Here is a 57,671-nt window from a genome sequence, read left to right as displayed (position 1 = left end):
GTTTTAATATTGGCTTTACATTACTATTAGTCTTTCGGACGAATACAGCCCATGATAGATTTTGGGAAGGTCGTCAACTATGGGGAGCTTTAGTTAATACATCGCGTAACTTAACTCGTGGAATTTCGATAATAGTTAAAGAGAAGACACCAGAAGACAAATTAGAAAAAGAAGCAATGCTTCGCTTAGTAACTGCTTTTGCAGTTGCAATGAAGTTACATCTAAGATCGGTGCCTTTAGACACTCAGTTGGCATCATTAATGTCTGAAAAACAATATTTACAACTCCAAGATAGTGATCATCCTCCACTACAAATTGCTTATTGGATAGGAGATTACTTGCAGTATCAGCATGACCGAAATTGTCTAAATGTCTATCAATTAACTACTCTGCATAATTGTGTAGATGATTTAGTAGATATTTTAGGCGGTTGCGAACGCATTTTAAAAACGCCGCTGCCTTTGATATATACTATTAAACTCAGACAACTGTTATTAATTTTTTGTCTTATATTACCTTTGGAAATTGTGAGCTTTTTAAGTTGGTGGACTGGTATAGTAATGGCTTTTGTAAGTTTTACATTATTAAGTATTGAACAAATTGGCTCAGAAATCGAAGAACCTTTTGGGTTTGATCCTAATGACTTACCTTTAAATACTATTTGCAATACAATCTCAAACAATGTTGAAGAATTAATTAGGCTTGCTTCTAACAATGTTCGTTCTTATTAAATCTATAAATTAATACGGTTCAGTTAAGGCTAAAACTCTCTTTCAAAGTCAATTTTTTTAACGAACCGCATTCGCGCAGCGTCTCGTTAGAGAAGGACGCATAGACACGAAGTGGCTTCCCGAAGGGTAGGACGCAAAGGGAAGGAAGAAATGCTTAACTGAACTGTATTGATCTATAAATAAGTTTTACAAGTCAACTTCTGATGAGAATGGAGAGGTTTTTCCTTTATTAAACATAGAAAATGCTTGGCTGAAAAATGCAATCGTTTAATAAATAGTTCGCCAAGCTTTTACCGTCCCTTTACCAATTTCGCTATCAACAGTTTGACCTCCTTCCAAGACTAGTCTGATATCTAAGTTCTCATCTGGAGCATTTTTCAAAGCAGTGGCTAATTCTTTACTGACAGCAAACTTGCCAGTTGAACCGTCTAATTGAAAAACTTTTTCTCTGACTTTGAGCAAAAGCTTATCGACTTTTTTAGTCGTAACAAATCTAAGATAGTCAGGTCTGGGATACACACGACCTGCGGTGTAGAAAGAAGACCTTGCTTGACCCGAATTTACTGTTACGAGTACTCGAATGCTCGAAGGAGTCCACAAACTAATAACTTGCGTTGAACCCTCACGGAACAAATAGCCACCTAAAGAATTGCGGTCGAAAACTCCAACAAAATCCCCTTCAAAGGGATCAACAATTCTTACGGCTTTCGACCAAGGCACATCCATATCGGGGGACAGTCCAGCTGATTTGACCGTTGGCAAATCGCTTGATGCTTGAGCAAGAATAGCTATTTCTTGAACGGTGAAAGCAGCACAAATTTGAGGGGAAATTACAGCCAAGCTAGCCCCAAAAAGAAGAACTGGAATCGTTTGCGGTAACTTCATCATAAGTCAGGGGTATAATCTTCAAATGGTTCTTACTGCAAAATAGTTTGCCTTACTTCAACTGGTTCACCCGTCAAACTAAAAGGACGAACTTCGGTAATTTTTACCTTCACTAACTGCCCTTTGAGTTCTTTGATGTTACCGCTAAAAAAGGTCAAACGATTACCGCCAGTACGTCCCATTACCTGGGTTGGATCTTTAGGATTTTGGTCTTCTACTAAAACTTCTTCAATGCGTCCAAAGTAACGTTGCGATCGCTCTGCTACTTTCAAGTTTCCCAAATGATTGAGCCGTTGCAGGCGATCGCTTTTAATTTCTTCACTCAGTTGATTGTCCCACAAAGCGGCTGGTGTCCCTGGACGCGGCGAATATGCTGCTGTATTCAACATATCAAAGCCAATATCTTCTACCAGTTTTAAGGTATTTTCAAACTGTGCTTCTGTCTCCCCAGGAAAACCGACAATTACATCAGCACTAATGGAGGCATCTGGCATATACCGCCGAATGGTATCGATAATCCGGCGATATTTCTCATGGGTATAACCCCGCGCCATCGCCTTTAAAAGTTCATTATCCCCAGATTGAAAGGGAATGTGGAAGTGTTCGCACACCTTGGGCAACTCAGCACAAGCTTGAATTAATCTCTCAGTAAAATAACGAGGGTGGCTAGTAGCAAACCTTAGCCTTTCAATCCCCGGCACATCATGGACGTAATAAAGCAAATCTGTAAAGTTGTGCAGATGCCGACCTTCTGGTGTCACTCCAGGTAAATCTCTGCCGTAAGCATCAATATTTTGACCGAGTAGAGTAATTTCTTTGTAACCTTGCCGTCCTAATTCTTCCATTTCCGCCCGGATAGCTGACGGCGTGCGAGATTGTTCGACACCGCGCACATTAGGAACCACACAATAGGTGCAGCGTTCGTTACAGCCGTAAATCACATTCACCCAAGCTGTCACTGTACTATCTCGTCGCGGCTGGGTGATATCTTCAATAATGTGAACTGCCTCGGTTGCTACAACTTGGTTGCCTTCAAATACTGACTCCAACAAATCTTTCAGACGGTTGGCATGTTGTGGTCCCATTACCAAATCTAATTCTGGGACTCGCCGCAACAGCGCTTCTCCTTCTTGCTGGGCAACACAACCAGCAACAATGAGGGTTAAATCAGGCTGCTCATGTTTACGCTTCGCTTGTCTGCCAAGATAGGAATATACCTTTTGTTCAGCATTATCCCGAATTGTACAGGTATTGTAGAGAATCACATCTGCATGATTCGGGTCTTGACACCACTCAAAGCCCATGTCTTCCAAAACGCCAGCCATGCGCTCTGAGTCAGCTTTATTCATCTGACAACCGAAAGTAGTAATGTGATATTGGCGTTTAGAAGTGGTCATGGGCAATTCTGCTGAATCAGCGTAATGTATGTAAGGTTTATTTCTATTCTATAACGCTCTTAAGCTGCTTCAGGAATGCTGAGTAACCAAGAGAGAAACAGGCGCATTGAAATAATTTCAATATAAAAACCTAAAGAATTTACAAACTGCAAGCATTAAGGTAATCAAATTTGACCTCTTTCTCCAGAATCTTGATATCATAGTTGCCAAAGAAATCTCTTGCTGATAATTAGAGTATGTGAACCGAGAATAGGAGATTGTCAAGATTGATTTGGGGGGAGGGTTTGTAGAAATACTACTACAAACTACTCCCATAAGTTAATTTACGGTTACTCTGGTTACTTTATAGTAGTACTTAGTTGTAAAAAATGCTTTTTTTGGGTTAGTATAACTTAGATACATAATTAATCGCGTTTGTGCAAACCATCAAGATTTTTTGACAGTCAAACTTATCTTAAGCGATCGCTAATTTGTCTCCAGGGGCAACAATGCCATTAGCTATGAGACTGTTGGCGTGCTGATAAGCTATAACAGCCTTTTTGGTACCTGGGCCAAAAATACCATCTGGCGATCCTGGATCGAATTCTGAGTGACTTGAGTCTTGGGAAACTTTTTTTAAAGCCTGCTGCAACTTCTTCACCTTCGGGCCGATGCGACCTTCCTGAAGTGAAACAGCAGGAAGGGTTAAAGCCTGGAGACGATCCAAAGCACCGTTGAATCTATTCCGATCTACATCACCCGGTATACCAGGAAAACCAGTCAGGTCGCCTTTGTATTGGTGGAAAGTGTGAAGTTTCCACCCACCTGGAATAGTAGGAGTGTTTGTATCAAAATGTGCAATCCACAGGTCATAGTCAGCAAAGCGTGAGGTTTTGATCTTATCGTTCCAAAAGCTAGGCCCAGTATAGATGATCGGTTTGTAACCTGTAGCAACTTCCACCGCAGTTAAGACGTTGGTAATTTTGTTAAGCTTTTCTGTGGAACTTAAGTCATCCCAATGATCGTTCTGTCCATGATTGTAATAGTCTTGTTCAATGTCTACGACTGGGGGGAGATCACCTGGTTCTATCTCTAGGGCTTGAGCAAACATTTTTACCTGCGGGTCAACCTCCTCAGAAGGACGAAAGAAGAGATAAGCCCCACGAATAATACCAGCTTTCTTTATGGCAGGCCAGTAAGAAGCAAACCGAGTATCTTGCTTATAGGTTCCGTAGTTCACTTTGGCATAAGCAAAGTGAATACCCTGACTTTTCACTTTTTCCCAATCGATATTCTCGCTGTAATCAGAAACATCAATACCTTCAACTGACATAGGTTGTCTGTCCTTGTATGTAAAAATACTTGGCTAGCTACAATGTCATATCGGCTGTTTTCGGAAATCTTTTATGCAGCAAGTAAAATCTTTACAAGTCGAAAATATCTGGATGGTGTTACAACTTAGCGGTGATGAAATTCAACTTCTGTTTCCAGAATTTTAATATCATAGTTGCCAAAGAAATCGTGGCCTAGTAGCCCGATGCTTGCTTTTGGGGCGATCGCTACTTGAAGATTATTAGCTGTAACTCCACCTACTGCAATAGATTTTACCTTACTGGTTGAGAATTTTACTTCACTACCATCAGCAATTTGGGCTTGCATTGTACCTGTAGCCTGGAGTTGAAGTGTATTCGCCATATCTTGAGTGATAATGGTTCCACTAGCACCTGTATCTACAATCATTTCAAAGGTTTTTTTGTCGTTGAAGGTGACATCAATCACAGGAGTTCCACCAAAACGGCGTTTGATTGAGACTCGAAAAACTCTATTATCTGAAGGTGCGGCTATGATATTGCCACAAATCCTTCCTAATCCAACGGTTTTACCAGAGGAAGTTATCATGTAACACGCTCCTGGATCGTCTGCTGTTGCCCGATGAGAGAATGCTAAAAATATCAGCGTCGGCATTAGTGCAATCGCAGCTAGTTTAACGGTCGTAATCCAACGCCTCCAAGCATTCTTCATGTTATACTGCTCTCCAATTTTTGTGATTACTCTTAATAGCTAAACTCATCATGGTAGCTGTAAAACATGGTGTTAAAAGCACACGTTTCTAATATAAAAACTCAGTTTTTATTAATTAAAAAATAAAAATTCAAATTCTCTCTATTTAGAACTGGATATTTTTAACCAATTTTTGTAGTTTTAAGTTAGCTGATAAAGTTTTTTTATATAATGTGTCTCAATAAAGATGAAATTGCATCTTACTCAGTACATCTTACCTATAATTACTGATTGATAAATTAAAGATTAGGTAAAGACACGATAAAACTACTTAGAGCAATTCTCTGTGAAGTTGCACATTATTTTGACCCCTCCCAACCTCCCCGATGCTTTGGGGAGGTGCCGTAGGTGGTGGGGTTATTTCTATGCGTCTTCATAAAGAATTGGTATTAGAGCAAATTCAATCTGACATATTAAGAAGTTGGATAAGATAAATTTGTTAGCTTACTCAAAGCTTGCTGCTGCATTTACAGCAGTTGCGATCGCATTTTTAACAGCGACATCTCTTTGTTCTAGAATGATATTTTCACTATCAGTACGCGAAGCAACTACACCGCAAATAGCAGCAGCAGCAAAATTATACACTCCTGCCATTTTGAATAGTGTGCCGCATTCCATCTCGTAATTCAAGATATTCAAGCGCCGATATTCTTCTGTAATGCCATGCAGCGATCGCATTAAATTTGGATTGGCGGAATCAGTGCGTTCTTGTCCTTCGTAAAAAGTATCAACTGATGCCGTAATTCCGATGTAATGTTCAACCTTTAATTCTCGTGCAGCTTTAACTAAAGCGACTGTCAGAAAAGGATCGGCTGCGGCTGGATATTCCACAGGTGCAATATCATTTGCTGCACCTTGGCGACATAATGCTGCACTGCTAATAACAACGCTACCAACTGGTATATAAGATTGAATTGATCCACAAGTTCCAATGCGAATAATTTGCCGAATTCCTACTTGTACCAACTCATTAACTACAATACTTAATGAAGGCGCACCCATACCACTTGTAGCTGATAAGATGCTGCGACCATTGGGTAAGTATCCCACATAGCTATTGAGTCCGCGATTTTCTGACAACAAGCGTACATCTTGTAAATAAGTTTGGGCAATGAGACGCGATCGCTCTGGATCGCCAGATAATAGGGCAATACTGGGAGGTGATGAACCTAAATCGTCTTGTCCAAAGCCAATGTGATAGAAGCGTTTATTTAGCATTCAATTTTGGATTTTAAATTTAGATTTTGGATTATCTTACTTACGAACCGTCTTTACCTTTTCATGTAAGATGCCATTGGTCATAAAACTTAGAGGATGTCTCAGAAGTATTAAATATTTCTCTTGATCCCCCCTAGCCCCCATTTTTAAGGGGGAAAAGCTTCTTAAAGTCCCCCTTTTTAAGGGGGATTTAGGGGGATCTACAGGTCTCAAATACGACACCAAAAAGTTTTCAGACATCCTCTTAGACTCTGGAATAATTTTTTGGTGAATTTCTGTCATTTCTAGGGAGCGATTAATACTTTGCAACCGATTCAAGAAACAGTCAGGCTTGCGATCGCTTACTTGTGGTATGGCTACTTTTTCAATGTAGCATGTTGAAGTAGCTTCATTTAGGGACACAGTTAGGTTGTGTCCCTTTCAATTACCATTAGGTAGAACCAACTTCACAGATGACATTGCTACTATTTCCGAAACAGCCTATTCGGTAAACTGAATTCGACACTCAGGAGGTTTTTGTGCCTACTTTAAGAACCCTGCAACCTGGAGATGAAGTATCGCTGGAATCATTTCTCTTGCAACACACTGATACTTCTATGTTTTTGCGCTCTAATTGGCGAGCGGTGGGACTGCTTGACCAAGGTGCAAGATTTCAAGGAACTTATATAGCGGCATATATAGATGAAACTATAGTGGCAGTTGCAGCCCATTTTTGGAATGGGATGATCGTAATCCAAGCCCCTGTACATCTGCCAGAAGTGGTGCAAGCAGTTGTAGCACAATCTGGACGTGCTATTTCTGGAATTAGTGGCCCAGCAGCACAAGTCGAAGCGACAAAAAGCATTTTGGGATTTAGCAACGGACCAACTCAGCTTGATGAGGCTGAGATATTGTTTTCTCTAGGATTACGAGACTTGCAAATACCTGAAGCTTTAGCATCAGCAAGGGTGCAGTGTCGTTTGCCACATCCAGAGGAGTTGGAATTACTCACTGAATGGTGTGCTGCTTTTAGTGTGGAAACTTTAGGACAAAGAGATATTCCCAGTTCAACAACAGCTAGCCGTCTCGTAATTGAAGCCCGTCAATCTATGACAATGCATTGGGTTTTGGTAGAAGAAGATACCCCAGTTGCTTACTCTGCTTTCAATGCCAGCCTACCTGATATTGTGCAAATTGGTGGAGTGTGGACACCACCAGCGCTGCGGGGTAAAGGCTACGCCAAAAGTGTGGTAGCTGGCTCGTTGTTAGATGCGCGATCGCGATCGCATTTATGAAACATTGGTACTGACAACATCGCAACCAGAGTTTTACTTAACTTTTGGCTTTCGTGTTGTCGAAGAACACATCTTTAAAGTTAAGTGTTACCCCACAATTAGCACTTATAGGTTCCGAATACTGGATTTTACAGATACTAAAGATTACACATTACTACACAGACTTTTGGAAACACGCATTCCTGTCTCTAATATAGTTGGCGTAGTCAACGAAAAACCCTTATTCTGCGTCAATGAAGGAAGTCGTCCTTTATACTATGCAGAAGATTTAGATTTAATTGCTTGTATGGAGATAGAAGGTACCCGACTTCATCTTTTTGATCTAGTTACAACGCAGATATGCCCTTTGAAGAAAATTCTTAGTAAGATACCTCAACTAATTGAAGAAGTGGTGATTTACTTGAGTCCAGAACTTCTGGATGTCAAAGATGTGCAAGCATTCACCCATACTTTTGATGAAACTGTGCTGATGGTTCGCGGTAAATTTGCAGCCGAGGGCGAGAAATTTATGCTGCCTCGTTCTGCAAGGTGTTGAGTTACTCAAAAACAATTCAATCATAATAGAACTGAGAGTTTCATCATCAGGACTGCCAAAAGATGTATCAAACTGACCCACCGCGATCGCTAGGCGTTGAACCCGATTTAGATTAGCTTTTTGCCTCCCTCATAGCCCTGCAAACCACTCATAACCCTGATCTTCCCAATAGCCTTTAATCGGTAACAAATTGCTGACGAATGTAATTTGAGTTACCCATTTGCTCTGCTTGTAGCCCAGTTTAATAGGAGACGCTAGGCGTATGGGCGCACCATTATCAACTGATAAGGGTTGTCCATTCTTTTGATAAGCCATGAGAGTTTGGGGATGTATGGCAGAAGCAAGATCCCAGCTTTCATAGTAGCCATCAGCAGATTTGAAGTAGACATAGCGGACGTTTGACTTAGGCTGTACTAGCCTTACTAAGTCTCGTAATCGCACACCTCCCCATTGAACGATCGCAGCCCAGCCTTCAACACAGACATGGCGAATTACCATTGAAGTCAAGGGAAGTTTTTGAATATCTGCCATACTCAATTGCATTGCATTATTGACCTCACCATCAATTATTAAGCGAAACTGCGCCGGATCAATTTGCGGGGTGAAGTCAAAGGTATTAATCAGCAATTTGTCTGCTTCTATGGCACTGACAGGAAATTCAGGTATAGGTTTTTGAGTTAGCAGGAGTGCTTCAAGACTTTGGTTTAGTGGCTCAGATATTTGACGCAGATTATCTGAGAACAAATTTGTTCCGCAGCCACCAAAAAGAAAGCCTACCCCTGAAAGTCCAGATAGTTGCAGTAATCGGCGACGAGATAGGGTGCGTTTGGGAAGAATCAGACTCATAAGTACCTCTAAAGGAATATAGACTTAATTAGACGGATGCTTCCTACTTTCAGGGCAAGTAAGGAATGAGCAATTGTAAACAGTATGACAGTGGGAACAGTAATAAAGTGAACAGTGCGTAGAGTTTGCCGACTTCCAAACAGCCCCGAAATCCAATGCAGTTGGGCAGGTTTGTACATCGCCAGACCACTCAAAATTGCCAGCAGCAGCGCTGGAATGATAGCAGTATAAACTAGCCGATGCCATGCGTAGTTCTTGCGCTTTGGGTTCTGGCTGACTTGCAATGCTTTTAAGTCACCGCGATGTTTCCAGATAAACTGCTGTCTGCAATGCGCTATAGTTTGGTGGACATCTTGAAGAACATGCGGAGATTTCATCATGACGGCTGCCACCACGCCCCAGGTTCCTGTTGAAGCCTCAATCCGTCCGGTAGAACCCTGTGCGATTGTTATCTTTGGAGCAGCGGGAGATTTAACCAAGCGTCTGCTGCTTCCCGCCCTCTACAACCTCAAACAAAGCAATTTGCTACCGCCGGAATTTGCGATCGTTGGAATCGCACACACTTCAATGAGTCAGGACGATTTTCGTAACAAACTCACCCAAGACATTCATGAGTTTGCAACGGTTCCCGTAGACGATCATCTTTGGCAAACGCTTGAGCAGCGACTGTACTATCTTGCTGGTGAGTTTGAGTCAGCTGACACTTACCATCAGTTACAAGACTTACTCACTCAAGTCGATCGAGACTGTGGTACTCAGGGAAACTATTTGTTCTACCTGGCAACTGCCTCTAACTTCTTTTGCGACATCATTACGCAGCTTGGTGCGGCAGGATTAGTGCGCGAAGACAGCGATCGCTGGCGGCGAGTTATCATCGAGAAACCGTTTGGGCACGACTTGGACTCGGCTCGTGCCCTGAATAAATCCATTGGTGCTGTCCTTCAAGAAAAACAGATTTACCGCATCGATCACTACCTGGGCAAAGAGACTGTACAAAACATTCTGGTGTTTCGGTTTGGTAATGGCTTGTTTGAACCGATTTGGAATCGTGAACATATCGATCACGTACAGATTACCGTAGCCGAAACGGTTGGAGTTGAAGGCAGAGGCAACTTCTATGAAGGTACAGGCGCAGTGCGCGACATGGTGCAAAACCATCTGTTTCAACTGCTGGCAATGACGGCGATGGAACCACCAGTCTCGTTTTCAGCCGATGAGGTGCGTGATGAAAAGTCAAAACTATTGAAGTCCATCATTCCGCTGACTGCTGAAACTGTGCAAACTCATACTGTACGGGGACAATATGGTGCGGCAACGGTGAAGGATACCCAAGTGCCTGCTTATCGCTCAGAGCCACGAGTTGCGTCAGACTCTACCACTGAAACTTATGCCGCCTTAAAGTTAAATATCGACAACTGGCGCTGGGCAGGGGTGCCGTTTTATCTACGAACGGGCAAGCGTTTGGCTAAACGCGTGACTGAAATTGCAATTCAGTTTAAGCAAGTACCTTCACTATTATTTCGCCAAACCTCGATCGAGCGCCTCACACCTAATTTTTTGACCATCCGCATTCAACCACAGGAAGGAATTCACCTCCAATTTGGTGCAAAGGTGCCTGGCCCCGCTATGACAATGGATGCGGTGGAAATGGAGTTTTGCTACACTGACTACTTTGGCAAGATCCGGAGTACTGGCTATGAAACTTTGCTGTACGACTGCATGATCGGTGATGCGACTTTGTTTCAGCGATCGGACAACGTAGAACTGGGCTGGAGCGTCGTCACCCCAATTCTGGAGGCTTGGGCAACCACGTCACCTGAAAACTTTCCCAACTACGCAGCAGGATCATGGGGGCCATCGGCAGCAGATGATTTGTTAGTGCGCGATGGTCGGCAGTGGCAGAGGATTGACCTATAGTCTAAACATACACTTATGTGCTAAATCTCTTAACATCAAGTTTTCGCACAATTGAGGTGACATCAGATGCCAGATATTATAGATACTGCAATTAATGCGGGTTCTTTCAACACCTTGGTAACAGCTATTACTACCGCTGGTCTTGATACTGCACTTAAAGGAGATGGGCCATTTACTGTCTTTGCCCCAACAGACGAAGCCTTTTCCAAACTTCCATCAGGAGCCGTAGAAGAACTCCTACAGGATGTCATTAAGTTAAGAGAGATTTTAGAGTACCATGTGGTTTCTGGCAAGATTAATGCGACTGATTTAGTTAAGTTGCAAAAGCTAACAACAACCCAGGGAAAAGATATCAAAGTTAATGCTGAGAATGATGTTAAGGTGAATGATGCTTACATTGTGACTTCGGATGTGGAAGCTGACAATGGTGTTATCCATGTCATTGACAATGTATTATTTCCTGAATAACTTTGTTCAAATATTTGCTTTAATTGAAATTTTTAATTGCGATCGGATGAGCATTTGATTTTTTGCCTTTATTGGCAATCAAAATCACCCAAACTAAATATGCTTATTCAGATTTAGTAGTTAATGTTGTATATCTATTACTGATAATTGGATTTAAATAGTTAAATATTTCCAGTGAATCGCTAGTAGATATACAACATATTTATATCGCTTAGTATTCACCGCCCCTTTTGCCCAAGCGTCGGGAGCAAGTACTCAAAGGCTGTGATTACTTGGGAACAATCATCTAGCTTGTGAAGTTGCAAAAATTACATTGGGAGCAGGAGGCGATCGCCATAATATCATCTGCGGTTAAACACAAATCAATTGCGATCGCAGCGTCGCAATCTCAAACCCTGACGATTCACTCCACTTTGTTGCGATCGCAATCACATATTACAAGTAATTTGCTGGATTTGATTCAGCAACGCCTAACATTGAGATTTATTTCCCCCGTCTCTTCTGTTTAATTGCATAGCCGTAGGGCGCTGCCATTTTTCTAGTAGCGATCGCTCGAAAGCAACTGATAGATCGAGCTTGAGATCGTCAAACGTTCAGATGACACAAAAGGCTTCAACTTACTACCGAAACACTGGATTGTGGAAGGAATGCTCAGATAGCTGAACTTTTCTATAAATTCTCATGTGTTCCTTCCGTTTTGCCCATAATAGCAAGTAGTAAAGAAAACTTTTTTGTTCAGTAATATTTCGCCAACGGTATCCTCAATTAACTTTTGTTAAGTTTCCGAAAATCTCTCATTTTTTTGAAGAGTATAAGCAGTTGCGGACAGTCCATTACAACTATCTACAACTGTAGTAACAACCATTTCCTTAACCAAAGGAGTAAAATATGAAAATTGTTGACACAAATCCCCTTTTTGTAGAGCTTTCCTTTGAAGAAGCTAGTACCATTAAGGGTGGAGCTTTAGTAGTACTTCGTGAAAACATCGATTATGGTGGTAAGACATTAGTAAAAGCAACCCGAAGCGTTTCATACGTTGGGTCTGATGCTAACGATGAAACTTCCTCAATTATTATTACAGGAGGAACGTGGCGTTTCTATGCAGATGCAAATTACAAAGGTTCTTACAAAGATCTAGGACCAGGCTACTATCCTTGGGTCGAAAACTTTGGGATACCTAATGACACAATCTCATCCTTGAAATTAATCGCATCTTAGAGTGCTTGGTTCTGGGAAAATTGAAGCAGCAGTCTGTAATGCAAAACCCGTAGCCATCGATTGTGGTAATTCACGCTTGGTGTCGTCGCCCTCATGCTAGAGAAGCTGCAAAAAACGCAAAGTAGCGTTTCGGAAGTGCCGACATAAATAACTTTTAGAGTCGGCACTTAGTCGATTTACCCACTGGTTTAAATATCAACGATTTAGGCTTAGTTTTAACAGAGGAAAAATTTTGGTTGCTAAACCTGGAAAGCTAATGGATTAAAGCTTATAGCAAGCACACCAGAAGAATAGCCCAGGAGTAAGCGGCTTGCCAAAAATCCCCAGACGCGATCGCACGCATCCTCACAGCCAAACGTACACCATGACCAACAGTAACAGCAACCGAGACGACGAACTGGAGTTAATCAGGCTGCTCAGGTAGAATTTCTGGCGCCAGTCTTTGAAAACAAAGACAAAGTTATATTTGATGATTCTCATAGTACAGAAGTACTTCAACTTCAATGGAAGTATAAAGTCGCTGATGAGATGAAAGGTTGGGTAGAGAGAATAAAAGAGTTAGGAACTTATTTTTTAGAGTAAATAAGGGTTAAAAGTTAAGTAACTGCTGGAATATTTGTGCAAATCTGATTATCACATCAGCGCTAACTAACGATTAGGGTGGGTAACAGTGCCCACCCTAACACTTTAACTTGCTACTGCCTCAGCAGCAGTTGTGGGTGAATAAACACTAACTTTTTTACGGGTTTTGCCCTTTCTCTCAAACGTCACAACACCGTCGATTAAGGCAAACAAAGTGTCATCGCTACCAATACCAACATTGTTACCAGGGTGGAATTTAGTACCACGCTGACGCACGAGAATGTTTCCTGCACGTACAACTTGACCGCCATAACGCTTGACACCCAGACGTTGGGCATTAGAATCACGACCGTTGCGTGTACTACCTGTTCCTTTCTTATGAGCCATGATTTCCTCTTGTGTATCTACTTCTTTTATTATTCAGCAGCGGTTTCAACTTCTTCAGCAGGACTGTTATCTATAATGGGGGTTTCCTTCTCCGCTTCTCCTTGGGCAGCAAATACTGCACCGTTAAGGGTGATGGAGTCTATCATAAGTCTGGTAATTTCCTGACGATGCCCCCGCTTTTTGCGGGTTTTCTTTTTCGGCTTCATTTTGTATACCAGAACTTTACGACCTCTGTAATGTCGCAGTACAGTCCCTTCTACAGTCGCACCCGTTACTAATGGCTGTCCAATGGTGACTTCGCCATCGTGCTGCACGAGTAATACGGAATCTATTGTAACTTTTTCATCTGGTTCGATCGCAAGCAGTTCAATGTCATAAAACCGCCCTGGCTCTACTCGTATTTGTTTGCCGCCAGTTTCAATAATCGCGTAGGTCATGGAATTGTCCTTGAGGTTGCCGTACAGGTAGCTGGTTTTTATCTCCTGTAGAGACGCTTTTGCCAGCTTTTGTAATATGTCTACCTGATCCGAGCAGGAATTAGACAGACAATCTAACATACTATTTGATTAATAGGCGTCAAGTCAAGCTCTAACAGGATTTTTGGGTTTGGCGTTGCTGTCTGGTCAGCCTGAAAATGAAAAATCAGCTAATTACTCTGTGCAATCACTCATTTTCCAAGAGTGGGGAGGGATTAGCCAACAGTCATCATGAGTATAGGCATAGCCCGTCGTAGACATCGCCGACTCGCACGAATGTAAATTGTATTTATAAGAAGTCAGAACAAATACTTTTTAAATAAAAATTGCTACTATCTTAGGGCTGAATCTATCAAAAATTAACATTAGTTCGTATTAGCTGAAAAGTTATATTTTTTTATCAAAATCAACACATTTTTGTTCTTTGTTTTAAGATATAAATATAAGGTGTCTCATCTAGAAATTCTTTACGAAAGTTAGTGAATCCTCAAAAGTTAAACTATCACATTCAAACCTGATATTTCAAACAGGAGATTGATTGTCATGACACAGGAAAATGCTGCCCGACTTTTTCAAGCGGTAAAACAAGATCAAGCGTTACAGCAAAGACTCAAAGCAACAGCCGATCCAGAAGCCTTCATCAAAATTGCTCAAGAGCGTGGCTATGATTTCACCGCCAGAGAACTGGATAGTGAAATCAGCAAATTATCTGAAGAAGATTTAGCTGCCATTGTCAATCCAGGATGGGGGAATAGACGCCACATTTATCCTAGATAATTCCTGTTCTAGGAAACCGAAAGTATAAGAATAACTGAATTGACAAGTTTTGCTACTCAAGGGGATACCGTTGCATCATCTCCTTTAGGGGTATTCTTGTTAAACATAAAACTCAGATCCCTGACTTCTTAGAGAAGTCGGGGATTTTATTGTTCGCAAATGATTAAGTAGGGCTGTTATATACCGATTGTCAGCTGTCTTTATGCTGTGACAATATCTATGGAATATCTAAAGAGAGTTAAAAATCCTTTCTCTACTCTCCATCTCGCCACCTGCTTAACTCATGAGTTAGGATGACTATATTTTAATCAGGTGATATGAAAAGAATAGAAGTTGAGCAAAGAACTATTTTAATTGGTTTGGCTGGTAGCCACGGTTATGGTTTAAATCGTCCTGATTCCGACTTTGATTATCGGGGAGTGTTTATCGCACCCAAAAGGTACTACTTGGGATTTGATCGGATAGAACAAAAAGATACTGGTTGGGATGAACCAGGAATATTTCCATTCGTTGATGGTAACAAAGACACAGTTATATATGAATTAAGAAAAATCCTCCAGTTATTAGCGGGCGCAAATCCCAATGTTTTAGAATTGCTCTGGTTAAATAACTATCCTTTTTTAAGCGCAGTCGGACAGCATTTAATTAATCATAAACAGTTATTTTTGAGCAAGAAGGTAAAACATACTTACACTGGTTATGCCTTTGCCCAAATCAAAAAGATGGAAACTCATCGTAAGTGGTTGTTAAAGCCACCGCAAAAAAAACCGATACCATCTGACTTCGCTATAGAAGACGAAACACCTCTGAGTAAAGATGAGCTAAATGCTTTTCTGGAGTATCTTTATAACTTAATCAGAGGACGGATTGAATTTTTGGAAGAAGCGGAACAATTATATCAATTGCTGACAGCAGATATTGATTTTAAAGGAGTGTTAAAACAATATACTTTACCCGATGAAACTTTGGAATATACACAAAAGTTAACCAATAGCCGTAAAGATTTTATTCGTCTGCTTCAGAAAAGTCAAAGCTATCAAATAGCTTTAAGAGAATGGAAGGCTTACTTATCTTGGCAAGAGAATAGAAATCCGGCTAGGGCAGAAATGGAAAGAAAGTCGGGTTTTGACCTCAAACATGGAATGCACTGCATTAGATTGTTACGCAGCGGAGTAGAAATATTGCAGCGAGGTGAAGTAATTGTAGATAGGAGAATAGCTGGTGATGTTGAGGATTTAAAAGCTATTTTAAAAGGTGAGTATTCTTATGAACAAGTGATGAAAATGGCAGAAGATTTGGTCGCCGAAATGGAAATTGTTTGCGAACAATCTGCCCTACCTCATAAACCTGATTTGGAGGAAATTAATGAGTTGTGTATGGAATTGGTGGAAATGCAGAATTGGTAAGCTATTGGGCATTGGGCATTGGGCATTGTTAATTAAGTTTCTTCCCCATTCCCCATTCCCCATTCCCCATTAAAGAGCGTACATTAAGTCAGCAAAGCCATAGAGGCTGATGATGAGTAATAGGGATGCTGTTAGTTGGGTAATTCGTCTCTGGGGTGAGGGGGCGATCGCTTCCCGCACTAAGATAGAAATAGATGCCCCCACTACTAAGCTCAAGCCTAAGATTAAATAGGGTATGTCGGGTAAAATACTGGCTATTGCCAGCATCGCGATCGCTAATAAGAGCATCAATAATTCTACAAACCTGGGCGGGTTGTATTGGCTAGATAGAACAAAGCTGTTGAACCAAAAAGACCAAAATCTCATAGTCAGTGTTGAGTTAAAAGTAAGGAGTTAGGAGTTAGAAATTATGAGTTAGGAGTTAGGAGTTAGGAATTATATAGCTCAGTGGTGAATCCTGAGTTAAAAGTTAGGAGTTGTGAATTATATAGTCAGTGGTGAGTGAAGAATTAAAGTTATGAGTCACGAAGCAGCTTTCCATTCAAAACTCCTCACTCTTAACTCCTAACTCCTCACTTTTAACTTTTAACCCCTAGCCCCTAATTTTTGACCTGTGCCGTTTTTTTGTGCAGTATCACTTTCTGGTAGTTCGACGCCAAAGACGCGGCTAAAAACTTTGGCGACTTTATAGCCAGAATCAATCGATTCTAAAGGGTCTTTCCGCAGTCTGTGACGCAAGCATAGCGTAATTACGCGATGGATATCATCAACTGTAACTTCAGTGCGTCCTTCATAAGCTGTTAAGGCTTTGGCGGCGCGGTTACTAACAATGTCACCCCGCAAACCATCCACATCTAGTTCTGAACAGACTTCAGAAATTTTTACCCGCAGATCGTAGTCAATTTTCACTTCTGGCAAAAGCTGTTGAGCATTGACAATTTGCTCTTGTAATGCTTCTTGCTGGGGTTTGTATTTTTCGAGAAATACGGGCGGATTTTGGTCAAAATCCGCCCGTTGTTCAACGATTTGCACCCGCAAGGCTGGTTCTTTGACTGTGTGAATTTCTGCGTGCATCCCAAAGCGATCAAGTAATTGGGGGCGCAGTTCGCCTTCTTCGGGGTTTCCAGAACCCACAAGCACAAAACGCGCGGGGTGACGGATAGAAATACCTTCCCGTTCTACAGTGTTCCATCCACTAGCAGCGGAGTCGAGTAACACGTCTACAAGGTGGTCATCTAGTAAGTTGACTTCATCCACGTAGAGAATGCCCCGATTAGCCTTTGCTAGCAGTCCCGGTTCAAAAGCTTTGACACCTTCAGATAAAGCTTTCTCGATGTCGATTGTGCCACAAACTCGGTCTTCTGTAGCTCCTAGCGGCAGGTCTACCATTTGGACTTTTTTGTGAGCTACGGGAATTTCCGCCCCTTGTTCTAAAAGTTGGCGGACTTCATCGCTCATCAAGTCGGGATCGCTAGGATCGCTACTGAAGGGGTCATTAGCAACCACAGAAATTTCTGGTAGCAAATCCGCCAGCGCCCGGATAGTTGTGGATTTCCCGGTGCCGCGATCGCCCATAATCATTACACCCCCAATTTTGGGGTCAATCACGTTCAATAGCAGCGCCAGTTTCATTTCTTCCTGGCCCACAATTGCCGTAAAAGGAAATACTACGCGACGCGCACTTGCCGTGGATTGAGCAGTTGGACTCACTAAATTACCTTAACAATATTTTTCTTATTACAGTTCTTTATTGTGACACAGGTGGGGTGTGGAGGAATGTGAAGATCGGGGGCAGAGGAGGCAGAGGAGCAGGGGAGCAGGGGGAAGTTGCAGTAAGTTTTTCCCCTCTGCCTCTCTGCCTCTTTTAAATGCTCCATTCCCCATACCAATATCTATTGGGCACAAATGCTTATTAGCTGCGTCAACTATCTTAATTTGTCTGTTTTAGTTTTTCTGGTGCAAAAGTTCCATAAGTAGAGAACGAACAACTACCAACTCATCAATTTTGTACTAAGCATAAATACTTGTAAACTATATGGTTAGTAGATTCAATTATAAAAGCGAGCAATGGCGTGTGTGGGTAGCTAATGCATCATTCAAATTTATGAAATCATCTTTTATTGTTCAAAGTTGGCGGCGACTACTCAAGTCTCTTTTTCCGATTCTGATTTTAATATCGTTTGTTACTGTATTGTTGGTGGACAGTTTCACCCCTGCGATCACCGAAGGTGCGCGCTTCAGCGCCTTTGCACAGTTACCCCGTCAGGAAATTCGCGGGGTTTGGATGACCACCAATGATTTTGACACCCTCAAGAATCGAGACAAATTACAGGATGCGGTGAGTCAACTGCGGCGGATGAACTTCAACACAATCTATCCTGTGGTGTGGAATTCTGGCTATGTGATGTATCCTAGTGCCCTAGCACAACGTGCAGGTATTCAACCTTTTGTCTACAAAGGTTCAGATGGACATGATATTCTCGCAGACCTGATTACCCAAGCCCATCGCCAAGGATTGCTGGTGATTCCCTGGTTTGAGTTTGGTTTCATGGCTCCCCCAACGTCAGAACTAGCAATGAATTACCCAGATTGGTTCACACAAAAGCGGGATGGTAGCCAAACTTCAAACAGTGCGGCTGGTGAGGTGATGTGGCTCAATCCGTTCCATCCGCAAGTGCAACAGTTCATCACCAATCTTGTGCTGGAAACTGTTACCCAATATGATGCCGATGGGATTCAGTTTGACGATCACATGAGTTTGCCCCACGAGTTTGGTTATGACCAATATACAGTTGCTTTGTACACCAAAGAAACCAAGAATCCTCCACCAAAAAATCCCCAAGATGCGGCATGGGTAAAGTGGCGGGCAGATAAAATTACGGCGTTCATGGTAAAACTTAACCAAGCTGTGAAGCAGAGAAAACCCCAGGCGATTTTCTCTGTTTCTCCTAATTACTATGATTTTGCTTACAAGTTTCACTTGCAAGATTGGCTAGGTTGGATGCGACAAAATATTGTGGACGAGTTAATTGTGCAAATTTATCGTCCCGATCTAAAAAGTTTTGTAGCAAATATTTCCCGCGCAGAAATTCAAGAAGCGCAACAAAGAATTCCAACTGGAGTTGGCATTATGACAGGGTTACGAAATAATCCAGTTCCCATGCAGCAAATTAAGTCTCAGGTGCGGGCTGCCCAAGAACACGGTCTAGGCGTAACCTTCTTTTATTATGAAAGTCTTTGGAACGATGCTCTAGAATCTTTAACTGAGCGACAAGCTGGATTTGAAAATCTTTTTCCGTCTCCTGCACTCCGCGCCAGAGCTGAATAAATTTTCTGTTTAAGATGATGTTAATGATTTCGTAGAAAGGAATTTTGTCTTTATTTTCTAAGCACTAAAATGCTTACTACAAACTTTTCATTACTAGCTTGATATAACTTCCTACTTCCCACTCCCTACTCCTAACTCAGCATGGCAATCTTCGACCGAAGTGCGTTGTCGCATGGCACTAACTAAAGTCTCATAGCTAGACCAATTTTCTTGCAGTAGAGTTTTTGCCTGGAGGGTATGAAACCGCAGTTTTTGCTGATAAACTGATTCAGAAAAGCCTAAAATTGTCAAGACTCCTATCAGCTTGCTTTTATCATCAGTTCCACCCTCAGCATTATTAAAAACTAGGGTTTCAGCAGCAATACCCGCCATCCAAACAGTGCAGTAGCGGTCTAGCATTTGGGCGCTGATTTTACCTACTTCTAGTTGAGACGCTAATTCTCCATCATCAAAGCTAACGCCGCCTTGGCCAGGTTGCCCCTGTTTCCAGGCTTCCCATGCGCTGAGTGTGTAGCCAGTAACGGGAATACCCAACAGGTAAGCAACCAAAAAATGCCCTGCTTCGTGGTGGACGATGCGATCGCGGTGTTCTTTTGAAAAACCAGCAATCCAATCTAAAAAGATAGTACCACCCTTGCCTTGCAGGCTAAAGCTATCTAATGTCGCTATGCCTAAGATGGTGAAGGTAGCAAGTGCTGGTACTGCCGGTGATAAGTTGAAGAATGGCCCCACCAGTACCGATAGGGTCATAAGAAAGATAGATATTGCAACTAAATTTAGGCTAGTTTGGCTCATTGAGAGTTTTCTGAGTGTAGCTTAATCTCTCTACATTATGAGGCAATGTCTACGACGGGCGTAGATGCAGCACAACTTTTGTATCAAGCTAGTTGGAGCGATCGCCTAATTTTTACATCTCATACCTAATTAAATTACTGGCTTAATAACGGATGTTTTCTCTATCACTAGAATGATGGCTGCTTTTCAAGTCGCAGACATAATGTGACCTTAGTAGGTATAAAACATCAAATAGGAGATAAATGTGGCTGAACAATTCAAAAAAGGCGATCGGGTTGAATGGAACACTTCACAAGGCAAGACAACTGGCAAAGTAGTAAAGAAGCTCACTTCACCTACAGATATTAAAGAACATCATGTTGCTGCAAGTGAAGCTAACCCTGAATACTTAGTTGAAAGTGATAAGACAGGAAAACAAGCTGCTCACAAGCCTGATGCTCTTAAGAAAGTAGAGGAGTAATGCTTAGTTATGAGTAAAGATGTTAAAGCGGTGATTGACGAGTTTCATCAAGTTGTCAATATGACACCTAAAGAACTAGAGTCTTGGCTAGATACGGATGAGTCACAAACTGTCGGGCAAAAGGATGGCGACGATGAGTCAATCGGTCATAAATCTGGACGGCGTATCATCCAGCTATTGCAGAGAAAGGATGATTATACCAACGACGATCTTTCGCACATGAAGAAAGTTATTAGTTACGTCCATCGTCACATGGCACAGAAGCCATCGGGTGATTTGGAACACACACGCTGGTGCTATTCTTTGAAGAATTGGGGACACGATCCACTGAAGTAAAGTACCTTATAGCCCGCCATTTAGGTGGGCAAATTCGTGTGATCGCTCTAAGTGTTTACGCCGCAGAAACGACACAAAAACAGGTTTTTACAGATGGATTTCAACTCCATATTGCTAAAGTAACTGGTAGCTGCGATCGCAGCACTTGTTAAAAGCTGACCTATTAAAAGTCATCAGGTTTGACGCACGCAGACTATTAGAAAATCAAGGGGTTAACACCCGCACCAAGGAAGCGCGAAAAGAAAATTATTCTTGCAGACGAGCAATTACACAGTGTATAACTTTAATTTCATTAACAATTCGATCCAGTTCTGTGGAGAGCGGAGTTTGTTCTCGAACGGCTTGTAATGTGGGAGTTAAAGTGTTGGAATTGGTAGCAATTTCTGATAAACGAGCAGTATGTAGCTGTTCAATTTGGTAGTGAATTGCTTCGAGATAGCTATCCAGCGCTGGTAATGGTTGGGGTGGCTGTCCCTGCCCAATGGCATCTGCTAAGTTTTCCAAAACTTGGACAATGGTATCGGCAAGTCGCTTGAGTTCAGGAAATTGGTACTCACCGCTAAATTCCCCCAGATGTTCTGCTAAAGTTGTTACCGAACTGAAAAAGCCACGAATGTATATCATCAGCGTCATTACAGGTTCGATTTCTCCCTGAATGTGACGAGGTTCGCTGAACAATCGTTGAGCTGCGGCGTTGGCGTTGGCGTTCTCTAGTGCTGCTTGGTGGCGTAGCATGTTGATAGAATCAGCAAACGCATTATGTTCTGGATGGAGATAGTTAGCTATTACTTGCTGAAAGTAAGCAAGATTAGCTCGAATTGTCTTTTCCAGTTGTGCAGGAAGTTGCTGTCGTTCCCAACGAGGGAAAAGCAAATAGCTACCAAGCAGTGCTAAGACACCCCCAGCCAAGCTATCGAAGATCCTCAATACTCCAACCTTCCAGCCACCTGCACTAATAATGTTGAGTAGCAATATGATGGCGGGAGTGAGTAGTATGGTGAATATACTGTAGCTTAACGGTCGCACCGACATCGCAACAAACACAAGCAGCAAGAAACAAATTGCGATCGCCAATTGATTCTTAACTAGTAAAACCAGAGCAATGCCGATAATTCCACCCAAAATAGTACCAACTACTCTTTGGACTGTTGTCTCGGACGTTCCACCAAAGTTGGGTTTAAGTGCAACTAAAGCTGTTAGCGTTATCCAGTAGCCTCTAGGTAGTTGAAATAGCGAGGCAAGTAATTCAGCAAAAGTTGTGATCAGTGCGAGGCGCAACGCATGACGAAAGAGGACTGAATCAAAAGTGAAATTATTTCGCAGCGTATCAATAATTGTAGAACGCTCTGGTTGGGCTGGGGGGGAAATATCTCGCTGGGCAATGTTGTTGCGCTGTTTTCCCTGGCTTAAATCTGTAACAATCTCTGCATCAGTATGAATTTGCTCTACTAACTTTGTCAGACTGGCTGTAATCTTCCCAAGGTTGAGGAGATCGGAATATTCATCTGTCTGAGCATTGATGGTTTGATTGAGGACTTGAGAACGCAGAACTTGCCTTTGGTGTTCTAGTGCTTCAAGACTCCGATCAAGATCCCCTAAGTGAGGTGAGTTTTTTCCTTTGGCGATCGCTTGTGATAACATTTGCAGAGCAATTGCCGACTGTTCTATCACTTGCTGAATTTCTTTCTGTAACCGAGAAAATAGTTGATGTTCGGATGCGATCGCTAATAGTTCGCTCAGTGCTACAACAGAATTGACAATTTGATTTATATCCTCGATTAATACGAGTAACTGATTTCCCCGTAGATTCGCTCCTTTTTGCCTAGTCCAGATAGTTGTCCAGACGCTACGGGCAGATGTTAAGTTTTGAATAACTGTATCCTGAGCTTGCAAAAATCGCTGTTCCCACTGCTGACGATCTTTTGGATTTAATGCTCTCTGGCTTGCCAAGTCCACAAAATTGCTTAATGAGAGATAACAGTTAGCGACTATCTGCATTGCAGGTACATCAGGACGCACCACCCACAGTCCCAATGACAAGACAGTTGTCCATGTTCCACCAGCCAGACATAGCCCACAGTGTTGAATAAGAGTAGACAAATTAGAAAATGAAGCGAATCTAGCCAGCGCAATCACAAACATAATCGAAGTAATCAAGCTGACAGATGCAGCCACGTTGCCATAGAGGCTAGCTAAACCTGTGATAAATATTACCAAAAAGGTAGTCGGGACAGCTAACCAGAGATGACTGCTAACCAGACTTGCGATTAGGAACATTACAGTCACCCCAATGGTAGCTGCTATCATCGCTGTCGCTCGCTGACGGTAGGCTCCGTCAACATTTACCATCCCAACGAACCAAGCTGCCATAGTGGCGATCGCACTTTCAGCAGCATGATTTGTAATGATTCCAATTCCAATTGGGACACCCAGTATAAAAAGGCTACGCAATCCAGAGGCAATGGCGGGCTTACCTGGCTGGAGTTGAAACTGTTGCAACAACCAACCCAGAGGACGTTTATCTGTAAATGGCATTATTAAACTGGCGACTATAACAAAGCGCGATCGCTTCTTAAAGCATTTTAGCCATTCTTGAAATAACTATTTTTTCTCTGTAAGGAAGGCGATTAAACAATGGCGCATTTACTGAGAATGGTTTCCAGCCCATTCTGTACCTGCTCAAGTTCTTGGCGCTGTTGGTAAATCCATATCTTTTCAGCCTCACGTTGTTCCAGAGTTTCATTGTGAGCCTTTTCCTGCTGTTCTAGGAGATTTTCGTAAAGTGCGATCGCTTCTGCAATTACTCGACTAGCTGATTCAACTCGGCTATTAAAGACTGAGTTAAGAATTTCATCTAACTGCGTTGGTAATTTATTTTTATCCATTGACTCATTGAATTTTTGAAATCCTATTTCAATTACTTTCGCCTTTATTTTGTTTTTTAGTCCATCAAAATCTAGCATTCCTAAACCAAATGAACCAGCGATTGCAGCAGCCAGGCTTGCAAGAACTATAGCAATAAATCCAAACCCTGTAAATACCATTAATCCAGCAGCTAAAGCACCACCAATTCCAAGACCACCACCAATTCCTCCCAAACCCATAAAATCATCATTTATACCATTGATTGAAAGTTTAAGTTGTTGACTTAAATTTGTTTGTATCTGCATATCTATGCTTTGAAATTCACTTTGAATGGCATTTAGCTCATCAGCTATTTTTACATCTAAATCTTCAATATTCTTGAGCAAAATGACATCTTTAACTTTTGTATTACCCCATGTATCTATTTCTCATGACACAGTTTTAGTAAACTGATTTATGTAGTCCTTAATGAGTTTATATTGACTAAAAGCAGGACTGTATGGCGAATCCCAGTGTTGACTTTGTTGAGTAATATTTTCTTTCAGTTCTTCACGCCACTTAGTCCATGAATGAGTAGCTTGTTTAATTACTTCTTTTTGTTTAATTTCTGCTAAGTTTTTAATTTTGACATCTCGCCCACTAGCTTCTCCTATTTTTTCCAAAATTTTCTGCTTTTCTGCTTCCGAAATTTGAATTTTACCCTTTAAAATATCCTCAAATTGATATAATCCATCTAAACTTTTTTGTGTGACTGCATTTATTTGAGTAATAAAGTGCTTAATTTTCAGTTTTCCACTGTCAAAAGTCAGAAATTTATCAATAGACTGAGTAAAATTTTGGAAGGCTTTCAAATACTCATTTTCATCTTCCTGCAAGATTGCCTCTAGCGTAGCTTGAGCAGAAATTAAATGAACTCTGTTTTCACCTACAATTATAGGATTTTGACCATTTACAAATCTTTCGATTCTCTGTCTAACCTGCTCACGTCCCTTATCACTACGCACTAAATCTATAAAATTCCCTACTACAAAAAGATTATTTGCAGGTTCATTTTCTTTACCATAATTTAGTTGATTTTTCAGATCATGGAGTAAGTCGCGTTCTACTTGAGTTAGAGAACATGAGGCATTAGTTAGAAATATAACTGCATCAGTATCTTTAAGAAGTTTTTGAGTTATCTTAGTACGGTCAGGATGTTCATTTAATCCTGGAGAATCTACAATTTCTACCCCACTACTACATAACTCTAAATCAGGATGCTCAAAAACAATTTCATCAATTTGAGAATCAGCCAATTCATCACTTAGGCAATCTATAGCTGCATTTTCTGAAATCGTTGCCTTTAGTTGATATTCTTCAAAAGTAATCTCTTCCTCTGTTCCATTTTGATATCTACAAATTATTCGCTTTTGTATTCCATATTTCAAAACTGTCACAGCGCCGCTACAAGGAATTTCTCTTACAGGTTGGATTTCTTCACCTAACAAGGCATTCAGTAAGGTTGATTTTCCTTTACTAAATTCGCCTACAACTGCTAAACGAAACCGTTGTAATTTTATTTTTTTAGATACTTTTTCTATCTCTTCTATTAAAGTGTAAGGTAAGAAGCTACGCTCATTACAATCTTTAACTATTTGAGAAATTTGACCACAATAAGTTTCTAATTGCTTACGATTTTCCTGGAATTTTGCCAACTCCCTATAGGATATATTGCTATGCTGTTTAGTTATTTTGTGTTCTGGTTTAGCAGGTAGAGCGGCTAGCATATCACTTGCAGCCTTGACAAATATAGTATCCAGTTCCTGAAAGCGAGCAGGGCTGAGTAAAAAATGCACTTCATTTAAATCAACAGGCTCCACATTTTCTTGATGAGTAAAACCAGCCTCAAAAACTGCTAAATGTTGCGGTTGAATGCCTAAGTGTTTGGCGACTATCTCCAAATACTTTTTCTCGCATAAGTCAATTTCACCATCTGCTGCTGACATTTCATAGCCAAAACCAATCAACAAAAGTTTTTCTGACTCTGAAAGCGGAGCCGCCAATGCTAGTAAGTTATTAACTTGCTTATAAACTTGATTTTCTTTGACTCCCTTAATCATCAAATGTGTCAACTTACGCACATCACTTTCTGGAATACTAAATCGATAAAGGGTTGTCAGTAAACGTTACTTTTCTGACTCTGCTACTGTTCCATCTACAAATATCACTCCCAGTAGCACCGTGACTAAATTTGCCAGAAATATCACGGGTGGTGTGAGATTTTTTAGAGTCAGCTTTTGTCCAGTAATCTGTGACAATAGCTCAACAGCCTGAGAGCTAACTAGTGAAGTATCCATAAACTATGTAAAGTGATAAGTTTTCAGGCTTAGTATGCCCAGATTTAGACAAAATTAATTAATATACCGAATAAATACGGTTATCTTTACTTTTTTATACCAGTTAGGCTCAAGAAAATTAGCTTTTAGCAACTTAGAAATATGCTGTTCCAATTTACGCCTGCAATCCAAGCTGGTATTGATGCTGGGAAATATCTACAAGTCTTTAGCAATGGAGTACCCTTAAGCATGGCTAGAGATACAGTTACTGGACAGTTTGTAGGTCATGCTATTGGTGCTACTGTTAACAACAGCCCTTTATCTCCACTGATAACAGCTTCAAATCTAGTAACGAGTGGGGCGCAGATGTATCAAACTCAGCAAGGTTTTACATCTGTATTAAATGGCTTGCAAACTATACAGACTAGCTTGGGTGTGCTGCAAGCAACTACAGCCTTGATTGGTGTGGGAACAGTAGCAGGTGTAGCACTGACAGCAGTCAACCTGCACCAAACAATGAAATTAAGAAAAGAAGTAGAGCAAATGAGGCTAGAAGTCAAAAACGGCTTTATTGACTTGAAACAAGCCTTAAAAGACCAAGGAGTAGAAGTTAGACAAATAATCGAACAAGTAGCCCAAGATATCAAATTTGAACAGCATCGCACAGCTTTAGTGAGGGCGTATGGAGTGTTTATCCAGGCGATGAACCGCTTCCGTTCAGCGATGCAATTGCAAGATTTCAGCCGAAGAAATGCTGAGATTGATGGTGTTAGGGGAATGTTATTTGCGGCTTTAGCAGATTACAGCAATCCGCATCTACTGGAAGAAGCCTGTGCAGCTGGTCAACTACGCAGACTCGAATGCGCTTGGATAATTGAACAGGTAATTGTTGCAACTTATCAAGTGCAGAATGAGGTTTCAGCAGTGAGCGATCGCCTCATCCTACTCCAAGATAAAATCTGTGAAGATGCTCTCACTGTGATTAATCGCTGTGAATCACATGATGAACTTGATTTTCTCTTTCCTGAAATTATTCGCATTAAAAATCATGATTTAGCGGTATTGGATTCGTGGCAAAATCATGTTGATTGGATGGGATCGCTTCCTTCATCAGAATTAAAGCTTTTAAGTAGTGCTGATTTTAATAGTCCAGAGACTCACAACTCCACAATCAATGTAGCAGAACCGCCAGAGCAATTAGTATATGAGAGTTTAGCCGAAAAATCTCATTTCTACTCGCTTCGTGACCAGTTGTTATTTATATTCGAGCCGGAACTACGTCGAGAGTATGAATTTTATATTAGTCAACAAGCTGGAATTACTGGTTATAAAACATTAATTACATCTAATTTGCAACAGGCATCAGACTTAACTGTTGGTAATCTTTATTACTACTTTAAAATCAGAGATGAATCGAAAGATGAGACAGAGTTAGTTTCAGCCAACTAAAACACCTAAGTAGAACGGCGTAAATATTTGTAGTTAGGATGAGGCAGGAGGCAGAAGGTAGGAGGCAGAAGGGAAGAGAGTTTGAGCCTTGTTTATCTTTCTTAATATGGTTGTGTTTTTTCCCACCGACTTGCTTACGGCGATTCTTGAAATAACTATTCTTAAAGTCCGCTTAGGCGGACTTTGTTTGTATATACAGCAGATTTCAACTTCTCTACGAGAGGCTACGCCAACGTGAGGTACAGAAATACTACTGTTCTATAAGACTCCTATCTGATTTCTGAACAAGATTTTAGATAAAACCCTAATAAAACGGGCTTTTCAGTCTCAGTATGTTTTCAAAAATCAAATCGGAGTCCTATATTACCATAGACTCATAGAAAAACTCACGCGCTCACAGTGGGATTGTATATTAGGGGTCTAAACACATTGTTTGTCTGTTTCTAACCTAGTTCCACACTTGTCACAGCAAAGACGCGATTAATAGGTAAACTAGGAATTTCTTTAGTGTACATCCGAGCAGTTTGAGAGACTGGCTGCAATTGGTAACGTTGAACTAGGTTAATCGCTTGTACATTTGCATCCGGCACATCAACAAACACTGGAGCATGAGGATTTTCTGCAAGCAATGCTTGAAATAATGCTTCAGCAATCTGTTCGTCATTAGCAAACAGTGGCCCAATCCGAAAACCTGTATAAGCAGACCGGATAACTCCGTAACCAACAAGATATCCATTTTTGAGAAACCCGAAAGCAGCACTTTCTGGCTGTTCAATCCAATGTCGCAGAAACAGTGAACGCTTAGAAGGAAAAAGTTGGCAATCGTAAGCTACCAATTCTTCAAAAGGCACTGTTTTCAGTTCGACGATATCAGCAGGCACAACACCGCCACCCACCCCTTGATAACGAATATGGTTATAAGCGATTTGGAAGCCAGACTTTTTGTAGTTATCTTGTTGAGCTACTACACCATCCAAACCGATGTTACGGTCAGCACCTAGATAGTCAATTGCTGTCTTCCAAATTTTCATACCCAACCCCTGCCCACGAAACTGGGGTTTCACAATGTAAAAAGCTAGAATACTGAAGTGTTGATTGTAAGCAACAGCAGAAATGCACCCCACCGGCTCACCATTCAACTCGCCCAATAAAAAACCGTTCTTGTCAGTTTGATAAAAAGATTCAGCATCATACCTTCCTGGATTCCAACCTTCGCTTGCTGCCCAAGTAATCGCCAAATCAATTTCCGACCTGTTCATTTTGCGGACGATGAAGTTGTCAGGGATCATAATATCTTCTTACTATCAGGCTGTTAACTATTTAACTTCGCTTTCGCAAACCCAGCGATAACTCTTAATATTTTTATACTCATTTTTCGTACAATTACATTCGTTCGGATATAAAATCACTCAAAAACTACTGTTCTATTTCCATATACTAATACACGATTTTGCAAGTGCGATCGCACCGCTCTTGCTAATACAACTCTCTCCAAATCTTTGCCTTTTCTCACCAAATCATCAACTTCATCTCGGTGACTAACTCGCACCACATCTTGTTCAATGATTGGGCCTGCATCTAAATCAGCAGTGGCGTAATGGGCAGTTGCACCAATAATTTTCACACCCCGTTCAAAAGCTCGGTGATAAGGGTTTGCTCCGATAAAAGCTGGTAAAAATGAGTGATGTATATTAATAATTTGCGGAAATTGACTAATAAAATCTGCACTAACAATCTGCATATATTTCGCCAATACAACTAAATCTATTTTGTACTGACGTAGTAATTCTAATTGTTGGGTTTCTTGTTCTGCTTTATTATCTTTATTTATGGGAATGTGCTGAAAGTCAATATTAAATTGTTCTGCCACTACCTTTAAATTATAATGGTTACTAATAATTAAAGGAATTTCAGCAATAAATTCTTTGGCACGTTGTCGCCAAATTAAATCAAATAGACAATGGTCTTGCCGACTTACCCAAATAGCAATGCGTGGTACTGTATCAGAAAAACGTATTTCCCACTTAGCACCTAAAGGTTGAGCAATTGCATTAAATGCAGGCGCAATAAACTCTCGCGGTAAATTGAACCCATCTAACTGCCATTCAATGCGCGTGAGGAATAACCCAGCGGCAAAATCTGTGTGCTGATCTGCATGGATAATATTACCACCGTTAGAATAGATGAAATTGGCAAATTTCGCCACCAGTCCCCGTTGATCGGGGCAGGAAATCAGCAATGTTGCTGTCGGATTTGTCATAGTAATAGCGTCAGATTTGGAATTAATTATTTGCTATTTGTCGGAGTTGGCTTAGGAATGGTGAGCGGAGGTAGTTTTTGACTATTATCTACAGGTTGTTTCCACTCTGATAATTCCCGATTCACGGCATTTGCAAAATCTGTAGATACCAACAGCACATTTATATTACCATCAGGTTTCGCCGCAGGGTCAGCTTGAGCATACAAGAAACGACCGTTAAAGTTAGATTTACCCAAAATCAACTGATGGCTTTGTCGGTTTTTCAGGGTGATATTAATAGTTGCTTGGGGTGGATCTAAAGCAAATTCTCCAAGGTGTTTTGCTGGAGTTGATAAAGTGCGATCGCTATTATCTTTGACTAACAAATCCATTAAATAAGAAACAATAGCGTCATTTGCTGGACCCGATATCGGAGATTTGATTAACCACTTGGGGTTACTAGAAGATTCCGGGCTACGTTCCAGATTCAGGGTGAATTTTTTTGTCTTGATTGTTAAAGACTGCACATCATCTTCTCCAAAAGAGAAAATTTTCTGCTTTTGCTCCTTTATTTCTTCGCGCTGAGTTGCACCCCGAATTTCATAAAAGTAAACAAAACCACCTAAACCCAGGGCTAGCAATATCAAAATTAAAGTCGTTCGTGGCAATTTCATTTTTTAGTCATTTGTCATTTGTCATTGGTGAGGAGTTAATATTTATAAATCCAAACTCCTAACTCACTTCTTACCGTCGTTTCCACCAAATAATAACTGCGATCGCAAATCCAATTAAGGGTAAAACTAACAGAGATGACAATATTAAAAGATTACCTTGTGTGGTTGTCAGGGTTATCCGCCGATTTTTCGGTTCTTTGGGACGAATGGAAAGGGGTTGCTGATCCTGTTGACTCAGCCAAGTAACTGAGTTCAGGAATACATCTCCATTTAATTGCTGTTGAAACAAACCATCGGTGGCGAAATCGGAATTTCCTAAAACTACTAACCGTGACTCAGTGGCTGTTTGAGATGAGGGAGTGGGCGAAGCCTTCCCTTGACTGGTTGGTGATGGTAGGGGTAACGCTTGCGGAGTCTTGGGAGAGGGGGAAGGAGTCGGGCTAGTCTTGCTTTGAGTGGTTGGTGATGGTAGAGGTGAAGGTGTGGGTGAAGCTTGGGGAGTGGAAGGAGATTTGGGTGTTTGTTTTCTGGTTAAGGCAACACCCAAGGTTAAAGGCCCTTTCAGGTCTTTATCTGCATTAAACTCCAATTTTTCGCTTTGGAGGTCGCTTTCCGCCCAACTCTTGGGATAGGGTTTGGTTCGTAGCAGTGGAGTAGCCTGAACCCCAGGCACAGAGGTAATTTCCAGTGGTCTGGCAATCGGATAAAAAGAATTGCCGTTACCGAAATCTTTGGTAATCGGATGTTGTCCATATTCTGTCACTAAGGGCGCAGCAGGGCCAAGTCCCACGACGCTTTCGCCAGAGACATCGACTGCTAAACGATTATCTAGACGAACACCCCACTCTTGTAGCAAGCTGTTAAGTTTGGGATCGGTATTAGGATCAATCATCAGCAGTAAGTTACCACCGCGATTAAGATATTCTTGCAAAGCTTTGACTTCACCCTCAAACAGTCCTCGTTTGGGGCCAGCCACTATTACGACAGCCGCATCTTGAGGAATTTTGGAAGTTTCTCCTAAATTCAACGGTGATGTTGTAAAGTTTTTATCGCCTAATCCCTGAACTGCTTGTGATATTGCACCTTTACCAGCCGAAAATTGGCGTTCGCCATGACCTTGGAGTAAGTAAACTTTAGCTGTGGTTGAATTTGTTAGTTGTTGCAGGCGACTAGTTAATCTGATTTCTGATAATCGCTCATTTTCATTTACCGTCTGTACTAATTGCCGTTTATCACCAGATTCTAGGTAAACTTCTCCATAATCTTTGACGCCAAACTTTTCTGCAAGTCCTGGTCTAGCTTGGGGATCGATATACTCGTATTTAAATTTTGAGCTTTGGCGCTGATAATTTTCTAACAGTTCTCGGTCTTGGGGATTTTGGTTAATATCAAACACCCACACTTTAACTGGCTGTGGTAAAACTCTTACTAATTCGCGTGACTGGGGTGCAAGAGTAAATAATTGAGCCTCTGTTAAGTCTGCCCGCAAGTGATAGCGAGTCCCCAAAAAGTTAATCAATCCTAAAATTGCTAATACTGCGAAAGTCGCCACTAGGGCATTAGTCCCAGCTTGGGTAGAACGACGGTTCCACCATTTACTCTGATAGCTTTGCCATATTATACCCAATCCACTAATAACAATTCCCGTAATTATAAATGCTAATGGAATTAATCCCCATTGTTCAGAGACTAATCCAACTGTTAAGCCGATAGCAATTAGGAATGGGCCCAACCAAAACAGATATTTCCACAGTTTCTTTTTTGCAACTATCTTCATAGAATTTGTCATTTGTCATTTGTCATTGGTCATTGGTTATTGGTCATTTGTCATTAGTCATTTGTCTAAAAATAGTGACAAGTAAAAATATATGGGCGAAAATTGATTAACTAAAAATAAGATAAGCAATACAACTGAATAAATGGCGACAAAACGTTTCCAAGAATTACAGGTTTATCAATTATCAGAAAAATTAGCAGATGACATTTGGAAAATTGTTGAAGGATGGAATTTTTTTGCAAAAGATACGATTGGTAAACAGATTGTACGTTCGGCAGATAGTATCGGTGCCAATATAGCAGAAGGTGTAGGAAGAGGTAGTTTTCAAGATAATAGACGTTTTATAAAAATAGCGAGAGGCTCTTTGAATGAAACTCAACATTGGTTAAGACGGGCTTATACTCGTAACCTTTTAACTACCGAACAAATAAATGCAATCAAAACAATCATTAACGAACTAGCACCCAAATTAAACTCCTACCTAAACTCAATTGGCAATGTACCAGATGACCAAGGACAAATGACAGATGACAAATGACCAATGATTATTGCCTTTGAAAGCGCAGTGCATCAATTGATTGAGCTGTGAGAAAGATGCCTAAAAAAATGTAACTGGCAAATAAAATTAAGGCGCTAGTATCTAAAATGCCTTGGATTAATGTGTTGTAATGTTTCAGCAACGACAGATAACCTAAAGCTTCGCCCACAGGGCCAGGGACGATTTTGGCGATTAAATCAATCAATAACAATAATAAGATTACTGCAAAGGTAAGAACGGCAGACAAAATTGTGCTGTCTGTTAATGAAGAAATAAACATTCCTACAGATAAAATTGCCGCTGCTAGTAAAATTAATCCAAAATGACCGAGCAAGGGAATTGAGGGTGTTATTGGTGGATTTGAGCCGCTGATGGCGATCGCTTCCAACACTAGCATGGGTACAACCATTGTGATAAAAAATGTGATCACGCCTAATAATTTACCTACTGCTACTGCCCAATTGGTAATTGGTGATGTGGCTAACAGTTCTAAAGTGCCCCGCTTCCGTTCTTCGGCATAGAGTCCCATTGAGAGTATGGGCAGAATAAACAACAATAGCCATCCCATACGATCCAGAAATGCTCGGACAAATTCGTAGGGGACATCTATTGCTGGTACTGGTACTCCCAGCTGTTGCCCTTGTGCATCTATTGCCGCAACTCCTACCAAAATGCCGTCTGGACCTAGCAAAATCATCACGAAGAATAACCCGGCGATGAACCAAAATATGCCTGCGATCGCATAAGCTAAAGGCGATACAAAATAACTCTGTAACTCTCGGCGATAAATGGCAATAATATTACTCAGTACTACACCCATTTACGCTGCCTCTCCTTCGTTGTCTGCTGCTAAGTCTACCTCAGGATCGAAATTTTTTTCTTCTGTGGTCAGTTGCAAGAATACATCTTCTAAGGTAGCGTTAACCCGCCGCAGTTCATGTAAACCGAATCCTGCACGCACTAATGTTGTAGCAATATCGCGTCCTGGTTCTTTTCCGGGTTGCGATATCACCCGCAGGTAAGCGCGGTTTTCCTGGGGTTGATGACCTCCGGCTGTGGGAATTGATTCTATCAGGCTCACACCCGCGACTTTTTGCAATACCTGTTTCGCTAGGGCGGCTTCTCCTTCTATTTCCAATTCATACCCGGAACCACCTGTTAACTGAGTCATCAGGTTTTCTGGTGTATTAGTTGCCACAACTTTACCGCGATTGATGATGGCGACGCGGCTACAAGTCATACTCACTTCTGGCAGAATATGTGTGGAAAGAATAATTGTGTGAGTACCAGCAAGGCTTTTAATTAAATTCCGCACCTCAATTATTTGCCGGGGATCGAGTCCAACGGTGGGTTCATCCAAAATGATCGCTGGTGGATCATGGACGATCGCTTGAGCAATTCCTACCCTTTGGCGGTATCCTTTAGAAAGTTTACGAATAATCACCCGCCGCTTATCTTCTAAGTTACAGCGTTCGATGGCGGCTGTTACCTTATTGGGGCGATCGCCTGCTGGAACTCCCTTAATTCGGGCGACAAAATGCAAAAATCCCTCCACCGTCATCTCTGGATATAACGGCGGTGTTTCGGGTAAATAACCAATCCGTTGGCGCACAGCCAGGGAATTTTCATGGACATCATAACCAGCAATCCGGGCATTTCCATTGGTTGCCGGTAAATAACCAGCCAGAATCCGCATGGTTGTAGTTTTACCAGCGCCATTGGGGCCCAACAACCCTAAAATCTCCCCAGGTTCGACGTTAAAAGTGACATCAGTAATCGCTGGGGTAGAGCCGTATATTTTACTTAGATGCTCAACTTCGATCATCGGTATAGTGGCGATCGCAATTTATAGAATACCCAACAATCTTAGATCACGATATTGGGTATGGGGGACTGGCACAAAGATTAGCTGACAAGGGGTAAAGTTCCTGAAAAACCTCTTTGTGTCAAAATAATCCCCAATTTCCATTATTGAAAAGAGGCAGAGGTGCAGAGGGGAAAGACTTACTTCTACTTCTCCCCTGCTCCCCTGCACCCCTGCTCCCTTGCTTCTCCCCCAATCGCCAGCGCTCTAAAAGGCAAAAGTAGTGCGAAGTGCGCCTACAATTGCTGTGTCATTAGCACTAAAGCCTTCAGGGCTGAAGATGAAATATACACCAGGGGTAATGGAGATATTGTCATTGACCCGATAGTTATAAAATGTTTCTAAATGGTAGGGGGTTGCGTCTTCTGGACGAGAAGCAATTCCCGCTACAGATTCTCGGTAAAGCGGCTGTCCAAAAATGACGGCGGCGGTGTTTCCTTCATGGAATATATCTCTAAAATGCAATCCAGCCGACCAGCTGCTAAAGGTTGTAGAGGCGTCTACATTCAAAAGATTAGCAAAAAGCAACGCACCTGATAATGAGATGGATGTTTTCGGCGCAAACCGCCACGTTACTGTTGCACCCACAGAATTTACATTGATTGGCTCATCAAGAGTTGCTAGTGTAGCATCACCACCAAACCTCGCCAGTTGTGCTGCATTGGGAGTAAATCGAATAGAAGCAATATCAGCGCTACCCAAGCCTGTACCTAGAATGTTAATTGTGTGGTAACTGTGTGCATAGTTGATGCCGATATCAATAGTTGAGATTGGTTTGAGGGTCAGTTGTGCAGCAATTGCTTGTGTACCGTTAAAGAAACCTCCTCCCAAAGGTGTGTTCAAAAGACCCCGATCTTCTGATATCGGAGCCGAACCACTACCATAGATAACTCCGAGTCCCACTTGTTTTGAAGGATTCCACAAAAAACCAGCACCCGCTAACAAACCTGTACCAGAAGTGCCTCCTGTGATTCTGACGGCAGCGTTATAACCTGCAAATCGAGAGATTGCACCTTGACTATCGCTAGCGTAGGGAGTGATGGCAGGAAAAACATCTGTAATCTCTGCATTTGTTCCACCAAAAACAACGAATTTCTGAGACAACGGTAAGACGTAAGCTAGTTTGTAAAGACTAACTGAATTTGCTCCGCTGTCAGGTTGTAATGTCTGGGGGTTAAAGCCAGGAAATTGAGGTTCAAAGCTTAACTTGGTTGAACCTGCGCCAAGAAAACTTGAGTTCGGCAGTATTTGGCCTTGAATGGTTCCTCTTTCATAAAATGAACCGCTCGATCTGAAGTTGTAAGCTTGAAGTCCAACAATGAACAAATCACTGCCGTTAAAGCTGCTGGTAAGATTGAGCCTGACACGATTATTGAAGGCTAATTTAGCATCTTGGCTACCTGGTTCTCCACCTGTCGCTGTGGACAAAGAAAAAATTGCTTCGCCATTAAGTTTAGTTGTGGTAGAAAACTGTTGCTTCTCTAAGGTAGCTGTGTGAGTTTCTAAGGCATCTACTCGACCACGCAATGTTGCAAGTTCAGATGCAAATTGTTCTTGAAGTTTTTGGAGAGTAGTTAAATCTTCTTTCTTAACTAAATCACCAGTGCTAGTAGCAATCAGCTCGTTGATTCTATCCAAGCAAGCATTCAACCCAGCAGCAAATTCATAACGGCTTAAGGCACGATTCCCTTTATAAGTACTGTCAGGATATCCCACAATGCAACCGTAACGCTCCACTACCGATTGCAATGCTTGAAATGCCCAATCTGTTGTCTTGACATCAGATAATTGAGATACTGAATTTACTTGAGCGATCGCATTAGATTCTAAAGAATTAAAATTAGTTGAAAAGACGCTACTGTTGTCTTTGTCTGTGCTCTCAAAATTGTTTACAGGATTGCCAGCAGTTAGTTGAGCAGTTGCAGGAGATGCACCCAGCGAAATAAAAGCAGTAAGTAAGTACAGCCAACTAACTATTTTCGTACTCATGAACTTGTAGTAATTCACACTCATTCCTCACACACAAAATAAAACACCACTGTTTTTTGCAAATACGAATTATTCACAAGCTAAAGCTAACTTGCCAAAGCAAGCTCTCAAGAATTAAATACTCTTTTGTTGAGAGTTGGTCAATTAACTATACAAGTCTCTGCCATACAAAATTACTTTGTACAGAACTCACATAGTAATATTTAAGCCGATGCATCAACTTAAGTTGCAGCTTTTCTCAAGCTCAAAATTGGAATTTTAACAATTATTTAGCTATGAGTAAAGACTTCATCACTTCAAAAAATATTTTTTGAAACTTTCAAACTACATAAAAGTTATAGCTACACTATAGTTTTGATCGGTGGTGCTTTACTATGTATTTTTTACAAAAATAAACATTTTTGAAGTTTTTACTTTTTAAATATATACAAACAATATTAAAGTATTATTTAATATAATAAGAAATAGCTTTTTGATAATATTAAAATATATAACCCGATCGCTCGTGCAATCAATAATGAGTTTATTGTCAGGCGAAACAATGGCATTGTCAGGCGAAACAATGGCATTGTCAGGCGAAACAATCACATTGTCAGGCAAAACAATGGCATTGTCAGGCGAAACAATGGCATTGTCAGGCAAAACAATCACATTGTCAGGCGAAACAATGGCATTGTCAGCCAAAACAATGCTGTTGCAACTCTAAAAGACTTGTGTGTATACCGTAGCTTTACAAAGAAAGAGGTTTTTTAGACAAGAGTGAACAGTCAGATTAATAATAGCTGCCAGATTTTCGATGTTCCAAAGCCGTGACACCATCATTTTCCAACACTTCACCGTGATCGATAACGGCATAAATTAACCATCGATCGCCACATTCAAGTTGATTTTGCACCGTACATTCTAAATAGGCTAATGCCTCATTCAAAATCAAACAACCATTAAGAGCAGTTTTTGTGTCAAGATTTGCAAAGGGATTATCTCCTAAAGTGCTATGACCAGAAAAATAGCGCCGCACATTTCTTCCTTCTTTGAGGATATTCAGCACAAATTTATCACCAGGATGATGCATTAAATCTGCATTTTGCTTGTTAGCGATCGCAATCATAATTCCTGGCGGGTTAAAAGTTGCCTGTGATACCCAAGAAGTTAAAACCCCTTTGTGAGTTTCTTCATCACGAGTTGTCACAACACACAAAGAACCAATGATCCGCCCCACAGCTTGTTCGGTACGATCTACATGGGTTTCTGTCACAACCTGGCGGGAAGTCCGCAGTTTTTTGGTTTTCTTCAAGTTTTGGGCAAAAAAAGCACCTGCTTCTTGACACTGCTGAAGAATCTCAGGAGTAGGGCTAAAACGCACCTGAATTGTTTCAAACCCTAGTTGATAATTAGCATCTTTAAGCTTGCTTTCTAGTAAATCAATGGCCTCTCCACTCCAACCGTAGGAACCAAACACCCCTGCTAACTTAGTTTTAGCCGTAGCTGAGAGGACTATTCCTAAAGCAGTTTGAATTTGAGTTGGTGCATGTCCACCTAATGTGGGGGAGCCGATAATAAAACCATCGCAGGTTTCTACAATGCGGCTAATCTCCGCCGAGTCTGCTAGTTCACAGTTGATTGATTCTACATTAATGCCATTTTGAATCAAACCTTGAGCGATCGCATTCGCCATAATTGCTGTATTTCCATAAGCAGAAGCATAAAGCAAAGCGACACTCAACTCTTGAGATTTTTGCCCTTGACACCATTGACGGTAATCATAGGTAAAACGACTAAGGCTGTAACGGACAACTGGGCCGTGTGCTGGGGCATAACATCTGGCTCCCAAAACCGACAATTTATCTAAGGCTACTTCAACTTGTTTGGCTTGGGGCGCATGGAGACATTCAAAATAGTAGCGACGTTCCACATCTAGCCCCTTCCAATCTTCATCAAACAAAGTATCTTCGCAAATATGAGCGCCAAAAAGTTTGTCTGTGTAGAGAATTTTTGTGGCGGAATCATAAGTACAAAGTCCATCCGCCCACCGGGGAGTTGGTACAGTGATAAATGATAGATGATGTCCTTGTCCTAAATCTAGAGTATCCTGCGATCGCATCGCTTGAATAGGTGATTCAAATTCGGGAAAGGCAGTTTTTAGAGCATTGGCGGCGGGGCGAGAACAAATTATAGTGGCTTGAGAAACCTGAGAGAGCAATACTTGCAGAGTTGCGCTGCGGTTGGGGTTGACATGACTGAGAACAATGTAATCTAGAGTAGTGAAGTCTAAATGTTGTGCAAGTTGCTGAAGGTAAATTTCGGTAAAAGATTCGCCAGGAGGGTCAATTAAAGCCTTTTTATCAGCTTGAATCAGATAAGAATTCGCTGTAGTTCCCCGTTGGCGGGAATACTCCATCTCAAATTTTAATCTGTCCCAAGTCCGCGATCGTAGAATCAGAGTATTTTTACCAATTTCAGCAACTTGTACATCTCTGCTATGGTTAGGCGTTAATGTTGCAACAGACATAATAACCTCTCTTTAATTGGGCATTGGGTATGCGGAAGAGACAAGGGAGAGGGGGGAGACAAGAAACTTGTTGAATAATTCCCCCTTGTCTCCCTTCCCTATTCTTAATGACCATTGGTTTGTATTAATTCAGACTTAGCTCGGCTTTTATAGCGTTTAGATACTTCTTGTTCTGGGTCAATACCTTCAAAAGTTGGAGGTAGCCAAACTCGGAGAAACTGTAGTACTCCTAGCACTAATAAAAAGGCACAAGTTGCTAAAACTTGACTCCAACTTGCTTCTAGAACACCTTTAACAATGACTTCGCGCAAGGCGGAAACGATGGAAACTTCAACAGCTACCCCAATAGATACTCGATGTTCCTGTAGGTAAATAATTAGCAGTCGGAATAACTCAACTAAGATGAGTAAAAAGAGAATATCAGCAGTAACAGCATGAAAATCTAGAGGTGGAAGCAAGGAAAGAAACATATCTTTCACCTGAAGCACCATGAAGCTAAATAAACCGATACACAAACAAATCACAATCACATCTTGGATAAATTCCAAGGTTCGTACAACACGCCCTCGATTGATTTCGTACATATTCATTGAGGTATTTTCAACAGATTTATACATAGTTTTTTGGGAGTTGTAGAGACGGGATTCATCGCGTCTGTGGAGAGCAGGGGAGCCTAATGACAAATGACCATTTAGTAATGATTGCCAATTTTGCGGTGATGCGCGGCGGTAAGTGCATCTAGCTTGGCGACTCTTCCAGTTTGGACTGTGCTATAAATTACCCAATGATCTCCACAATCCATGCGGCTAGTAATTTCACATTCCATGTAAGCTAAAGCTTCAGCTAAAACGGGCGATTCATTTTTTGCTGGATATGTTTTCACTCCCCCAAAGCGGTCTGCACCAGGAGCAAAACGTTTCAGGAAATGTTTCATTAATCCTTGATATTTGCCTTCTTCTAAAACGTTTAAAACAAAGCGATCACCAACGTGCATCAAAGATTCAATTGCCCGATCTTTGGATACTGCGATCGCTACTCCTAAAGGCTCAAGACTCGCTTGTGTCACCCAAGAAGCAAACATGGCACTCTGAATTTCTCCTTTTTTGGCGGTGATAATATACAATCCTGTACTAATCCGCCCTAAAGCTTTTTCTAGCTCAGTATTGATAGATTTGATTTGTTTTATGGTGCGATCGCGGGTCAACCATTGACCCATATCTGTCCCCGCTTCATCACAAAGTTGTTCCGTTGCTTGAGTAGGAATTTCCTTAACTAAGATAGGTGGAAAAGCTTCAGTTAATCCCAGTTCTTGAAACTTATTACGTAAAGGATAAAGGGGTTCATCTTCTCCCCCTCCTGACTCTAATAAACCAATTGCCTGCTTTTTGTTAACAGCAGCTAAAATTGTACTTAAAGCAGCTTGAGCGATCGCCGAAGATTGGGGTGGCATTGCAATTACTAAACCAGAAGCTTGTGCAACTAATTCTCGAACTTCTTGAGGCTCGGCACTATTGAGGTCTACTAATTCTACTGCCACGCCTGTCTTCGCACATCCATGTGCTATGGTACGCACTAAATGTTCGCTATGCCCGTAATCTTCAACATAAAATAGAGCCACTAATGTCTCTGTTTTTGCTTGTTCTAAACTCCAGTTTTGATAGCGTCCGAGCCATTCAGAGATATAGTGTTGTAATAAAGGGCCATGTCCCGTGGCAACTGTTCTTATTTCTAACTTTTCAATCCGCTTTAAAGCTGCCAAAACAGACCGAGCATTGGGGGCCATGAGACAATCATAGTAATAGTGAAAATCTTCCTCTATTGAAGTAATATTTTCATCATAGGTGTGGTCATCACAGTAGTGCATCCCAAATACATCGCAGGTGTAGAGAGTGCAAGTTTTGTGGTCATAAGTCAAGATTGTGTCAGGCCAGTGTAAGTTAGGTGCAGAGATAAATTCTAATTCGTGTCCGTTGCCTAAATCTAAGCGCTCTCCACTTTTCACCTGTATTGATTTAAAAGGCTGGTGAACCATATTTTCTAGAAATTGAATAGCTACCTTAGCAGCAACAATAGTAATGGAGGGAGCTAATTGCAAAATATCTTTTACTAATCCACTGTGGTCTGGTTCTGTATGACTAATAACCAAGTAATCTATCTTAGTTGGATCAATTAATCCCGCCACCACCTCAAGATATAATTGCTCAAACTTGCGGTGAGATGTGTCAACTAAGGCAATTTTTTCTCCTTGAATTAAGAAAGAATTATAAGTTGTACCATTGCGTAAACCAAATTCGATATCAAAACGTTCTCGATCCCAGTCGAGACAACGTATAGCAGTCGTTTGAGGAGCAATTTCAACAGTTTGAATCGTCAAACGTCCTGGATTGGGAATAACTTGAGTAAGCTGTGTGAGTGCAACCATTTCTTTTCTCCAAAAAGAATATTATCTGGAGCGAGTGTTATGTTTCTATATTTACCTGAAACACTCAATTAGTAAAATGCCAATTTCTAAAGCTAATCATCAGAAAGATTTATTCTTGATTTACATGGATTTACCATTGAATTACTCAATGTTTATCATTACTTTTATGTTCAATAATGAACGTGAGAGAATGTAAATTCTAAGTTAGAATGTTTACGCATGTCGTTAACCTTTATTGCTCCTCCTCTACAACAAATCAACAGCGAAATCGCCCGTCGCGCAGGTGTTGATCTGTATGTGCTGCGCCTCGATCTCATGCACCCCTTGGTTAACGGCAACAAGTGGTTTAAGCTGAAATACAATCTTCTGGAGGCGAAGGAGAAAAATTTCACAACGCTGCTTACTTTTGGCGGCGCTTATTCTAATCACATCTATGCAACTGCGGCTGCTGGTAATCTTTTCGGTTTTCGTACTATTGGTGTAATTCGTGGCGAGGAGAGGCTACCATTAAACCCGACGCTGACTTTTGCTGTACAACAGGGTATGCAGCTTGTCTATCTGAACCGTGAGATGTATCGACAGCGCAACACACCAGCGTTAGAGGAATATCTGCGACAACGTTTCGGTGAGGTGTTTATCATTCCCGAAGGCGGGAGTAATTTAAATGGTGTGCGCGGTTGCACAGAGATAATTGATCGTGCGATGCCTACGGCTGGCTACGCCTACGCATTTGATCATATATGCGTAGCATCCGGTACAGCTACCACACTAGCAGGGATTGCGCTTTCGTTGCATGAAGGACAAAGAGCGATCGCTTTTTCCGTCTTAAAAAATGGGGCATTTCTTGCCCAAGAAATCGAAAGTTTGTTGACAAATTACCTCGCCTCTGATTTACCCACACCATATAGTTCTCCCGCTTCCTGGGAATTGGTATGTGATTATCATTTCAGCGGCTATGCAAAGGTGAACAATGAGTTAATACTGTTCAGCCAACAGTTTACACAGGAACATGGCGTACCTCTTGATTACGTATATACCGCCAAAATGTTTTACGGAGTAATGGATTTACTACAGCACGGATTTTTTTGTAAAGGCGATCGCTTGTTGCTGGTACACACAGGAGGCTTACAGGGCAACGTTGGCATGGAAGAAAGGTTGCAGAGATTTTCTAAAATTTGAGTTGCCACTTAATTAAATATCAGTTAACCTTGTATGGAATTTTACTAAAACAAGTAAAATTCACACATCAAGCTTGATATTTACTCAAAGTTAGGTAAGGTTAATTCAATGTTTACATACGCTGATCGCATTAAGCCGGATGGTCACAGTATTACTACCTATTTAGAAAATCTCCTAGCTAAAAGGTATCAAATTCCGACTTTTCAACGAGATGTGGTCTGGGAGAAAGAGAATGTTAAAAAACTTTGGGATAGTATTTATAAATTTTACCCTTTAGGAAGTATTTTAATTTGGAAAACCAGCACACAATTAGAAAGTCATAGACAAATAGGAGGGATCAAATTTGCTGAAGATTTTCACTCTAATGAATACCAGTATATTTTAGATGGACAACAAAGAACAACTGCTCTTTTAACATCAATATATGGAGGAAAGATTGAGAAAAAGGAGAACTTTGATCCAACACTATATATAGACTTAACAGTTGAATTCACAGATTCAACGGATAATATAAGTTACACAAAACGATTTTTATTTTGGGATGAGATTGATGATAATAATGGTAAAATAAAAGCTAATAGTGGCAAGAAAAAACGTTATGAAGAAAAACTTATTGTTAGTTTAATAGATATTATTAAAAATTCTGGAGAAATAGAAAGGAATCTTCATAAAAATGGACATGGCGACTTTGAAAATCCCTATATGCAACAATTGAGAAGGATTAGGGAAGCATTATATAATTATAAAATTTCTTTCATTGAATTACGCGGTATTGAAGTTGCAGAAGTCTGCCAAATATTTGAGCGAATTAATCAAGCTGGTAAACCCTTGGATATCTTTGATATCGTGGTAGCTAAAACTTTTCGGGTTGAGGACAAAAAGAATAATATTTCTGGGTTTTACCTTCGTGAATTAATTAATAATTTTAGAGAGTCGATTGCTAGCAGTCAATATGCGACTATTGATGATTGGACATTGCTACAAATGCTAGCTGTAGTAGTAAAACTTACATTTCCTGATGCAGGCATACAAAATATTACTGACAAGTATCTTAATGAGCTAAAAACAGAGCATATTGAAGCTGTATGGTCTAATTTTCAGAAAGCGGTTGCTAAAACTTTTGATTTCTTTGATAATTGTTTGCATATTAAGGGTGGAAGATTAATTCCTTACCGATATTTATATCTGACTATTACAGCATATTTTTATCGGAATGATAAACCAGATTATAGTTTTCTAAATAAATATTTTTGGTATTATAGTTTTCATAGTGCAGATTTACTAACAAACACTACTCACCTATGGCAACATATAGACTTTGTTAATCAACAAAAGGCTAATAGTACTTACTCATTCAATCAATTTGATATTGATAAGAATTCGATAAGAAAATCTTTTTACAGTTATAGAGGTCGCTTATCCAGAGCGATACTATCACTTTATGCGAATCAAAAGCCACAAGATTGGGCAAAACCTCATAGAGATGTTTTGTCTGATGTTTATTATCAGCTAACAGATAAGCCTAACTTGCACCATATATTTCCAGTTAACTTTGTTAAGCAGAGTGGCATTGCTAGCCAAATAGAATCTGATAGTTTGATGAATATTGCTTATCTGTCTCAAATAACTAATTTGAAAATTAGCGATAAAAATCCGTTAAATTATCTGAAAGAATATGACGAGCCTGGTTTAGAGATAGTGCTACGTTCTCATCTTATACCTACGATCCTTCTTGAATGGTCAAGAGCCGATGCACTTCCTGAATACGCCCTAAGCATTTTTATTGAAGAAAGGGTAAACCTCTTACTAGAGGCTTTGAGGCTGAAGTTAGACGGGATTGAATTTAATATTTTTGATATGGGCAATCGCATAGATAATATCTATTCCTAAATAAGCGATTGCCCAAAAAAGAGGCTTTGCTAGCTTTCATGCTTACCGTTTATTTTGTAAACTTTGAATGGTAGCGATCGCGTGTTTCGCCACAATATCAATCTCCTCTTCTGTATTGAACCGTCCAATACCAAACCTTACTGAGGTATAAGCTAGCTTTTCTGAATGTCCCAATGCTGTAAGAACATGGGAAGGTGCAGTATTTGCTGACGAGCAAGCAGAACCAGAAGAAACTGCCATTACTGGCTGTAATCCTAGCAAAAGTGCGGCTCCATCCACTCCCTCAACACTGATATTCAAGTTTCCCGCCAATCGCTGTTGAGGATGTCCGTTAAGATGAATTCCTTCAACTTGCGAAAGCTTTTCCCACAATTTTTGTCTTAACTGGGTGAGGCGTTGGGTTTCTGTCTCTTGTTCAGCCAAAGCGATTTCTACAGCTTTCCCAAAGCCGACAATTTGTGGTGTATACAATGTACCAGAACGCATCCCCCGTTCATGTCCACCGCCGTGCTGCTGAGGAGCCAGTTGCACTCTGGGATTGCGTCTGCGGACGTACAGCGCTCCAATACCTTTGGGCCCATATACTTTATGTGCTGTTAGCGACATTAAGTCAATTTTCATCGCTTGCACATCTAAGGGAATTTTACCAATAGCTTGGGCGGCATCTGTGTGGAATAGGATTTGGTGTTCATGGCACATTTCCCCAATTTCTGCCAAAGGCTGTAACACGCCAATTTCGTTATTTGCAGCCATCACCGATACCAAAATTGTCTCAGGACGTAAAGCTTTTTTTAACTCAGTTAAATCAATCAATCCATCTTTTTGGACAGGGAGAATAGTAATTTCAAAACCAAGACTTTTTAAATAATTACAAGGATCAATTACTGCACTATGTTCAGTGGCAACAGTAATAATATGCTGACCTTTTTTAAAATAAGCTTCGGCAACACCTTTTATAGCCAAATTATTTGCTTCTGTTGCACCACTCGTAAAGACAATTTCTTCTGGTGTGGCGTTGATTGCTGCTGCTAAAATTTCTCGCGTTTGCTTTACAGCAGCTTCTGATTCCCAACCATAAACATGACTAATACTTGCTGGGTTGCCAAATTTTTCTGTGAAGTAGGGGAGCATTGCTGGTAGTACTCGTTCATCTACGGGTGTAGTAGCGTAACAATCAAGGTATATAGGACGAATAGACATAATTTTATTAACTCAAAATTTGAGTCAAATTTTTTAATACACTTAGAACCTGATACAGTTCACTTTCTCGTTTCAAAAGTGTAAATTGGTCAGACATAGCATACTTTGGCTGATTTTCTTTGGTAAGTTTCAGGAAAATAAAATCACTACCATTTGTTACTAATCCAAAAGCAGGTTTGTCTTGACTAGGATTAGCAAGCATATAAACAAGTGCTTGAGGTATGGCTTCTAAAAGAGAAAAGCTAGACCTTTTAGATTCAATTACTAACAACCAGAATTGTTCTTGAATAACTAAAACATCAATTCTACCTCTAATAATTTCTCCTTCATCTTCCGCAGAAATTTCTATTGATTGTTCGCCTCTTATATAAAAAGGCTCATCATAAAATCCAGCTAAATTGAGTAAAGGAGATAAAACTACTAATTTCACCGTTTCTTCTGACAAAGGGGGACGCTTGACTAAACGGAGGAAATGAAGCTTTACTTTGTCTAAATCTGGCTTTTCTAAATCTGTAATTTCCGGTAAATTTTCAAACCATTCTCTGAAGAATGCCTCATCTTCGGCTAGCTGTAGACTAAATTTTTCTTCCAAATAGGCAAGCCCGACATTTTGTGCTTGGATAAATTGAACCATAATTCATTTCAAAGATGCTATATCAATATTATGACACTATTACAGTATTAACCTAATGGTCTGTCAAGATAGTTTTGAGAGTTTGTAGTAAGCACTTTAGTGCTTAGGAAATAAGGACTGAAGTCCTTACTACGAAGTTGCTTACCTATCAATTTAAATTTGACATACGACTATATAGAAAGAGCAAAGATAATTAATTTAAAACTTGACCGATTTTTTTTAATATATTCAAAACTTTATATAATTCATTATCATGTTTATATAAAGTGAATTTATCAGATAAAGCATACATTGGTTTATCTTGTTTTATCAACTTAATAAATTGGAAATCTTCTCCATTCATTACTAAGGAATATGCAGGATGCTCAGGCTGAGGATTTGCCAACATATAAGTCAAAGCTTGAGGAATCGCCTTTGCCAAGGAAAAACTAGACCTCTTAGATTCAATTATCAGTAACCATAGCTGCTCTTGGAGAACCAAGACATCAATTTTACCTTTAATGATTTCTTTACTTTGTTCGGCGTTTAATTCATTATCAATGATAACTTGTTCGCTAATCTCTATACTTTCTTCTGTAGCGATATAAAAAGGAGGACGATAAAAACCAGCTAAATCTAGCAATGGAGATAACACTACCAACTTTACTGCTTCTTCTAAAAGAGGAGCATTTTCAAGGACGTTGAAATAGTTATTTTTAACTCTGTCTAAATATTGCTTTTCTAATTCAGACATTTCAGGGATGTAGTCAAACCACTCTGTAAAAAATTGCTCATCTTCAGATTTGTATAGAGCAAATTTTTTCTTTAAGTAGGCAAGAGTGACATTTTGGGCTTGGATGACTTGAATCATGTTTATTTAAACTTGCAAAAAGTCTAATTCCTGACTTTAATTATCACGCTAGCAGTTTCTAGCATCCAGTTGCATTAAGTGGCTGCTAATTCCTGCAATTTAGTTAAAACTGCCTGAGCATGACCTTTTGTTTTTACATTAGGCCAAGCATAGACAATAATTTTATCAGGTGAAATTAAAAAAGTTGAGCGAACAATACCCATATATTCTTTGCCCATAAATTTTTTTAAGCGCCAAGCACCGTAGGCTTCTGTTAAAATATGTTCTGGGTCACTTAAAAGGGTGATTGACAAGTTATGTTTGCTGATAAATTTACAATGAGATTTACCCAAATCTGGACTTACGCCTAAGATTTTTGCTCCCAGTTCGCTGAAGTCTTGATACAACTCGGTGAAATCTTTCGCTTCGGTGGTACAACCGGGTGTGTCATCTTTGGGGTAGAAGTAGAGGACAACCCACTGACTGCTGAGGTCGTCGAGAGTGACTGCATTGCCATTTTGGTCAGGAGTAGAGAAATCTAGCGCTGGTTGTCCGACTTGGGGAATGTTGTTCATGATGAGGTGTGAGAGATTGCGTAAGCGTAGCTCGTCGTAGACATCGCTTTAAAATTGTACATAGATTGAGCGATCCTTCTTATTTATCAGTGTCTAAAATTAATTAGTAACTTCTCAATTCACATAAATAGGTCTGTGAATCTAGTCTCAAGCTAGTATATTCGCCACATCTTGATCATATTGTCCCCACCACCGCTGATAAAAATTTGTCCATCAAGGCTAAATACAAGTGCATTTACATCACCTGAATGCCCATTTCGAGTGCAAATATCTTCTTTAGTACTGAGATCCCAAAGTTTAATTTTTCCGTCATCACCGCCACTCACTAAATTCTTACCGTTGGGACTGAATGCTACGCTCAAAACTAGTCCTGTATGTCCTACAAGAGTACAAATTTTCTCCCCAGTATTGAGGTTCCATACATTTATTGTTTTGTCATCGCTACCACTAACTAGTATTTGAGAATCTGGGCTAATGGCAACACAATTAATGCACGCTGAATGCCCGGTTAGAATGCGTTTTGGCCATATCCGTATTGTTTTGTCTGCACTACCGCTAACTACAGTACGACCATCAGGGCTGATTGCCACACAAGTCACATGCTCTGAATATGTAGCTAAAGTACTAATTTATTTTCCATTATGCAAATTCCAAACTTTTACTGTTTTATCATGACTGCCACTAACCAACATTTGTCCATCTGGACTGATTGCTAAAGAAGTAATAAATTCTGAATGCCCAGTTATTGTAAGAATTGGTTGACCAGTTGTCATGCTAAATAACTTAATTTCTGGGTCGTCACTATCACTAACTAGAGTTTGCCCGTCTGGGCTAATTGCTAGAACAAATACTTGTGTTGAATGCGGTGTAATGGTTTTAATTTCCTCAGCACTATACAGGTTCCATACTTTAATTGTCTTGTCATCACCTCCACTAACCAAAGTCTGCCCATCTGGACTAATTGCTAAAGTCCGAACAACGTCAGAATGTCCAGAGTACCAACTACCAAGAGTGCGTTCTAAAAAAAATATTTGCCCATTGACTGTTGGTAATGGTTTGACAGACTCTGATTTCGTTAATTTCGCGGGATATAAAGTTTCATTAATTTCTACCAACCTTTCCAATATTGCTTGGGTATTGGCTGGGCGATCCTTTACTGATCGCATCATTAGATGATCTATAAAATCTGCTAACAAAGGAGATATCTGATTAGCCTCAACACGCCAGTTTAGATCAGCAGTATATGGATCGCCATACGGGTCATCCATCAGATCAAGAGGATATTTTCCTGTCAGCAAATGGACAAAAGTACGACCCAAAGCAAAGAAATCCGATTGCGGAACAGCATGACCATTGATTTGCTCTAATGGAGCATAGCCATCAGAAACAAATTTTGTGATTTGACCTGCTGCTTGTTTTTTCTCATAGGTTCCGGTAATTTCCCGTGCTATACCAAAGTCGATTAATACCAACTGTCCATCAGCAGTTAGCATAATGTTTGAAGGTTTTATATCCCGATGGAAAAACTGCTGCTGATGTACTTTGTGTAAAATATTCGTCAACTGCGTTAACCAAAAGACTGCTTGCTTTTCACTGATGGGACGATTACCACGTTTTTCTAACCATTCGTATAAATTTTCTCCATCAATTTTATCCATTATTAAACAATGAACTGCCTCTTGGCTATTTTGAGGAAAAAACTTGAAATATTCCTCAGCATTAGGAATTCCTGGATGATTTAGTCGCTTTAAAACTTCAGCTTCTTGCTGAAAAAGTGATACTGCTTTAGCTTCCTTGAGTATAAGAACCTTCAAAATTTTTAGCTTGCCACTGTCACTTACCTCAAATGTTTTAGCAAAGCCACCTTTGCCTATATGTCGTGTTACTCGATAACACCCTTCTAGCAGCAATTCAGAGCCACAGCTTTGACAGCGTAGTAAATTATCAGGGTTATCAGTATTTTGGCAGTTAGGATTGATGCACAGGCTCATCGTCTTGAAAAGTGACAGATTTATCTGATATCTTAGCTTTACTTACTGATAAGCTGGAGAAAATAGGCATCAATGCGATCGCACTCATTCATCTTTGCTTAAGTTCTCTCATCAGGGTGAGAGCGATCGCTTATATTTATTCGCGATAATAATGACTTAACCTACAAGTATTTTTGTTTATCTATTCTTACTCTTCAAAATTCACATGACTAAAGATATGCAACGCCAATTTACCAACCGCGATGAGTTGGTTGCCTACCTGCGCGAACAATTCCCAAGTGCCGCAGAACGCGATGACCACATTAGCGAAACTCTAGGGGGACGCAAAGCGGCACAAAAAGCGCTGCAAAAAATCGATCCCCTTCGCTACGCCCAAACACGTAATTTCTTCACAGGTGGGGTCACGCGTCTTTCGCCTTATATCCGTTATGGCGTTTTGAGTTTGCGAGAAATTCGAGATTACGTCCTTGACCAGGTACAAAATCAAGATGAAGCTACGAAACTAATTAATGAGTTAGGTTGGCGCGACTATTGGCAACGGCTGTATATGAAGTTAGGGGATGAAATCTGGCAAGACCAGGAACAGTACAAAACTGGTTATACTGTGGGCGAATATGCACCCGAATTGCCGCAAGATATCAGAGAAGCAACTACAGGCAGAGTTTGTATTGACAGTTTCAGTGGTGATTTGAGAGAAACTGGCTATTTACATAACCACGCACGAATGTGGCTAGCGGCTTACATTATCCATTGGCGGCGTATTCGTTGGCAAGCAGGAGCCAAATGGTTTCTTGAACATCTTTTAGATGGAGATCCTGCTAGTAATAATATGTCATGGCAGTGGGTTGCTAGCACTTTTAGTCATAAACCGTATTTTTTCAACCGTGAAAACTTAGAACGCTACACCAAAGGCATTTATTGTCAGAAATGCTCCTTTTATGGTCATTGTGATTTTGAAGGCAGTTATGAAGATTTAGAACAGCGACTTTTTCCCAAAGGCGAATTTAGCAAACAACCTAATAGCCAAAGTTGGCAACGGGGAAAGAAAGGTAAAAAATGAATAAACCAATTGTTTGGGTACATGGAGATTGCCTCAGTCCAAATAATCCCACATTGCAAAAATACCCCGATGCTCCAGCTATCTGGGTTTGGGATGAGGCTTTGATAGAGGAATGGCAATTGAGTCTTAAACGTCTGACTTTTATCTACGAATGTTTGCTAGAGTTACCTGTTGTTATTCGTCGTGGCAATGTAGCACAAGAAATTTTAGCTTTTGCTCAAGAACATGATGCCAATTTAGTTGTCACAGCCGATAGTCCCAGCCCCCGGTTTGATGATATCTGTAATCAAATTGAGCGTTCTATAGCAGTGGAAGTGTTAGAAGTCGAACCATTTTTTGACTATGACGGCTATATTGACTTGAAACGGTTCTCGCGCTATTGGAAAGTGGCTCAAAATTATGTTTATCAAAAGCCCTCACCCTAAATCCCTCTGCCAATTTGGGCTACGGTGTACACACATCTTGGTAATGAAGCCCAAACCCTGGATTTACCCCCCTTAATCCCCCCTTGCAAAGCAGGGTGGTTTCATACAAGCAGAGAAAAACTAAAACTGGGTTTCAAAGCCTCTCTCCCCGTGGCGGAGAGGAATGGAAGTGAGGGAAAAAACCTGGACACAAAACGAGAAATCAAGACTTATGTATTTTTCTTTTTTCGTATGAAACCACCCTGCTTAATCCCCCCTTGCAAAGGGGGGAAATATCCAGTTCTCCCCCAAGGCATCGGGGGAGTTAGAGGGGGGTGTAGCCCGATTTGGGAGAAGGGTTGGGGGATGAGGGCAGTTAATTTTACTTAAAAGATTTTGATTTTTTAAGTAAAATTAACTCATAAGTTAATTACAACAAGTGTTGCAATCATTTAAATGTTTCTTATACATGAAGAAGTAATTGTTGCAAAGTATTAAGCATTTCCAGCAATTGGTTATACATTACTGGGAAATACTTAAAGGTTTCTTATACATGAAGGAGCAATTGTTGCAAAGTATTAAGCCTTTGCAGCAATTAGTTATACATTTCTGGTAAATACTTAAAGGTTTCTTATACATGAAGGAGCAATTGTTGCAAACGCTTCAATTTTGGCAACTAGTCTTGCAGGTTAATGGAGTTACGAGTGCTGAGTTGCAAGTGAGATTTTTCACTCAGCAGTATTGAATCTATTGAGGTTTGTAAATAATTTGTATCTCTGCAAGGAATATTCCTTTAGACTGAGTTTCAACTGAAAAAATGTGGGAATAAACACAAATGCATTCGTTAAATATATTTTGTCACGAATTTGTAGTTGCTGTTTCCTTTGTCGCTTGCATTATTGGACTGTTGTTACTGTGGGATGGTAAGCAGCAAACAAATGATGTGGAAGAAACAGAGCGAATTCTATTTAGAATGAGCTTTAGTTACTGGCTAGTTTACTGTGTAGCTTTTGGCATAGAAAAAATGGTTTTACCCGACTGGGAATCTATACTCATGACTTTGAGAATAACTACGGCTTTGTCATATTTCTTAACTTTTTCTTGCATCGTTAGTCTGCCACTACACAAATTTGCAGTGCATCGGGTTGAGGAATAGTTATTGGGCATGGGGCATTGGGCATGGGGCATGGGGCATGATTAACATCTCATGGCGATCGCTAATGCAGCTTCTAGTTGATCCTGGGGTAAAGTTGTTAAAATAAAGACCTCTTGTACCGTTTTCCCCTGCCGCGCAATGACTTTATAGCCGCCGCGAATGGGTACTGAGATGCGTAGTTGCATTTTTGGACAGTGACCCTTTGACCGCCCAATCACTCCCGGCGTCACAGTTTGGATACCATCCTGCTGACAAAGACGTTCTAAAATGGGGATAAGACCAGAAAGGTGTGTTGAGTGATTCCAAACCAGTCTGGCAGCTTTTTGTGAAGCCGTGCGGAGGGGATCTACGGAGGGTTTGCCCATAATAATTAAGCTTAAGCTGCTTCTAGAGGTGCCATTGTCAAACCTGCTCGGCGCAGCTGCTGGTGATAGAGTTCCGCAGGTTCTTGGGGCCCGACCCAGACGATCGCTTGACCTTCATAGTGTACCTGATTAGTCAAATCCCACGCGCGATCGCCACTCATCCCCGGAATATATTTCATCAAACATTCAGCTACATGTTGGAATGTATTAAAATCATCGTTTAATACAATCACTTTGTAATTCGGATAAGTCTTACGGATAACTTGATTAGACCGTTCAGGAGCTATAGTTGGTGCTGTGGACATCCCGTAAACATCTGCTGAAAATGTCATAACCATAAAACAATTAGTCAAGATAATTTTACAAAACTACACTATAAGTAATTAGTTTAGTTCATTGTTTAGTTGTCTGTTGTCATTTGTCCGTTGTCCTTAACCAATGACCAATGATATCGTGTCCGGCTAAAAACTTATCATTTAGACCGCAGTTATTGCTGGGGGAAGAGGCTTTTGGGATTTTTGCACAGATTCGGTAATCATAAGTGATTAACCGGACTTGATATGACAAATGACAAATGACAAATGACAAATGACAAATGACCAATGACCAATGACAAATGACAAATGACCAATGACAATCTATTTCCAATTATCCCAGTTTTCGTTAAAAATAGATGTATCTGGGAAGGCGGTAGGGTTGCCATTTTGTTGCAAAAGCCGTTTGAGTGCTTCTAGTTGTGGCTCTTGTTTGGGTAAGTCATCAACTAGTTGGTAAGGTGCGATCGCATTTTTGAGTGCAAAACTAGCAACTGTTCCCGCAGCTGCGCCAGCCGACCATTCAAATGAGTGTACTCGATAGGCAGCAGCAGCAATGTGACTAGTCGCAATACTTTTACCACCTACGAGCAAATTATCAATTTTCTGGGGAATCATCGCCCTCAAAGCAATTTGGAAGGGATAAGCTTGACCCGCACCACGTCTTTCGCCTGGACGTTCTGTGTTCCCAGGGGCTTCTGGGGGACTATTCACCATGCAAGGATGGAAATCTATGGCGTAGTGACCAATACCCACAGCATCGGGAAAGATGGTAGAACGAGTCCGTCGCATTGCTTTGTCTGGTGGAATTTTACCGTCAATTACTGATATTGCTTCTAAACCTGCAACTGCTGCTCGTAGCCGACGATACATATCTGCTGGCAGAGTCTTTGAGTAATATTCGTCATTATAATCTCGGCGGGAAATATCAATTTCCCCAATACTAAAGCCTTCGGATTGTCCCCAACTGGGGCGGCCAATGATCCGCCGTCCTTCTCGCATATAGGGATATTTTGATAAGCCATGTATTGTCCCCATTGGCGAATTTAAACCGGAAACAAAGCGGTTATTGGGTTGCTGCTGCTTGACACCATCCCCTAGTTGAGAATCTGTAGTCCCAGCTACCAACCAGTAATAGAAAGATAAGGCATTTTCTTCAGCGTTGCGGAGGGTTTCTGTCCGCAGTCCTCCCATCCAACCCCCTGGCTCTAACTGTCCAGTAGCTTGTAACTGTTGGCGGGTATAAATTAGGTTATCCTGACCAGTTCCGGGGCGGTAGTCGTTACCCCAAGTCCAGTTTTGCATTGAGATATCCCCTGGTGTAGCCGCAGTAAAACTTACACCGCCAAATTTTGCTGGTTTCCCTTTGTCTGGACTCCAAATGCGACGATAGGTAAAAACTAAATCAAAGTTAGCCAGTCGCTTCAATTCATAGCTGAAATAGGGTGCATATCGAGAATAAAATGCTGGCATTGTTTGCGGTTGCGGTTCCTTAGTGGCCTCCATTGCAAAAGTGTAGGTAAAGCCTTGAGGGCAATAGGGGTCATTGTTGGCGCCAGAAGCAGAAGGTTCTAGGTAAGAACGGGCATCAATACCTAATCGGTAGGGAACATCAGCAAGGGCGATAATTTCTCCAGTTTCGCTAGCGTCTACGACATACCATTTAGGAGCATCCTCTTTCGCTGCCTTGGGGATGAAACGGACAATAGTTTTAGTAAACCGAGATGAGTTTTCGTAGCGATAAGCATCTTCAATACTTTGAGATAACGTAAAAGTATTGAGAGGTGGTGCGCCTTTTGGTGGTTGATGTTGGATTGCGATCGCACTATTAATTATTTTGCCATCAGCAGCGATTTCCAAATCCTTAATTACTGTGTTGGGAAACCATTGCAACTTCCCTTTGCCCTGCTTTTCGGCATCTTTAAGCATCTGGGTCAAAATAGTGTGAGCATCGCGGGGAAGAAAACAAGATTCACTTACCCAGCAGTCACCGGGGTTAAGCTTACCGTATTTACGCCCAATGCGGTTTCGTAATTCCAGATAGCCGCGAGAATAGAATTTGAGAGCTCGTTGAGTTGGGCGTTCATCTAACGCAGATGTCCCTTGAGCAGAAATTTGTCCTCCCAACCAATCAGTAATTTCTGTGAGACAAACTGTTCGCCCTGCTAGCAAACCCTCGTAAGCTGTGGCTACACCAGAAAGTCCACCACCCACAACTAAAATCTCGCAATTTACACTTTTGTCTGGGGTTCTTGGTGGTACGGCGATGGCCCGATCAAATGCGACTAAGCTAGAGATTAGATTTAGACCGATCGGCAATGTTAAGCTAAAAGCTACTTTGTGTCTATGTTTCATAGTTAAAAAAAACCACTCCAAATCCTGTGTCACCTTGTAGACGTTAGCATTGAAATGTCTAATTCAAGCAATTTTTCCAGAGCAACAGAAACGAAAGTTAGCAGAAAAATTGGCATAATAAAATCCCCTCTTCCTACACTCCCTAAAAAGGGAGAATAGCGTTAGAGGGGATAACTCAAGTAATGTTAGCTTTCGGAAGTTTCCTGAGAGAACTTCTTATGGATAGTTCTGGTGGATTCTCCATCAGCAGCTACCGTTATCAGATAGTCCATTAAACCATCTGAAAAGGGGAGACGTAGGTGGAAAGTACCATCGGGTTTGATTTTGATGGCATGACCACCAATGTTTACGCTGGTATTTGGTTGAGTTGCTCCGTGAATAATTAACTCAGCATCAGCCACGAACCAGAAGTCTCCGTAGGCACGACTGAAAACCCGAACGTTAGCGGAACGGGCGATGAGTAACCAACGATCGCCATCAGCAATATAGCCAATTTCAACCATGTAATCGCGATCGCTCACGGGAATCGCCACAAAGCGATCGCGTGCTACTTCTTCAGATTCATACTGCTGTACAAGCTGGGGACTTTGATAACTCAAGTCAATCCCGGTTACATCATAGAGCCTCACGACAAATTGGGAACCGCCTTGTTGATGCAGTGCTTCAGATTGAGCTTTGGAAATGTGCCAAGAGACATAAGCCCACTTGGGAGTGCGGGGTGTGAGGACAATACTGCTCTCTTCTGGGACAGTTTCTGCTTCTACATTTGCCAAGCCAACAGCTGTTTCGCTTAGTAATGCTACATTTTCAACAGTGGGATCTGTTGTCGAATCTGTAGGCACTGGACTAAAGACACGAACGATCGCCGAACGGGCAATGAATAACCAGCGTAGTTTACCGCCGTAGGCATCGCCATCAGCGACATAGCCAATTTCAGCTATGTAGTCGCGATCGCTGATGGGAATTTCCACAAAGCGATCGTGTGCTGTCTCTTCACATTCATACTGCTGGACAAACTGAGGATTTTGATAACTCAAATCTATTCCAGTCACATCATACAGCCGCACTACCAATTGAGAACCGCCCTGTTGTCGCAGTGCTGCTTTCTTAGCTTCGGAAATCTCCCAAGAGACTTCAGCCCATTGGAAAGTGCGGGGTGTGAGGACAATACTGCTCTCTTGTTGGACATCTACCAAATCAACATCTGTTTTGTCTGCGATTGCGACATCATCAACTACGGGATCTGGATTCACAGAACCGAAGACATGAACGATCGCAGAACGGGCGATGAATAACCAGCGATCACCATCAGCGATATAGCCAATTTCAGCTATGTAGTCGCGATCATTGAGGGGAATGTCCACCAATCCGTCGTTTTCTGTTTCCTCAGATTCATACAGCTTTACAAGCTGCGGAGTTTGATGACTCAAGTCAATGCCAGTCACATCATACAGCCGCACTATCAATTGAGAGCCGCCTTGTTGACGCAGTGCTGCTTTCTTGGCTGCGGAAATCTCCCAAGAGACATGAGCCAATGTATCAGTATCTGGTGTGAGCACAATACTGCTTTCTTCATCTGCATCTACCAAACCAATAGCTGTTTCGGCTGGGATTGCGACATCATCAACTATGGGATCTGGCTTCACAGGACTGAAGACACGAACAATTGCAGAACGGGCAATGAATAACCAGTGTTCGCCATAAGCGATATAGCCAATTTCAGCTATGTAGTCGCGATCATTGAGGGGAATTTCTACAAAGCGATCGTGTGCTGTCTCTGCACATTCATACTGCTGTACCACCTGCGGACTTTGATAGCTCAAATCAATACCAGTCACATCATACAGCCGCACTACCAATTGAGTACCACCTTGTTGCCACAGTTCTGCTTTCTTGGCTGCGGAAATCTCCCAAGAGACATGAGCCGATGTATAAGTATCTGGTGTGAGCACAATACTGCTTTCTTCATCTGCATCTACCAAACCAATAGCTGTTTCGGCTG

Annotated in this window: 56 protein-coding genes and 1 pseudogene (1 of these 57 only partly in view); 21 read left to right on the top strand and 36 right to left on the bottom strand. The window is 41.0% G+C overall.

What is annotated here, in order from left to right; genetic code table 11:
- A protein-coding gene (locus tag HWQ40_RS16965) for a bestrophin family protein (protein ID WP_292779750.1) crosses the window boundary here: on the top strand, nucleotides 1-731 show its 3' portion. It extends 247 nt beyond the left edge of the window; the window shows 731 of its 978 coding nt (coding positions 248-978); the start codon falls outside the window, past its left edge; it ends in the stop codon at nucleotides 729-731.
- Nucleotides 732-998: 267 nt separating this feature from the next.
- On the opposite strand, the gene HWQ40_RS16960 is transcribed toward HWQ40_RS16965, so the two are convergent.
- The 5 genes from HWQ40_RS16960 to HWQ40_RS16940 form a co-directional block, all read right to left on the bottom strand.
- Nucleotides 999-1,619: a hypothetical protein gene (locus HWQ40_RS16960; RefSeq protein ID WP_292779748.1), complete on the bottom strand. Its 621-nt coding sequence runs from the start codon at nucleotides 1,617-1,619 to the stop codon at nucleotides 999-1,001.
- A 29-nt stretch (nucleotides 1,620-1,648) separates the two neighbouring features.
- Nucleotides 1,649-3,013, bottom strand: coding sequence for a tRNA (N6-isopentenyl adenosine(37)-C2)-methylthiotransferase MiaB (miaB, locus tag HWQ40_RS16955; RefSeq protein ID WP_292779746.1), 1,365 nt, complete (start codon nucleotides 3,011-3,013; stop codon nucleotides 1,649-1,651).
- Between the two features lie 454 nt (nucleotides 3,014-3,467).
- Nucleotides 3,468-4,325, bottom strand: coding sequence for a GH25 family lysozyme (locus HWQ40_RS16950; protein ID WP_292779744.1), 858 nt, complete (start codon nucleotides 4,323-4,325; stop codon nucleotides 3,468-3,470).
- Nucleotides 4,326-4,450: 125 nt separating this feature from the next.
- Complete coding sequence (locus HWQ40_RS16945; RefSeq protein ID WP_292779743.1) at nucleotides 4,451-5,014, bottom strand: retropepsin-like aspartic protease; 564 nt, start codon at nucleotides 5,012-5,014, stop codon at nucleotides 4,451-4,453.
- 483 nt (nucleotides 5,015-5,497) lie between these two features.
- Nucleotides 5,498-6,271: a nucleoside phosphorylase gene (locus tag HWQ40_RS16940; RefSeq protein ID WP_292779742.1), complete on the bottom strand. Its 774-nt coding sequence runs from the start codon at nucleotides 6,269-6,271 to the stop codon at nucleotides 5,498-5,500.
- A 518-nt stretch (nucleotides 6,272-6,789) separates the two neighbouring features.
- On the opposite strand from HWQ40_RS16940, the gene HWQ40_RS16935 reads away from it, so the two are divergent.
- The gene (locus HWQ40_RS16935; protein WP_292779741.1) at nucleotides 6,790-7,545 is read left to right on the top strand and encodes a GNAT family N-acetyltransferase; all 756 of its coding nucleotides are present in this window, start codon (nucleotides 6,790-6,792) and stop codon (nucleotides 7,543-7,545) included.
- Nucleotides 7,520-8,080 (top strand): hypothetical protein, encoded by a 561-nt coding sequence (locus HWQ40_RS16930; RefSeq protein ID WP_292779740.1) that lies wholly within the window; start codon nucleotides 7,520-7,522, stop codon nucleotides 8,078-8,080. Before HWQ40_RS16935 ends, HWQ40_RS16930 begins: the two co-directional genes overlap by 26 nt.
- Before the next feature lie 129 nt (nucleotides 8,081-8,209).
- On the opposite strand, the gene HWQ40_RS16925 is transcribed toward HWQ40_RS16930, so the two are convergent.
- Together HWQ40_RS16925 and HWQ40_RS16920 are read right to left on the bottom strand one after the other, a co-directional pair.
- On the bottom strand, nucleotides 8,210-8,926 hold the full coding sequence (locus tag HWQ40_RS16925; RefSeq protein WP_292779738.1) for a molybdopterin-dependent oxidoreductase: 717 nt from the start codon (nucleotides 8,924-8,926) through the stop codon (nucleotides 8,210-8,212).
- Nucleotides 8,927-8,934: 8 nt separating this feature from the next.
- Nucleotides 8,935-9,225: pseudogene (locus tag HWQ40_RS16920) on the bottom strand (cytochrome b/b6 domain-containing protein); the annotation flags it as partial.
- A 79-nt stretch (nucleotides 9,226-9,304) separates the two neighbouring features.
- Between HWQ40_RS16920 and zwf the strand changes: the two are divergent.
- From zwf to HWQ40_RS16900, 4 genes are all read left to right on the top strand, one after another.
- Complete coding sequence (zwf, locus tag HWQ40_RS16915) at nucleotides 9,305-10,843, top strand: glucose-6-phosphate dehydrogenase (RefSeq protein WP_292779736.1); 1,539 nt, start codon at nucleotides 9,305-9,307, stop codon at nucleotides 10,841-10,843.
- A gap of 66 nt (nucleotides 10,844-10,909) precedes the next feature.
- Nucleotides 10,910-11,311, top strand: a complete 402-nt coding sequence (locus HWQ40_RS16910; RefSeq protein WP_292779734.1) for a fasciclin domain-containing protein — start codon at nucleotides 10,910-10,912, stop codon at nucleotides 11,309-11,311.
- A 293-nt stretch (nucleotides 11,312-11,604) separates the two neighbouring features.
- Nucleotides 11,605-11,820: a hypothetical protein gene (locus HWQ40_RS16905; protein WP_292779733.1), complete on the top strand. Its 216-nt coding sequence runs from the start codon at nucleotides 11,605-11,607 to the stop codon at nucleotides 11,818-11,820.
- Between the two features lie 379 nt (nucleotides 11,821-12,199).
- Nucleotides 12,200-12,529 carry a beta/gamma crystallin-related protein gene (locus tag HWQ40_RS16900; protein ID WP_292779732.1) on the top strand — a complete coding sequence of 110 codons (330 nt, stop codon included), beginning with the start codon at nucleotides 12,200-12,202 and terminating at the stop codon, nucleotides 12,527-12,529.
- A 687-nt stretch (nucleotides 12,530-13,216) separates the two neighbouring features.
- On the opposite strand, the gene rpmA is transcribed toward HWQ40_RS16900, so the two are convergent.
- Both rpmA and rplU read right to left on the bottom strand, forming a co-directional pair.
- Nucleotides 13,217-13,498: a 50S ribosomal protein L27 gene (gene rpmA / locus HWQ40_RS16895; protein WP_292779730.1), complete on the bottom strand. Its 282-nt coding sequence runs from the start codon at nucleotides 13,496-13,498 to the stop codon at nucleotides 13,217-13,219.
- A 29-nt stretch (nucleotides 13,499-13,527) separates the two neighbouring features.
- Entirely contained in the window at nucleotides 13,528-13,935 is a 408-nt protein-coding gene (gene rplU / locus HWQ40_RS16890) for a 50S ribosomal protein L21 (RefSeq protein WP_292779776.1), read from the bottom strand.
- Between the two features lie 582 nt (nucleotides 13,936-14,517).
- Between rplU and HWQ40_RS16885 the strand changes: the two genes are divergently transcribed.
- On the top strand, nucleotides 14,518-14,751 hold the full coding sequence (locus tag HWQ40_RS16885; RefSeq protein ID WP_292779729.1) for a Nif11-like leader peptide family natural product precursor: 234 nt from the start codon (nucleotides 14,518-14,520) through the stop codon (nucleotides 14,749-14,751).
- A 317-nt stretch (nucleotides 14,752-15,068) separates the two neighbouring features.
- Nucleotides 15,069-16,157: a nucleotidyltransferase domain-containing protein gene (locus tag HWQ40_RS16880; protein ID WP_292779728.1), complete on the top strand. Its 1,089-nt coding sequence runs from the start codon at nucleotides 15,069-15,071 to the stop codon at nucleotides 16,155-16,157.
- Nucleotides 16,158-16,226: 69 nt separating this feature from the next.
- Here the strand turns inward: HWQ40_RS16880 and HWQ40_RS16875 are convergent, their stop codons facing one another.
- The gene (locus HWQ40_RS16875) at nucleotides 16,227-16,523 is read right to left on the bottom strand and encodes a hypothetical protein (protein WP_292779727.1); all 297 of its coding nucleotides are present in this window, start codon (nucleotides 16,521-16,523) and stop codon (nucleotides 16,227-16,229) included.
- A gap of 219 nt (nucleotides 16,524-16,742) precedes the next feature.
- The gene (gene bchI / locus HWQ40_RS16870; protein ID WP_292779725.1) at nucleotides 16,743-17,867 is read right to left on the bottom strand and encodes a magnesium chelatase ATPase subunit I; all 1,125 of its coding nucleotides are present in this window, start codon (nucleotides 17,865-17,867) and stop codon (nucleotides 16,743-16,745) included.
- Nucleotides 17,868-18,192: 325 nt separating this feature from the next.
- Between bchI and HWQ40_RS16865 the strand changes: the two genes are divergently transcribed.
- Entirely contained in the window at nucleotides 18,193-19,485 is a 1,293-nt protein-coding gene (locus HWQ40_RS16865) for a glycoside hydrolase family 10 protein (protein WP_292779724.1), read from the top strand.
- A gap of 111 nt (nucleotides 19,486-19,596) precedes the next feature.
- On the opposite strand, the gene HWQ40_RS16860 is transcribed toward HWQ40_RS16865, so the two are convergent.
- Nucleotides 19,597-20,280, bottom strand: coding sequence for an ATP-dependent Zn protease (locus HWQ40_RS16860; protein ID WP_292779723.1), 684 nt, complete (start codon nucleotides 20,278-20,280; stop codon nucleotides 19,597-19,599).
- 244 nt (nucleotides 20,281-20,524) lie between these two features.
- Here HWQ40_RS16860 and HWQ40_RS16855 point away from each other — a divergent pair, with 244 nt between their 5' ends.
- Both HWQ40_RS16855 and HWQ40_RS16850 read left to right on the top strand, forming a co-directional pair.
- Entirely contained in the window at nucleotides 20,525-20,740 is a 216-nt protein-coding gene (locus HWQ40_RS16855; RefSeq protein WP_292779721.1) for a DUF2945 domain-containing protein, read from the top strand.
- Between the two features lie 9 nt (nucleotides 20,741-20,749).
- Nucleotides 20,750-21,076 (top strand): DUF3140 domain-containing protein, encoded by a 327-nt coding sequence (locus HWQ40_RS16850; RefSeq protein WP_292779720.1) that lies wholly within the window; start codon nucleotides 20,750-20,752, stop codon nucleotides 21,074-21,076.
- Nucleotides 21,077-21,322: 246 nt separating this feature from the next.
- On the opposite strand, the gene HWQ40_RS16845 is transcribed toward HWQ40_RS16850, so the two are convergent.
- The 4 genes from HWQ40_RS16845 to HWQ40_RS16830 all read right to left on the bottom strand — a co-directional run bounded on the left by HWQ40_RS16845 (nucleotide 21,323) and on the right by HWQ40_RS16830 (nucleotide 26,277).
- Nucleotides 21,323-23,611, bottom strand: coding sequence for an FUSC family membrane protein (locus HWQ40_RS16845; protein ID WP_292779719.1), 2,289 nt, complete (start codon nucleotides 23,609-23,611; stop codon nucleotides 21,323-21,325).
- Between the two features lie 92 nt (nucleotides 23,612-23,703).
- On the bottom strand, nucleotides 23,704-24,327 hold the full coding sequence (locus HWQ40_RS16840) for a hypothetical protein (RefSeq protein WP_292779718.1): 624 nt from the start codon (nucleotides 24,325-24,327) through the stop codon (nucleotides 23,704-23,706).
- Between the two features lie 42 nt (nucleotides 24,328-24,369).
- Nucleotides 24,370-26,061: a dynamin family protein gene (locus tag HWQ40_RS16835; RefSeq protein WP_292779717.1), complete on the bottom strand. Its 1,692-nt coding sequence runs from the start codon at nucleotides 26,059-26,061 to the stop codon at nucleotides 24,370-24,372.
- A gap of 45 nt (nucleotides 26,062-26,106) precedes the next feature.
- Nucleotides 26,107-26,277 (bottom strand): hypothetical protein, encoded by a 171-nt coding sequence (locus HWQ40_RS16830; protein WP_292779716.1) that lies wholly within the window; start codon nucleotides 26,275-26,277, stop codon nucleotides 26,107-26,109.
- 141 nt (nucleotides 26,278-26,418) lie between these two features.
- Between HWQ40_RS16830 and HWQ40_RS16825 the strand changes: the two genes are divergently transcribed.
- A complete protein-coding gene (locus HWQ40_RS16825) occupies nucleotides 26,419-27,705 on the top strand; it encodes a hypothetical protein (protein ID WP_292779714.1) in 1,287 nt (428 codons plus the stop codon).
- Between the two features lie 443 nt (nucleotides 27,706-28,148).
- On the opposite strand, the gene HWQ40_RS16820 is transcribed toward HWQ40_RS16825, so the two are convergent.
- The 4 genes from HWQ40_RS16820 to HWQ40_RS16805 form a co-directional block, all read right to left on the bottom strand.
- The gene (locus tag HWQ40_RS16820; protein ID WP_292779712.1) at nucleotides 28,149-28,994 is read right to left on the bottom strand and encodes a GNAT family N-acetyltransferase; all 846 of its coding nucleotides are present in this window, start codon (nucleotides 28,992-28,994) and stop codon (nucleotides 28,149-28,151) included.
- A gap of 116 nt (nucleotides 28,995-29,110) precedes the next feature.
- The gene (purU, locus tag HWQ40_RS16815) at nucleotides 29,111-29,965 is read right to left on the bottom strand and encodes a formyltetrahydrofolate deformylase (protein WP_292779710.1); all 855 of its coding nucleotides are present in this window, start codon (nucleotides 29,963-29,965) and stop codon (nucleotides 29,111-29,113) included.
- Between the two features lie 26 nt (nucleotides 29,966-29,991).
- Nucleotides 29,992-30,618 carry a DUF4340 domain-containing protein gene (locus HWQ40_RS16810; RefSeq protein WP_292779708.1) on the bottom strand — a complete coding sequence of 209 codons (627 nt, stop codon included), beginning with the start codon at nucleotides 30,616-30,618 and terminating at the stop codon, nucleotides 29,992-29,994.
- A gap of 70 nt (nucleotides 30,619-30,688) precedes the next feature.
- Nucleotides 30,689-32,395: a Gldg family protein gene (locus tag HWQ40_RS16805; protein WP_292779706.1), complete on the bottom strand. Its 1,707-nt coding sequence runs from the start codon at nucleotides 32,393-32,395 to the stop codon at nucleotides 30,689-30,691.
- Nucleotides 32,396-32,537: 142 nt separating this feature from the next.
- On the opposite strand from HWQ40_RS16805, the gene HWQ40_RS16800 reads away from it, so the two are divergent.
- The gene (locus HWQ40_RS16800; protein WP_292779704.1) at nucleotides 32,538-32,933 is read left to right on the top strand and encodes a four helix bundle protein; all 396 of its coding nucleotides are present in this window, start codon (nucleotides 32,538-32,540) and stop codon (nucleotides 32,931-32,933) included.
- A 7-nt stretch (nucleotides 32,934-32,940) separates the two neighbouring features.
- On the opposite strand, the gene HWQ40_RS16795 is transcribed toward HWQ40_RS16800, so the two are convergent.
- The 3 genes from HWQ40_RS16795 to HWQ40_RS16785 all read right to left on the bottom strand — a co-directional run bounded on the left by HWQ40_RS16795 (nucleotide 32,941) and on the right by HWQ40_RS16785 (nucleotide 36,804).
- Nucleotides 32,941-33,753, bottom strand: coding sequence for an ABC transporter permease (locus tag HWQ40_RS16795; RefSeq protein ID WP_292779702.1), 813 nt, complete (start codon nucleotides 33,751-33,753; stop codon nucleotides 32,941-32,943).
- Complete coding sequence (locus HWQ40_RS16790) at nucleotides 33,754-34,758, bottom strand: ABC transporter ATP-binding protein (protein WP_292779701.1); 1,005 nt, start codon at nucleotides 34,756-34,758, stop codon at nucleotides 33,754-33,756. It abuts the gene before it with no gap.
- Nucleotides 34,759-35,004: 246 nt separating this feature from the next.
- Complete coding sequence (locus HWQ40_RS16785) at nucleotides 35,005-36,804, bottom strand: iron uptake porin (RefSeq protein WP_292779699.1); 1,800 nt, start codon at nucleotides 36,802-36,804, stop codon at nucleotides 35,005-35,007.
- Between the two features lie 499 nt (nucleotides 36,805-37,303).
- Between HWQ40_RS16785 and HWQ40_RS16780 the strand changes: the two genes are divergently transcribed.
- Nucleotides 37,304-37,492, top strand: coding sequence for a hypothetical protein (locus HWQ40_RS16780; protein WP_292779697.1), 189 nt, complete (start codon nucleotides 37,304-37,306; stop codon nucleotides 37,490-37,492).
- A gap of 66 nt (nucleotides 37,493-37,558) precedes the next feature.
- On the opposite strand, the gene HWQ40_RS16775 is transcribed toward HWQ40_RS16780, so the two are convergent.
- The 3 genes from HWQ40_RS16775 to HWQ40_RS16765 all read right to left on the bottom strand — a co-directional run bounded on the left by HWQ40_RS16775 (nucleotide 37,559) and on the right by HWQ40_RS16765 (nucleotide 41,717).
- The gene (locus tag HWQ40_RS16775; RefSeq protein WP_292779695.1) at nucleotides 37,559-39,295 is read right to left on the bottom strand and encodes a diflavin flavoprotein; all 1,737 of its coding nucleotides are present in this window, start codon (nucleotides 39,293-39,295) and stop codon (nucleotides 37,559-37,561) included.
- 104 nt (nucleotides 39,296-39,399) lie between these two features.
- Nucleotides 39,400-39,912, bottom strand: a complete 513-nt coding sequence (locus HWQ40_RS16770; RefSeq protein WP_292779693.1) for a phosphate-starvation-inducible PsiE family protein — start codon at nucleotides 39,910-39,912, stop codon at nucleotides 39,400-39,402.
- Nucleotides 39,913-39,986: 74 nt separating this feature from the next.
- Nucleotides 39,987-41,717 (bottom strand): diflavin flavoprotein, encoded by a 1,731-nt coding sequence (locus HWQ40_RS16765; RefSeq protein WP_292779692.1) that lies wholly within the window; start codon nucleotides 41,715-41,717, stop codon nucleotides 39,987-39,989.
- A 219-nt stretch (nucleotides 41,718-41,936) separates the two neighbouring features.
- Here HWQ40_RS16765 and HWQ40_RS16760 point away from each other — a divergent pair, with 219 nt between their 5' ends.
- Together HWQ40_RS16760 and HWQ40_RS16755 are read left to right on the top strand one after the other, a co-directional pair.
- On the top strand, nucleotides 41,937-42,896 hold the full coding sequence (locus tag HWQ40_RS16760; RefSeq protein WP_292779690.1) for a 1-aminocyclopropane-1-carboxylate deaminase/D-cysteine desulfhydrase: 960 nt from the start codon (nucleotides 41,937-41,939) through the stop codon (nucleotides 42,894-42,896).
- 108 nt (nucleotides 42,897-43,004) lie between these two features.
- Nucleotides 43,005-44,786, top strand: coding sequence for a DUF262 domain-containing protein (locus HWQ40_RS16755; protein ID WP_292779688.1), 1,782 nt, complete (start codon nucleotides 43,005-43,007; stop codon nucleotides 44,784-44,786).
- A 42-nt stretch (nucleotides 44,787-44,828) separates the two neighbouring features.
- Here the strand turns inward: HWQ40_RS16755 and HWQ40_RS16750 are convergent, their stop codons facing one another.
- From HWQ40_RS16750 to HWQ40_RS16725, 6 genes are all read right to left on the bottom strand, one after another.
- Entirely contained in the window at nucleotides 44,829-45,986 is a 1,158-nt protein-coding gene (locus HWQ40_RS16750) for a cysteine desulfurase family protein (protein WP_292779686.1), read from the bottom strand.
- A gap of 7 nt (nucleotides 45,987-45,993) precedes the next feature.
- Nucleotides 45,994-46,620 carry a type I restriction endonuclease gene (locus tag HWQ40_RS16745; protein ID WP_292779684.1) on the bottom strand — a complete coding sequence of 209 codons (627 nt, stop codon included), beginning with the start codon at nucleotides 46,618-46,620 and terminating at the stop codon, nucleotides 45,994-45,996.
- Between the two features lie 193 nt (nucleotides 46,621-46,813).
- Complete coding sequence (locus HWQ40_RS16740; RefSeq protein ID WP_292779683.1) at nucleotides 46,814-47,470, bottom strand: type I restriction endonuclease; 657 nt, start codon at nucleotides 47,468-47,470, stop codon at nucleotides 46,814-46,816.
- Nucleotides 47,471-47,544: 74 nt separating this feature from the next.
- The gene (gene bcp, locus HWQ40_RS16735) at nucleotides 47,545-48,024 is read right to left on the bottom strand and encodes a thioredoxin-dependent thiol peroxidase (RefSeq protein WP_292779681.1); all 480 of its coding nucleotides are present in this window, start codon (nucleotides 48,022-48,024) and stop codon (nucleotides 47,545-47,547) included.
- 152 nt (nucleotides 48,025-48,176) lie between these two features.
- Complete coding sequence (locus HWQ40_RS16730) at nucleotides 48,177-48,653, bottom strand: WD40 repeat domain-containing protein (protein WP_292779774.1); 477 nt, start codon at nucleotides 48,651-48,653, stop codon at nucleotides 48,177-48,179.
- On the bottom strand, nucleotides 48,654-50,015 hold the full coding sequence (locus HWQ40_RS16725) for a serine/threonine-protein kinase (RefSeq protein WP_292779679.1): 1,362 nt from the start codon (nucleotides 50,013-50,015) through the stop codon (nucleotides 48,654-48,656).
- An 11-nt stretch (nucleotides 50,016-50,026) separates the two neighbouring features.
- Between HWQ40_RS16725 and HWQ40_RS16720 the strand changes: the two genes are divergently transcribed.
- The 4 genes from HWQ40_RS16720 (at nucleotide 50,027) to HWQ40_RS16705 (ending at nucleotide 52,635) form a co-directional block, all read left to right on the top strand.
- Nucleotides 50,027-50,164, top strand: a complete 138-nt coding sequence (locus tag HWQ40_RS16720) for a hypothetical protein (RefSeq protein WP_292779677.1) — start codon at nucleotides 50,027-50,029, stop codon at nucleotides 50,162-50,164.
- Nucleotides 50,165-50,220: 56 nt separating this feature from the next.
- Complete coding sequence (locus HWQ40_RS16715) at nucleotides 50,221-51,075, top strand: FAD-binding domain-containing protein (protein ID WP_292779675.1); 855 nt, start codon at nucleotides 50,221-50,223, stop codon at nucleotides 51,073-51,075.
- On the top strand, nucleotides 51,072-51,500 hold the full coding sequence (locus HWQ40_RS16710; RefSeq protein WP_292779673.1) for a hypothetical protein: 429 nt from the start codon (nucleotides 51,072-51,074) through the stop codon (nucleotides 51,498-51,500). Before HWQ40_RS16715 ends, HWQ40_RS16710 begins: the two co-directional genes overlap by 4 nt.
- 814 nt (nucleotides 51,501-52,314) lie before the next feature.
- Entirely contained in the window at nucleotides 52,315-52,635 is a 321-nt protein-coding gene (locus HWQ40_RS16705; protein ID WP_292779671.1) for a hypothetical protein, read from the top strand.
- A 41-nt stretch (nucleotides 52,636-52,676) separates the two neighbouring features.
- Here HWQ40_RS16705 and HWQ40_RS16700 read toward each other — a convergent pair whose 3' ends face one another.
- The 4 genes from HWQ40_RS16700 to HWQ40_RS16685 all read right to left on the bottom strand — a co-directional run.
- Nucleotides 52,677-53,000, bottom strand: coding sequence for a DUF2103 domain-containing protein (locus HWQ40_RS16700; protein WP_292779669.1), 324 nt, complete (start codon nucleotides 52,998-53,000; stop codon nucleotides 52,677-52,679).
- Between the two features lie 11 nt (nucleotides 53,001-53,011).
- The gene (clpS, locus tag HWQ40_RS16695) at nucleotides 53,012-53,338 is read right to left on the bottom strand and encodes an ATP-dependent Clp protease adapter ClpS (protein ID WP_292779667.1); all 327 of its coding nucleotides are present in this window, start codon (nucleotides 53,336-53,338) and stop codon (nucleotides 53,012-53,014) included.
- 300 nt (nucleotides 53,339-53,638) lie between these two features.
- Nucleotides 53,639-55,669 carry an FAD-dependent oxidoreductase gene (locus HWQ40_RS16690; protein ID WP_292779665.1) on the bottom strand — a complete coding sequence of 677 codons (2,031 nt, stop codon included), beginning with the start codon at nucleotides 55,667-55,669 and terminating at the stop codon, nucleotides 53,639-53,641.
- 185 nt (nucleotides 55,670-55,854) lie between these two features.
- A partial coding sequence (locus HWQ40_RS16685) for a DUF4912 domain-containing protein (RefSeq protein ID WP_292779663.1) occupies nucleotides 55,855-57,671 on the bottom strand: 1,817 nt, incomplete at its 5' end.

This window comes from Nostoc sp. NMS9, assembly GCF_017114995.1.
In the GTDB taxonomy this organism is placed as follows: domain Bacteria; phylum Cyanobacteriota; class Cyanobacteriia; order Cyanobacteriales; family Nostocaceae; genus Nostoc.
Note: the sequence above shows the minus strand (reverse complement) of the source record. Positions and strands in the feature narration are given on the sequence as shown.

Coding starts and splice junctions, on each gene's coding strand:
- HWQ40_RS16960 (WP_292779748.1), bottom strand. CDS start 1,619: ATGATGAAGTTACCGCAAACGATTCCAGTTCTTCTTTTTGGGGCTAGC.
- miaB (WP_292779746.1), bottom strand. CDS start 3,013: ATGACCACTTCTAAACGCCAATATCACATTACTACTTTCGGTTGTCAG.
- HWQ40_RS16950 (WP_292779744.1), bottom strand. CDS start 4,325: ATGTCAGTTGAAGGTATTGATGTTTCTGATTACAGCGAGAATATCGAT.
- HWQ40_RS16945 (WP_292779743.1), bottom strand. CDS start 5,014: ATGAAGAATGCTTGGAGGCGTTGGATTACGACCGTTAAACTAGCTGCG.
- HWQ40_RS16940 (WP_292779742.1), bottom strand. CDS start 6,271: ATGCTAAATAAACGCTTCTATCACATTGGCTTTGGACAAGACGATTTA.
- HWQ40_RS16930 (WP_292779740.1), top strand. CDS start 7,520: ATGCGCGATCGCGATCGCATTTATGAAACATTGGTACTGACAACATCG.
- HWQ40_RS16925 (WP_292779738.1), bottom strand. CDS start 8,926: ATGAGTCTGATTCTTCCCAAACGCACCCTATCTCGTCGCCGATTACTG.
- zwf (WP_292779736.1), top strand. CDS start 9,305: ATGACGGCTGCCACCACGCCCCAGGTTCCTGTTGAAGCCTCAATCCGT.
- HWQ40_RS16910 (WP_292779734.1), top strand. CDS start 10,910: ATGCCAGATATTATAGATACTGCAATTAATGCGGGTTCTTTCAACACC.
- HWQ40_RS16900 (WP_292779732.1), top strand. CDS start 12,200: ATGAAAATTGTTGACACAAATCCCCTTTTTGTAGAGCTTTCCTTTGAA.
- rpmA (WP_292779730.1), bottom strand. CDS start 13,498: ATGGCTCATAAGAAAGGAACAGGTAGTACACGCAACGGTCGTGATTCT.
- rplU (WP_292779776.1), bottom strand. CDS start 13,935: ATGACCTACGCGATTATTGAAACTGGCGGCAAACAAATACGAGTAGAG.
- HWQ40_RS16885 (WP_292779729.1), top strand. CDS start 14,518: ATGACACAGGAAAATGCTGCCCGACTTTTTCAAGCGGTAAAACAAGAT.
- HWQ40_RS16880 (WP_292779728.1), top strand. CDS start 15,069: ATGAAAAGAATAGAAGTTGAGCAAAGAACTATTTTAATTGGTTTGGCT.
- HWQ40_RS16875 (WP_292779727.1), bottom strand. CDS start 16,523: ATGAGATTTTGGTCTTTTTGGTTCAACAGCTTTGTTCTATCTAGCCAA.
- HWQ40_RS16865 (WP_292779724.1), top strand. CDS start 18,193: ATGGTTAGTAGATTCAATTATAAAAGCGAGCAATGGCGTGTGTGGGTA.
- HWQ40_RS16860 (WP_292779723.1), bottom strand. CDS start 20,280: ATGAGCCAAACTAGCCTAAATTTAGTTGCAATATCTATCTTTCTTATG.
- HWQ40_RS16850 (WP_292779720.1), top strand. CDS start 20,750: ATGAGTAAAGATGTTAAAGCGGTGATTGACGAGTTTCATCAAGTTGTC.
- HWQ40_RS16845 (WP_292779719.1), bottom strand. CDS start 23,611: ATGCCATTTACAGATAAACGTCCTCTGGGTTGGTTGTTGCAACAGTTT.
- HWQ40_RS16830 (WP_292779716.1), bottom strand. CDS start 26,277: ATGGATACTTCACTAGTTAGCTCTCAGGCTGTTGAGCTATTGTCACAG.
- HWQ40_RS16825 (WP_292779714.1), top strand. CDS start 26,419: ATGCTGTTCCAATTTACGCCTGCAATCCAAGCTGGTATTGATGCTGGG.
- HWQ40_RS16820 (WP_292779712.1), bottom strand. CDS start 28,994: ATGATCCCTGACAACTTCATCGTCCGCAAAATGAACAGGTCGGAAATT.
- purU (WP_292779710.1), bottom strand. CDS start 29,965: ATGACAAATCCGACAGCAACATTGCTGATTTCCTGCCCCGATCAACGG.
- HWQ40_RS16810 (WP_292779708.1), bottom strand. CDS start 30,618: ATGAAATTGCCACGAACGACTTTAATTTTGATATTGCTAGCCCTGGGT.
- HWQ40_RS16805 (WP_292779706.1), bottom strand. CDS start 32,395: ATGAAGATAGTTGCAAAAAAGAAACTGTGGAAATATCTGTTTTGGTTG.
- HWQ40_RS16800 (WP_292779704.1), top strand. CDS start 32,538: ATGGCGACAAAACGTTTCCAAGAATTACAGGTTTATCAATTATCAGAA.
- HWQ40_RS16795 (WP_292779702.1), bottom strand. CDS start 33,753: ATGGGTGTAGTACTGAGTAATATTATTGCCATTTATCGCCGAGAGTTA.
- HWQ40_RS16790 (WP_292779701.1), bottom strand. CDS start 34,758: ATGATCGAAGTTGAGCATCTAAGTAAAATATACGGCTCTACCCCAGCG.
- HWQ40_RS16780 (WP_292779697.1), top strand. CDS start 37,304: ATGAGTTTATTGTCAGGCGAAACAATGGCATTGTCAGGCGAAACAATG.
- HWQ40_RS16775 (WP_292779695.1), bottom strand. CDS start 39,295: ATGTCTGTTGCAACATTAACGCCTAACCATAGCAGAGATGTACAAGTT.
- HWQ40_RS16770 (WP_292779693.1), bottom strand. CDS start 39,912: ATGTATAAATCTGTTGAAAATACCTCAATGAATATGTACGAAATCAAT.
- HWQ40_RS16765 (WP_292779692.1), bottom strand. CDS start 41,717: ATGGTTGCACTCACACAGCTTACTCAAGTTATTCCCAATCCAGGACGT.
- HWQ40_RS16760 (WP_292779690.1), top strand. CDS start 41,937: ATGTCGTTAACCTTTATTGCTCCTCCTCTACAACAAATCAACAGCGAA.
- HWQ40_RS16755 (WP_292779688.1), top strand. CDS start 43,005: ATGTTTACATACGCTGATCGCATTAAGCCGGATGGTCACAGTATTACT.
- HWQ40_RS16750 (WP_292779686.1), bottom strand. CDS start 45,986: ATGTCTATTCGTCCTATATACCTTGATTGTTACGCTACTACACCCGTA.
- HWQ40_RS16745 (WP_292779684.1), bottom strand. CDS start 46,620: ATGGTTCAATTTATCCAAGCACAAAATGTCGGGCTTGCCTATTTGGAA.
- HWQ40_RS16740 (WP_292779683.1), bottom strand. CDS start 47,470: ATGATTCAAGTCATCCAAGCCCAAAATGTCACTCTTGCCTACTTAAAG.
- bcp (WP_292779681.1), bottom strand. CDS start 48,024: ATGAACAACATTCCCCAAGTCGGACAACCAGCGCTAGATTTCTCTACT.
- HWQ40_RS16725 (WP_292779679.1), bottom strand. CDS start 50,015: ATGAGCCTGTGCATCAATCCTAACTGCCAAAATACTGATAACCCTGAT.
- HWQ40_RS16715 (WP_292779675.1), top strand. CDS start 50,221: ATGACTAAAGATATGCAACGCCAATTTACCAACCGCGATGAGTTGGTT.
- HWQ40_RS16710 (WP_292779673.1), top strand. CDS start 51,072: ATGAATAAACCAATTGTTTGGGTACATGGAGATTGCCTCAGTCCAAAT.
- HWQ40_RS16705 (WP_292779671.1), top strand. CDS start 52,315: ATGCATTCGTTAAATATATTTTGTCACGAATTTGTAGTTGCTGTTTCC.
- HWQ40_RS16700 (WP_292779669.1), bottom strand. CDS start 53,000: ATGGGCAAACCCTCCGTAGATCCCCTCCGCACGGCTTCACAAAAAGCT.
- clpS (WP_292779667.1), bottom strand. CDS start 53,338: ATGGTTATGACATTTTCAGCAGATGTTTACGGGATGTCCACAGCACCA.
- HWQ40_RS16690 (WP_292779665.1), bottom strand. CDS start 55,669: ATGAAACATAGACACAAAGTAGCTTTTAGCTTAACATTGCCGATCGGT.